General features: G+C 66.4%; 42 protein-coding genes and 1 pseudogene (1 of these 43 only partly in view). 17 read left to right on the top strand and 26 right to left on the bottom strand.

Annotated elements, in window-relative coordinates:
- The first annotated feature begins 85 nt into the window (after window positions 1-85).
- The 5 genes from pyrE to AC3ANX_RS01000 all read left to right on the top strand — a co-directional run bounded on the left by pyrE (window position 86) and on the right by AC3ANX_RS01000 (window position 4,107).
- On the top strand, window positions 86-670 hold the full coding sequence (gene pyrE, locus AC3ANX_RS01020) for an orotate phosphoribosyltransferase (RefSeq protein WP_488335202.1): 585 nt from the start codon (window positions 86-88) through the stop codon (window positions 668-670).
- A 100-nt stretch (window positions 671-770) separates the two neighbouring features.
- Complete coding sequence (locus AC3ANX_RS01015; RefSeq protein ID WP_488335201.1) at window positions 771-1,523, top strand: pyridoxine 5'-phosphate synthase; 753 nt, start codon at window positions 771-773, stop codon at window positions 1,521-1,523.
- A 199-nt stretch (window positions 1,524-1,722) separates the two neighbouring features.
- Window positions 1,723-2,142 carry a holo-ACP synthase gene (gene acpS / locus AC3ANX_RS01010; protein WP_488335200.1) on the top strand — a complete coding sequence of 140 codons (420 nt, stop codon included), beginning with the start codon at window positions 1,723-1,725 and terminating at the stop codon, window positions 2,140-2,142.
- Window positions 2,135-3,019 (top strand): signal peptidase I, encoded by an 885-nt coding sequence (gene lepB / locus AC3ANX_RS01005; protein WP_488335199.1) that lies wholly within the window; start codon window positions 2,135-2,137, stop codon window positions 3,017-3,019. Before acpS ends, lepB begins: the two co-directional genes overlap by 8 nt.
- The gene (locus AC3ANX_RS01000) at window positions 3,016-4,107 is read left to right on the top strand and encodes an AI-2E family transporter (protein ID WP_488335198.1); all 1,092 of its coding nucleotides are present in this window, start codon (window positions 3,016-3,018) and stop codon (window positions 4,105-4,107) included. Before lepB ends, AC3ANX_RS01000 begins: the two co-directional genes overlap by 4 nt.
- On the opposite strand, the gene AC3ANX_RS00995 is transcribed toward AC3ANX_RS01000, so the two are convergent.
- Entirely contained in the window at window positions 4,037-5,194 is a 1,158-nt protein-coding gene (locus tag AC3ANX_RS00995; protein ID WP_488335197.1) for a glycosyltransferase, read from the bottom strand. The two genes, AC3ANX_RS01000 and AC3ANX_RS00995, sit on opposite strands and share 71 nt — an antisense overlap.
- Window positions 5,195-5,434: 240 nt before the next feature.
- Between AC3ANX_RS00995 and AC3ANX_RS00990 the strand changes: the two genes are divergently transcribed.
- The 3 genes from AC3ANX_RS00990 to AC3ANX_RS00980 are packed head-to-tail and all read left to right on the top strand — an operon-like array spanning window position 5,435 to window position 8,062.
- Window positions 5,435-6,346, top strand: coding sequence for a hypothetical protein (locus AC3ANX_RS00990; RefSeq protein WP_488335196.1), 912 nt, complete (start codon window positions 5,435-5,437; stop codon window positions 6,344-6,346).
- Window positions 6,333-6,866, top strand: coding sequence for a DUF2141 domain-containing protein (locus AC3ANX_RS00985; RefSeq protein ID WP_488335195.1), 534 nt, complete (start codon window positions 6,333-6,335; stop codon window positions 6,864-6,866). Before AC3ANX_RS00990 ends, AC3ANX_RS00985 begins: the two co-directional genes overlap by 14 nt.
- 5 nt (window positions 6,867-6,871) lie before the next feature.
- The gene (locus tag AC3ANX_RS00980) at window positions 6,872-8,062 is read left to right on the top strand and encodes a glycosyltransferase (RefSeq protein WP_488335194.1); all 1,191 of its coding nucleotides are present in this window, start codon (window positions 6,872-6,874) and stop codon (window positions 8,060-8,062) included.
- A 4-nt stretch (window positions 8,063-8,066) separates the two neighbouring features.
- Here AC3ANX_RS00980 and AC3ANX_RS00975 read toward each other — a convergent pair whose 3' ends face one another.
- From AC3ANX_RS00975 to AC3ANX_RS00960, 4 genes are all read right to left on the bottom strand, one after another.
- Complete coding sequence (locus AC3ANX_RS00975) at window positions 8,067-9,518, bottom strand: hypothetical protein (protein ID WP_488335193.1); 1,452 nt, start codon at window positions 9,516-9,518, stop codon at window positions 8,067-8,069.
- Between the two features lie 58 nt (window positions 9,519-9,576).
- The gene (locus tag AC3ANX_RS00970) at window positions 9,577-10,974 is read right to left on the bottom strand and encodes an amino acid permease (RefSeq protein ID WP_488335192.1); all 1,398 of its coding nucleotides are present in this window, start codon (window positions 10,972-10,974) and stop codon (window positions 9,577-9,579) included.
- A 159-nt stretch (window positions 10,975-11,133) separates the two neighbouring features.
- Window positions 11,134-13,929: a M14 family metallopeptidase gene (locus AC3ANX_RS00965; RefSeq protein ID WP_488335191.1), complete on the bottom strand. Its 2,796-nt coding sequence runs from the start codon at window positions 13,927-13,929 to the stop codon at window positions 11,134-11,136.
- Between the two features lie 180 nt (window positions 13,930-14,109).
- Window positions 14,110-14,997 carry a LysR family transcriptional regulator gene (locus tag AC3ANX_RS00960; protein WP_488335190.1) on the bottom strand — a complete coding sequence of 296 codons (888 nt, stop codon included), beginning with the start codon at window positions 14,995-14,997 and terminating at the stop codon, window positions 14,110-14,112.
- Window positions 14,998-15,148: 151 nt separating this feature from the next.
- Here AC3ANX_RS00960 and AC3ANX_RS00955 point away from each other — a divergent pair, with 151 nt between their 5' ends.
- The 5 genes from AC3ANX_RS00955 (at window position 15,149) to AC3ANX_RS00935 (ending at window position 26,348) form a co-directional block, all read left to right on the top strand.
- The gene (locus AC3ANX_RS00955; protein ID WP_488335189.1) at window positions 15,149-16,504 is read left to right on the top strand and encodes an amidohydrolase; all 1,356 of its coding nucleotides are present in this window, start codon (window positions 15,149-15,151) and stop codon (window positions 16,502-16,504) included.
- 314 nt (window positions 16,505-16,818) lie between these two features.
- The gene (locus AC3ANX_RS00950; RefSeq protein ID WP_488335188.1) at window positions 16,819-19,914 is read left to right on the top strand and encodes a TonB-dependent receptor domain-containing protein; all 3,096 of its coding nucleotides are present in this window, start codon (window positions 16,819-16,821) and stop codon (window positions 19,912-19,914) included.
- A 59-nt stretch (window positions 19,915-19,973) separates the two neighbouring features.
- Window positions 19,974-22,511: a zinc-dependent metalloprotease gene (locus AC3ANX_RS00945; RefSeq protein WP_488335187.1), complete on the top strand. Its 2,538-nt coding sequence runs from the start codon at window positions 19,974-19,976 to the stop codon at window positions 22,509-22,511.
- A 49-nt stretch (window positions 22,512-22,560) separates the two neighbouring features.
- Window positions 22,561-24,354: an amidohydrolase family protein gene (locus AC3ANX_RS00940; protein WP_488335186.1), complete on the top strand. Its 1,794-nt coding sequence runs from the start codon at window positions 22,561-22,563 to the stop codon at window positions 24,352-24,354.
- Window positions 24,355-24,842: 488 nt separating this feature from the next.
- A complete protein-coding gene (locus AC3ANX_RS00935) occupies window positions 24,843-26,348 on the top strand; it encodes a tyrosine-type recombinase/integrase (RefSeq protein WP_488335185.1) in 1,506 nt (501 codons plus the stop codon).
- 276 nt (window positions 26,349-26,624) lie between these two features.
- Here AC3ANX_RS00935 and AC3ANX_RS00930 read toward each other — a convergent pair whose 3' ends face one another.
- Entirely contained in the window at window positions 26,625-27,401 is a 777-nt protein-coding gene (locus tag AC3ANX_RS00930; protein ID WP_488335184.1) for an HD domain-containing protein, read from the bottom strand.
- 168 nt (window positions 27,402-27,569) lie between these two features.
- Here AC3ANX_RS00930 and AC3ANX_RS00925 point away from each other — a divergent pair, with 168 nt between their 5' ends.
- The 3 genes from AC3ANX_RS00925 (at window position 27,570) to AC3ANX_RS00915 (ending at window position 29,925) form a co-directional block, all read left to right on the top strand.
- Window positions 27,570-28,106 carry a TetR/AcrR family transcriptional regulator gene (locus AC3ANX_RS00925; RefSeq protein ID WP_488335183.1) on the top strand — a complete coding sequence of 179 codons (537 nt, stop codon included), beginning with the start codon at window positions 27,570-27,572 and terminating at the stop codon, window positions 28,104-28,106.
- Complete coding sequence (locus tag AC3ANX_RS00920; RefSeq protein ID WP_488335182.1) at window positions 28,103-28,837, top strand: DJ-1/PfpI family protein; 735 nt, start codon at window positions 28,103-28,105, stop codon at window positions 28,835-28,837. The genes AC3ANX_RS00925 and AC3ANX_RS00920 overlap by 4 nt, the downstream gene beginning before the upstream one ends.
- A 188-nt stretch (window positions 28,838-29,025) precedes the next feature.
- Window positions 29,026-29,925 (top strand): LysR family transcriptional regulator, encoded by a 900-nt coding sequence (locus tag AC3ANX_RS00915; protein ID WP_488335181.1) that lies wholly within the window; start codon window positions 29,026-29,028, stop codon window positions 29,923-29,925.
- Here the strand turns inward: AC3ANX_RS00915 and AC3ANX_RS00910 are convergent.
- From AC3ANX_RS00910 to AC3ANX_RS00850, 13 genes are all read right to left on the bottom strand, one after another.
- Entirely contained in the window at window positions 29,913-30,149 is a 237-nt protein-coding gene (locus AC3ANX_RS00910; RefSeq protein ID WP_488335180.1) for a DUF2274 domain-containing protein, read from the bottom strand. The two genes, AC3ANX_RS00915 and AC3ANX_RS00910, sit on opposite strands and share 13 nt — an antisense overlap.
- Window positions 30,146-31,393: a TraB/TrbI/VirB10 family type IV secretion system protein gene (locus tag AC3ANX_RS00905; protein ID WP_488335179.1), complete on the bottom strand. Its 1,248-nt coding sequence runs from the start codon at window positions 31,391-31,393 to the stop codon at window positions 30,146-30,148. The genes AC3ANX_RS00910 and AC3ANX_RS00905 overlap by 4 nt, the downstream gene beginning before the upstream one ends.
- Window positions 31,390-32,445, bottom strand: a complete 1,056-nt coding sequence (gene trbG / locus AC3ANX_RS00900) for a P-type conjugative transfer protein TrbG (RefSeq protein ID WP_488335178.1) — start codon at window positions 32,443-32,445, stop codon at window positions 31,390-31,392. Before trbG ends, AC3ANX_RS00905 begins: the two co-directional genes overlap by 4 nt.
- Window positions 32,442-33,125, bottom strand: coding sequence for a conjugal transfer protein TrbF (gene trbF, locus AC3ANX_RS00895; RefSeq protein WP_488335177.1), 684 nt, complete (start codon window positions 33,123-33,125; stop codon window positions 32,442-32,444). The genes trbG and trbF overlap by 4 nt, the downstream gene beginning before the upstream one ends.
- 4 nt (window positions 33,126-33,129) lie before the next feature.
- The gene (gene trbL, locus AC3ANX_RS00890; protein WP_488335176.1) at window positions 33,130-34,440 is read right to left on the bottom strand and encodes a P-type conjugative transfer protein TrbL; all 1,311 of its coding nucleotides are present in this window, start codon (window positions 34,438-34,440) and stop codon (window positions 33,130-33,132) included.
- Window position 34,441: 1 nt separating this feature from the next.
- The gene (trbK-alt, locus tag AC3ANX_RS00885) at window positions 34,442-34,747 is read right to left on the bottom strand and encodes a putative entry exclusion protein TrbK-alt (protein ID WP_488335175.1); all 306 of its coding nucleotides are present in this window, start codon (window positions 34,745-34,747) and stop codon (window positions 34,442-34,444) included.
- Between the two features lie 4 nt (window positions 34,748-34,751).
- Entirely contained in the window at window positions 34,752-35,501 is a 750-nt protein-coding gene (trbJ, locus tag AC3ANX_RS00880) for a P-type conjugative transfer protein TrbJ (protein ID WP_488335174.1), read from the bottom strand.
- Window positions 35,498-37,933: a conjugal transfer protein TrbE gene (trbE, locus tag AC3ANX_RS00875; RefSeq protein WP_488335173.1), complete on the bottom strand. Its 2,436-nt coding sequence runs from the start codon at window positions 37,931-37,933 to the stop codon at window positions 35,498-35,500. Before trbE ends, trbJ begins: the two co-directional genes overlap by 4 nt.
- Before the next feature lie 5 nt (window positions 37,934-37,938).
- Complete coding sequence (locus tag AC3ANX_RS00870; RefSeq protein ID WP_488335172.1) at window positions 37,939-38,208, bottom strand: VirB3 family type IV secretion system protein; 270 nt, start codon at window positions 38,206-38,208, stop codon at window positions 37,939-37,941.
- Complete coding sequence (locus AC3ANX_RS00865; protein ID WP_488335171.1) at window positions 38,208-38,483, bottom strand: TrbC/VirB2 family type IV secretion system protein; 276 nt, start codon at window positions 38,481-38,483, stop codon at window positions 38,208-38,210. The genes AC3ANX_RS00870 and AC3ANX_RS00865 overlap by 1 nt, the downstream gene beginning before the upstream one ends.
- Before the next feature lie 80 nt (window positions 38,484-38,563).
- Window positions 38,564-39,481 (bottom strand): P-type conjugative transfer ATPase TrbB, encoded by a 918-nt coding sequence (gene trbB, locus AC3ANX_RS00860; protein WP_488336850.1) that lies wholly within the window; start codon window positions 39,479-39,481, stop codon window positions 38,564-38,566.
- A gap of 248 nt (window positions 39,482-39,729) precedes the next feature.
- Entirely contained in the window at window positions 39,730-40,152 is a 423-nt protein-coding gene (locus AC3ANX_RS00855; RefSeq protein ID WP_488335170.1) for a CopG family transcriptional regulator, read from the bottom strand.
- On the bottom strand, window positions 40,149-42,125 hold the full coding sequence (locus tag AC3ANX_RS00850) for a conjugal transfer protein TraG (RefSeq protein WP_488335169.1): 1,977 nt from the start codon (window positions 42,123-42,125) through the stop codon (window positions 40,149-40,151). Before AC3ANX_RS00850 ends, AC3ANX_RS00855 begins: the two co-directional genes overlap by 4 nt.
- Before the next feature lie 553 nt (window positions 42,126-42,678).
- Here AC3ANX_RS00850 and AC3ANX_RS00845 point away from each other — a divergent pair.
- The gene (locus tag AC3ANX_RS00845; RefSeq protein WP_488335168.1) at window positions 42,679-45,984 is read left to right on the top strand and encodes a DEAD/DEAH box helicase; all 3,306 of its coding nucleotides are present in this window, start codon (window positions 42,679-42,681) and stop codon (window positions 45,982-45,984) included.
- 280 nt (window positions 45,985-46,264) lie between these two features.
- Here the strand turns inward: AC3ANX_RS00845 and AC3ANX_RS00840 are convergent, their stop codons facing one another.
- The 7 genes and pseudogenes from AC3ANX_RS00840 to AC3ANX_RS00810 all read right to left on the bottom strand — a co-directional run.
- Window positions 46,265-47,791 carry a DUF6883 domain-containing protein gene (locus AC3ANX_RS00840; protein WP_488335167.1) on the bottom strand — a complete coding sequence of 509 codons (1,527 nt, stop codon included), beginning with the start codon at window positions 47,789-47,791 and terminating at the stop codon, window positions 46,265-46,267.
- 4 nt (window positions 47,792-47,795) lie between these two features.
- Window positions 47,796-53,045, bottom strand: coding sequence for a sacsin N-terminal ATP-binding-like domain-containing protein (locus AC3ANX_RS00835; protein ID WP_488335166.1), 5,250 nt, complete (start codon window positions 53,043-53,045; stop codon window positions 47,796-47,798).
- A gap of 312 nt (window positions 53,046-53,357) precedes the next feature.
- Window positions 53,358-54,393: pseudogene (locus tag AC3ANX_RS00830) on the bottom strand (IS3 family transposase).
- 142 nt (window positions 54,394-54,535) lie between these two features.
- On the bottom strand, window positions 54,536-56,287 hold the full coding sequence (locus AC3ANX_RS00825) for a relaxase/mobilization nuclease domain-containing protein (protein ID WP_488335165.1): 1,752 nt from the start codon (window positions 56,285-56,287) through the stop codon (window positions 54,536-54,538).
- Window positions 56,288-56,542: 255 nt separating this feature from the next.
- Window positions 56,543-57,271: a lytic transglycosylase domain-containing protein gene (locus tag AC3ANX_RS00820; RefSeq protein ID WP_488335164.1), complete on the bottom strand. Its 729-nt coding sequence runs from the start codon at window positions 57,269-57,271 to the stop codon at window positions 56,543-56,545.
- Window positions 57,272-57,273: 2 nt separating this feature from the next.
- Window positions 57,274-57,630 (bottom strand): DUF736 domain-containing protein, encoded by a 357-nt coding sequence (locus tag AC3ANX_RS00815; RefSeq protein WP_488335163.1) that lies wholly within the window; start codon window positions 57,628-57,630, stop codon window positions 57,274-57,276.
- Between the two features lie 39 nt (window positions 57,631-57,669).
- Window positions 57,670-57,671, bottom strand: partial view of a S26 family signal peptidase gene (locus tag AC3ANX_RS00810; protein ID WP_488335162.1) — a 2-nt sliver only. It continues 532 nt past the right edge of the window; just 2 of its 534 coding nucleotides fall inside the window; its start codon lies off the right edge, out of view; its stop codon straddles the right edge of the window (only 2 of its three bases are visible, at window positions 57,670-57,671).

The following is a 57,671-nucleotide window of genomic DNA, read 5'->3' as shown; positions in this document are numbered from 1 at the left end:
TTATTTGGCGCTGGTGGACGCCGCAGGCGTTGCGCGCGTGCGGTCGCGTGCCTAATCAGGCGCACCTTCAACCGAGCCCGCAGCCATGACCGAAGACGACGTCCTTGCCGAATTCCGCGCCGCCGACGCGCTGCTGGAAGGGCATTTCATTCTCTCCTCAGGCCTGCGCAGCCCGCGCTACCTGCAATGCGCGCGCGTGCTGATGGACCCGCGGCGCGGTGCGCGGCTGGCCGAGGCGCTTGCCGCCAGCCTGCCGGCCGATCTGCGCGCGAGCATCCAGGCGGTGGTATCGCCGGCGATGGGCGGGGTGATCGCGGGCCACGAGATGGGCCGCGCGCTCGGCGTCGAGGCGATGTTCCTCGAACGGCCCGAGGGCGTGTTCGAGCTGCGTCGGGGGTTTCGCCTCGCGCCCGGCACGCGCGTGCTGATGATGGAGGACGTGGTGACGACCGGACTCTCCTCGCGCGAGGCGATCGCCGCGATCGGCCGCGCGGGCGGCGAGACGGTGGCGGCGGCCTCCCTGGTCGACCGCTCCAACGGGACGGCCGATCTCGGCGTGCCGTTCTTCCCGCTGGTGCGCATCGACGTACCGACCTACGCGCCCGACGCGCTGCCGCCCGCCCTGGCGGCAATCCCGGCGATCAAGCCCGGCAGCCGGGCGGCGGCGTGATAGCCGAAATCCCCCCGTTCGTCCCGAGCGAAGTCGAGGGACTGGCTTGTAGCGCAGGTGTCTCGACTTCGCTCGACACGAACGGTTTGGGAGCGCGGGTATGACGGACCATCTCCGCCTGGCCGATGACGGCCGCCTCCGGCTAGGGGTCAACATCGATCACGTCGCGACCGTGCGCAACGCACGCGGCGCGGGCTATCCCGATCCGGTGCGCGCCGGGTTGCTCGCGGCAGAGGCAGGCGCGGACGGCATCACCGCGCATCTGCGCGAGGATCGGCGGCACATCACCGACGACGATATCGCCCGTCTTGCAGGCGAACTGACCATCCCGCTCAATTTCGAGATGGCGGCGACCGACGAGATGCGAGCCATCGCGCTGAAGCACCGCCCTCACGCCGCCTGCATCGTCCCCGAAAAGCGCGAGGAACGCACCACTGAAGGCGGGCTCGACGCGGCGGGTCAGTTCGCGCACCTCCAGCCGCTGGTCGCGGACCTGCGCGATGCGGGCATCCGCGTGTCGCTGTTCATCGAGCCGGCGGCGGCGCAGATCGAGGCGGCGCTGCGGCTCGGCGCGCCGGTGGTCGAGCTGCACACCGGGCGCTATTGCGAACTGTCGGGCGATGCTCAGGCGGACGAGTTGCGCCGGCTGACCGACGCCGCCGCGCTGGCGGCGAAGAACGGCATCGAGGTCCATGCCGGCCACGGGCTGACCTATGACAATGTCGCTCCGATCGCAGCGATCCCGCAGGTCCGCGAACTCAACATCGGCCATTTCCTGATCGGCGAAGCGATCTTCATCGGCCTCGCCGAGAGTGTGCGGCGGATGCGCGACGCGATGGACGCGGCACGGTGAGCGGCCACCGTCGCCCCGGCGCAGGCCGGGGCCGCTGCGTGTTGCGAGGTCGGCTCGCCACGTTACCCAGCGGCCCCGGCCTGCGCCGGGGCGACGCCTTTCACACCCGTCACCCCAGTGCACGCTGGGGTCTCCCCGTTACGGAGCGCGCACGTGCGGCACGAGACCCCAGCGTGCGCTGGGGTGACGGACGGGTGCGATGATCATCGGCCTCGGTTCCGACCTGTGCAATATTGAGCGGATCCAGAACTCGCTCGATCGCTTCGGCGACCGCTTCCTCCAGCGCGTGTTCACCGATCTCGAACAGCGCAAGGCCGCGCGCCGTCCGCTCACCGGCGCCGGCACGCTCGCCAAGCGCTTTGCCGCCAAGGAGGCTTTTTCCAAGGCGGTCGGAACGGGTTTCCGCGCCGGAGTGTTCATGAAGGACATCGGCGTGATCAACGCACCCTCGGGCGCGCCGACATTGGCGCTGACCGGCGGCGCGAAGGCCAGGCTTGACGCCATCACCCCCACGGGCCACGTCGCGCTGGTGCATCTGACGCTGACCGACGACCATCCTTGGGCGCAGGCGTTCGTCATTATCGAAGCCGTACCCGTACAGGACCCAGTGAATGCGTGAGGAAGTAGCGTTGGACCCCGCGAGCGAACCGGTCGAAACCCGCGCGGCCCCCGCGCCCAAGCGCCGGACCGACTGGTGGGCGGAACTGCGCGGCATCGTCTGGCTGGTGCTCGCGGTACTCGGCTTCCACACCTTCATCGCCAAGCCGTTCTACATCCCGTCCGAATCGATGCTGCCGGGGCTCGAGATCGGCGATCAGCTGGTGGTGAGCAAATTCCCCTATGGCTGGTCGTTCATCTCGCCGACCTTCCATCTGCTGCCCTTCATGCACGGCCGGCTGTTCGGCCGCATGCCCGAACGCGGCGACGTGGTGATCGTCACCCCGCCGGGCACGGAAACCGATTACATCAAGCGCCTGATCGGCCTGCCCGGCGACACGTTGCAGGTGAAGGACGGCGTGGTATTCCTGAACGGCGTCGCGGTGAAGCGTGGTCCGATCCACGACACGCGCATCCCCGTCGACACCAACACCAAGTGCAGCCCCGACGTTTATCCCGGCGCGCTGGAGACCGGCGCCGACGGCAAGATGTACTGCCGCCTGCCGCTCGTCACCGAGACGCTGCCCAACGGCCGCCACTATGACACGGTGGAACTGGGCTATAGCCGCGGGGACGATTACGGCCCGGTCAAGATCCCGGCGAACCACGTCTTCCTGATGGGCGACAACCGCGATCGCAGCTCGGACAGCCGCTTCCCGCTCGCCGCGCCCGATCTCGGCCTCGGCGGACCGGTGCCGTGGGAATATCTCGGCGGGCGCGCGGAGTTCATCACCTTCTCCAAGAGCGGTGACGGCACCTGGAACCCACTGACCTGGTGGCAGTCGTTCCGCAGCGGTCGCGCGGGCACCTCGCTCCACCCGGCGCGTGACGCGAAATGAGCGCCGCGCAGGACAGCCACACCTCGCTCGAAGTTTCCTCGGAGCCCGGCCCCAACGAGATGCGCGATCCGTTCGTGCGCAAGGAGATGAAGCGCGCGGGCGTCTGGTTCGGCATGGGCGGCGCGATCGCGCTCGTCGTGCTGCTGATCCAGCCTTTGCTCATCATCTTCGGCGGGCTGGTGTTCGCGGCGATGCTCGATGGTGGCGTGCGCTTGCTCGGCAAGGTGCTGCCGATCCCGCGCGTATGGCGGCTCGCGATCGTCGTGCTGCTGACGGTCGCGTTCGTGATCGGCACCGCCTATCTCACGGGCATGCAGGTCGCCGCGCAGTTTGAGCAACTGCGCGCCACGCTGATGTCGCAGGCGACGCGGCTGATGGCGTGGCTGTCGAGCATCGGGCTGATGCCGGGCAAGGCCGACATCAACGGCATGGTCCAGCAGGCGCTCGGCTCGTTCGGCAAGATCACCTCCTATCTCGGCACCGCGCTCGGCGCGCTCACCAGCCTGGTGATGATCATGGTGATCGGGCTGTTCATCGCGATGGAGCCGCGTCTTTACGAGGCCGGGCTGCAATGGATGCTGCCGACCGATTCGCGCCGGGAATTCGCGATCACGATCGAACGCATGTCGAAAACGCTGCGCAGCCTGCTCGCCGGGCGCCTGCTCGGCATGGCGCTGGAAGGCGTGATGACCGGCGTCGCGCTCGCCTTCGCCGGCGTACCGATGGCGCTGGTGCTCGGCATCATCACCGGCACGCTCGCCTTCATCCCCAACATCGGCGCGATCGTGTCCGGGCTGATGATGATTGCGGTCGGCTTCAGCGCGGGCGTGCATACCGGCGTGCTGGCGATCATCATCTATTGCGTGATCCAGACGTTCGACGGTTACGTCGTCATCCCGATGGTGGCGCGCAAGACGGTCGATCTGCCGCCGGCGCTCACGCTGTCCGCACAGATCCTGACCGGCACGTTGTTCGGGGTGATGGGTCTCGCGCTTGCCGATCCGATGACGGCGATGATCAAGGTCGCGCTGGAACGTAACTCGGAGCGAGCCGCGCGGGATGCCAACGAAGCGGCTGGTGACGCCTGAGCCGGCGCGCCAGCACGGTTTCGTCGAACAGATCGAGATAGGCCGCGGCCGAATCCGCGCCGGGCTGCGGCACCGGTTCCGGGCGTGGCTGCTGCGGCGCGAGCCAGTGATCGAGCGCGGCGACAAGGCCGTGCGAATCGCCCGGAGCGACCACGGTGCCGAGCGCGGGCGAAGCGACGATCTCGCGCACCGCCACGCTTGAGTCGGTGGAGACGACCGGGGTGCCGACCGCCAGCGCCTCACGCAACACGCCGGGCACGCCTTCGAAGTCGGAGGTCAGCACGAGAGCGGCGGCGCGTGCGATCGCGAATGTGGGATCGGCGACATGGCCGGGCATCGTCACCCGGTCCGCCAGACCGAGCGCGGAAACCTGCGCCTCGAGAGCGCCCCGCTCGGCGCCTTCGCCCAGGATCATCAGGCTGGCGTCGCGATCGGCGAGCGTTGCGAACGAATCGATCAGCCGGTCCCAGCGCTTCTGCGGCGCGAGCCGGCCGACGCCGAGCAGGAAGCGCCCGGCCGGGATCGGCGGCGGCGTCGCGCAGGCGGCGTGACGCACCGGCGGATTGGCGATCACGCTGAGACGCGACGGATCGACGCCGATCGTGCGAATCGCCTCGTCGCGCATCGCCGGCGTCATCGCGACGAGATGGTCGACGAAGTGACGATGCCAATGCAGCCACACGCGGTATGCGGGGGCGAGCGGCCAGCCCTGGTCGCGCCGGTCGAGCGCATTCGAAATCTTGGCGACGATCGGCGGGCAGTCGGCGCCGAGGCGCAGGCGGGTCCAGGCGGCGATCGCGGTATAATGGTTGCCAGGGCAGAAGATCACGTCAGGCCCGACCTGTTCGGCGACTTCGGCGACTCCGACCATCCCAACATAGGTCGAATCGCCGAGCATTACGATTTCGACACCCGGCGGAATCTCCGCAGCAAGCGGACCGCCGGCATCGCCGATCACCAGCGTCACGCGTCGGCCGAGTTCGACCCAGCCGCGCATCAGCCGCAACAACGCATGTTCGACCCCGCCGCCGTTCAGCGTCTGCGCATACGTCAGGATGTGAGCTGAGGGCGCGCGCGGGCTGAGCATAGGCCGTTCCGTAACCATCGATTGTCGCAAAAGTTTCGCAGGCGACATGGATAATGTTGCGATGCGATAGGATGGGAACTAGACCGCATTGTGGCCGTTTGTGTCTGCCGGTTCATCTGATCCGGTTTGCCGAAACCGCGATATCCGGCTAAGCGCCGCCGGTGCTCGACACGATCGGGCGGTTACGGACTATCCCAGGTGGACAAATTTCCTTCCGGGGCCGCGGCACCGATTCGCGCCGTGGACGCACCGGTTCCCCTTGCCCCCGATCTCGCCGGCCTAGAGCCGATGGAAACGCTGAAGCGCCGCTGGCCCGCCTATCTGGGCGCCGCGCTGACGGTCGCGATGGTCGGGTTGCTCGCGCGGCAATTGCTCTCGACCGGGCTCGCCGGGCTGGCGCATACCTTCCCGACCAGCCCGTGGTTCTACGTGTTCTTCCTGCTGCTGTATTTCTCCCCGGTCACAGGCGATTACGTCATCTTCCGCAAATTGTGGAAGATCCCGCCAGAAGGCTTCGTCGCGCTCGCCAAGAAGCGGATCGCCAACGACATGCTCAATTATTCGGGCGAGGCGTATTTCTACACCTGGGCGCGGCAGCGCACGTCGCTGGTCGCCGCCCCGTTCGGCGCGGTGAAGGACGTCAGCATCCTTTCGGCGATCGCCGGCAACGCCGTCACCTTCGGCATCACGGTACTGGCGCTGTCGCTGTACCTCGGGCTGTTGACGGCGCACCAGCAGCAGATCGCGATCTGGTCGACCGTGATCGTGTTCTTCATGTCGGTGCCGTTCCTGATCTTCTCCAAGCGGGTCTTCTCGCTCGACCGGCAGACTTTGTGGTGGATTTTCAGCGTGCATATCGTGCGCCTGATCGCGGGTTCGGTGCTGGTCGCGCTGACCTGGCATTTCGGCATGCCGAGCCAGACCGTCGGCATGTGGCTGCTGCTCGCATCGCTCCGCATGATTGTTTCACGCCTGCCGCTCGTGCCAAACAAAGACCTTTTTTTCGCCTTATCCACTCCACTGATCGGTCAGAGTGACGAGGTGCGGAACCTCATCGCGCTGACGGCCGGACTCACGCTCGTCGTCCATGTGGTGCTGGTGGCGATATTCGGCCTGTACGGGCTGCTGAGGAAGAAGAATGCGGTTTCGTAAGTATCTGGCGGCTGCGGCTGCCGTCTTCGCGGTGCTCGGCGGACCCGCCGCCGCACAGGCCGGCGTGCTCGGCAGCGACAGCGCCGCGTGCCTGAGCGGTGGCGGCCCGGCGATCCGTGTCAACGTCGATGGCCTGAAGGACCGCGCGGGCGAGCTGAAGCTGGAGTTGTACCCGGCCAACGACGCGGACTTCCTGAAGGACGACCGCGATCTCATCAAGGAAGGCAAGTTCTTCCGCCGCGTGCGCGTGCCGACGCCTGCCACCGGCGCGATCGCCTTGTGCATCAAGGCGCCGACGCCCGGCAGATACGCCTTGCTGTTCACGCACAATCGCGACGGCAAGAACAAGTTCAACTTCTGGTCCGACGGCGCGGGCTTCCCCAGCAACGCCAAGCTCGGCCGCTCGCGCCCGAAGCTCGACATGGCGACGATCACCGTGCCCGAAGGCGTCGTGACGACCGACATCCACGCGCAATATCTGCGCGGCCTCGGCGGGTTCGGCCCGTTGCAGGGGAGCTAAGCGGCATGCGGATCGTCGACGTCAACGAGTTCTACTCACCGACGGGCGGCGGAGTCCGCACCTATATCGACCGCAAGATGGGTGCGATGTCCGATCTCGGCCACGAGCTGATCGTGATCGCACCGGGCCGCGAAAACGCGATCGAGGAGCGTCCCGGCGGCGGGCGCATCATCTACCTCAAGGCCGGACGCCTGCCGTTCGATCACAATTACGGGCTGTTCTGGGATCCCGCGCCGATCACACATGCGCTCGATCGGCTCCAGCCCGATCTGGTCGAAACCTCGTCGCCGTGGCGGCCGCCCTGGGTGATCGGCCAGTGGCAGAGCGATGCGGTGAAGACCTTCTTCATGCACAACGACAATGTCTCGGCTTATGCGTTGCGCTGGTTCGAGAATGTCGCGCCGACCGAGCGGATCGAGCGATCGTTCCTGTGGTACAGCCGCTACATGAGCAAGTTTCTTGACGCTTTCGACGCGGTGGTGACGAACGGCCCCGCGCTCGAGAAGCGGCTGAAGGCGCGCGGCGTACGCATCGACGCGTCGATGCCGCTGGGGATCGAGCGCGGCCATTTCTCCCCCGATCTGCGCGACGAGCGGCTGCGCGCCGCCTTGCTCGCGCAGTGCGGATTGCCGCCGCACGGGCAGTTGCTGCTCGGGCTTGGCCGGCATCACCCGGAGAAGCGCTGGCGGCTGGTGATCGACGCGGTCGAGCGCGCGGGCGCGGACCTGCCGGTCGGGCTGATCCTGCTCGGCGCCGGCGTCGAGACGCAGAAGATCGAGAAGCGCGTCGCCGGTAGTCCGCACATCCGCATGTTCCGCCCGGTCTATGATCGCGAGCGGCTCGCGCGGATCATGGCGAGCTGCGACGCGCTGATCCACGGATCGGAAGCCGAGCCGTTCGGGCTGGTCGCCTCCGAAGCGATGGCGGCGGGCCTGCCATTGATCGTGCCCGATACCGGCGGCTGCGCGGAGGTCGCCGATCCGTTGTCCTCCGAACTCTACACCGCACGCGATGCTGGCTCGGCGGCGCTGGCGATCGCGCGGCTGTTCGCGCGCGACCAGTCGCTGCTGCGCCGCGCCGCGCGGGTGGCGGCGGGCAAGGTGCGCAGCGACCGCGAGCATACGGTCGACCTGATGACGTACTACGAGGGTCTGGTCCGGGCGAAGCGCGACGGCAAGCGGCAAGCGGCCGCCTGACGCATCAGCGTTTGTAGATCGCGATCCTCTCGCGCCCCATCGGCACCTGCGCGGTGAGGCGGTAATCCCGCGCCATCACCGCGAGCACGATCGCACGAATCTCGGGCCGCTCGCCCCGGAACGGCGGGCGCATCACCACCACCGCCGGATGCGCCGCGAGGATGCGGCGCAGTTCGGTCGCCTGATCGACCCCGGTCGCGCCGCTTTCGCGCGCGCGGTTGATGTGCGCGGGCACGACATAGCGCGACAGCCGGCACCGCCCAGTCGCCGGGTACAGCATGGTCGAGCCGGCATAGACGTAGAGGCACCCCGGCCCGCGCCCGACCGCCTCGGTCATCTGCGCGAACTGCGCGGCGGTGCCTCGGTTGACGATGTTGATGACGACCGCGATCTGCCCGACCAGTGCGATGAGCAGCAGGATCGCCGGCCCGATCCGGCGGCGGATGTCGGCGCGGCCGAAGAAGCCCGCCGCGCAGGCGGTGCCCGGCACCAGCACGGGCAGGCCATAATGGTCGAACCAGGTGCCGAACACCGCCACGCCGAGCAGCGCCGCGACGAACCATGCGAACAGGAACTGCCGCGCGACCGGATCGCCCCCGGTCGTCCGCCCACGCGCGCCGACTGCCATCGCCACCAGCGGCGACAGCAGCAACACCAGCACGCCGATGTTGCCGAGCATCTCGGGTATCGGATTGGCGTTGCGGTGTGCGATCGAACCGAAATTGGCGAACACGAACGCATCCGTCTGGCCGAGCCACGCATACACGCCGAACGCGAGTCCCGTCGGCACCAGCGCGAGCGCGACGAGCAGGATCGCATGGCCTGCCTGCACCACCAACGGCGTGCGCGCGCGCCACTCGCGCAGCAGCAGCCACAACCCGAAGAACACGCCTTCGAACACCGCGCTGTATTTGATCTGGAGCGCGACGCCGACCAGCGCCATCGCCGCCGCGCCGGTCAGCCGGGGCCGCGACTGCGCGCCCGCAAGGATCAGCGCGCCCGCCGCCGCCATCGGCAGATTGTAGAAGATCGGCGCCTGCCCGCCGACCCCGTTGAGCAGATCGGGCCACAGGACATAGGCGATCGCTCCGGCGAGCGCGCCAACGCCCCATCCCGCGCGCTCCGCCATCCAGAATACCAGCCGCGCGGTCAGCACCAATGCGACGAGCGCCATCACCTGATAGGCCACCACGCCCCACATCAGCGGCAGCGCGGCGGGCGGCAGATAGAGCAGGAACAGCCCGATCGGCTTGCGATCCCAGATGTCGACGAACGGCAGCGCGCCCTGCCACATGCCGCGCGCCATCGTGAAGTAGAACTCCTCGTCGACATGCACGACCGGATCGCCGAGCGTCACAGCGCGCGCCGCCACCGCGACCGCGATCAGGATCAGCCAGCGGGCGGTGCCGAACGGGCGGGCGGAGCGCGCCACCGGCGCGGAGGAAGGACGCAACATCTGCGCCGGGCCTTAGCCGCGCCCGCCCCGCCTGTCACGAGCGCAGGCCGGCGGCGCCCTATCGGCCGACCTTCACCGCGTCGCTGTGCCGTCGGCCATACGCGACGTAGAGCGCCAGCCCCGCCGCATTCCACAGGATGAAGCGCCCCAGGGTGAGCGGCGGCAGGCTCGTCATCAGGTAAAGGCAGCCGACGATGGCCAACCCGCCGACCAGATAGGGCGCGGGCGCACGGAACAGCCGCACCGCGTGCGGTGCGCACCGACGCAGCACGATCAGGCACGCACCGACCGCGATGAAGGCGAGCAACGTGCCGGCATTGGCGAGTTCAGCGATCTCGTCGAGGCGGAAGATGCCGGCGATGATCGCGATCGACACGCCGGTCAGCAGCGTGATGCGCGTCGGCGCGCCGGTGCGCTTCGACACCTTGGCGAGGCTGCGCGGCAGCAATCCGTCGCGCGCCATCACGAAGAACACGCGGCTCTGCCCGTACATCATCACCAGGATCACCGAGGGCAAGGCGATGATCGCGGCGAGCGCGATCAGATGCGCGGCGGTAGGCGCGCCGAGCGAACGCAGCACCAGCGCCAGCGGCTCGGGCGAGTTGGCGAGCGCGGTGAACGGCATCGCGCCGATCGCCGACACCGCCACCGCGATATAGATCACCGTGCATACGACCATCGATCCGACGATGCCGATGGTGAGATCCCGCCCCGGGTTCTTGGCCTCCTCGGCCGAGGTCGCCACCGTATCGAAGCCGTAGAAGGCGAAGAACACGATCGCCGCCGCCGCCATCACGCCATGCTTGCCGTTGCTGCCGAAGCCGTAGGGCATGAACGGGTGCAGGTTGGCGCTGTCGAAGTGCGGCGTGGCGAACGTCACGAAGATCGCCAGCGCGACCAGTTTGATGACCACCAGCACGATGTTGAGCGTCGCGCTCTCGCGCGTGCCCGCCACCAGCATGCCCATCACCGCCAGCGCCACGGCGACTGCGGGCAGGTTGACGATACCGCCGCCGTGCGGACCGACCAGCAGCGCGTGCGGCAGGTGGATGCCCGCCGACTCGATCCAGCCGACCAGATAGCCCGACCAGCCCACCGCCACGGTCGAACAGGCGAGCGAATATTCGAGAATGAGGCTCCAGCCGACCACCCAGGCGACCCCCTCGCCCAGCGCGACATAGCTGAACGTATAGGCGCTGCCCGCCGCCGGGATCATCGTCGCGAGTTCGGCATAAGCGAGCGCCGCGCAACCGCAGACCAGCCCGCAGATCACGAAGGCGAGGATCACCGCCGGCCCGGCCCGCTCCGCGCCGACACCGACCAGAGTATAGATGCCGGTGCCGACGATCGCGCCGACGCCGAGCGCGATGAGGTGCGGCCAGCTCAGCGTCTTGGCGAGGCTCCGTCCCGCCGTGTGCTGCGCCACGCCCTCCAGCGATTTGGTCGGTCCGAACATCATGACTCCCGAATTCGCAGATCGGCTCCGCGCGCGGCACCGGTGCGGCGCGCGCACCGCCGGAGTGTAATCCCGAAGCGAAAGATCGAGATAGTGGTAATCGGTACTGCCGGTAATGACTGCACGCACGACCCCGACCGTATCAACGGACGAACCGGCCTATCGCGCTCGATTTGTGCGGCTGTCCCTTCGATCCTCGACGATGGCGCTGCCCAACAGGATGCTGTTGAAGAACAGCTTGAATGTACCATAGGATTGCGCGCGTTGGGTGACTTCCGGCGCAAGCACGAACAGTTTGCCCGCGCCCAGATCGACCTGTGCGAGCGCTGTCGTGCCGGCAAGCTTCTCCTGCCCGACCGCCCAACCGCTGCGCAGCGGCTTGTCGGTGTCGAACCAGCCCACCTTGTGCAAAGCGGCACCCGCGCCGGGTGCGATGGTGAAGCTCTGTTCCTTGTCGAAGAACACATCGGCATGGTCCGTCATGCCGAAGGCGAGCGGCTCGCGCGGGTCGATGCGGACGTTCAGGATCGAGCCGGGGATATAGAAATCCCGCGTGTCGAGCGCCTTCTCGACGCCGTTTTTGGTCTGCGACAACGCGGCGGTCAGCGGCGCGCCGAGCCATTCGGCGATCCGCGTCGCGCCGCCGACCGCCACGACGTTGCCGCCTTGCGCCACGAACGCCTTGAGCGCCGGCGCGGTCTGCGCGTCGCTGACCACGCCGAGCGTATCGCGCAGTTCGGCAGGTGTCGCGTTGGCAGTCGGCGGCGGCGCGGACCGATCGACCTTCCACGGACTGCCCGCCGGCGCCGGCACCGATCCGTCGGTGAAGACGATGACGTCGAAATCGCGTTTGAGATCGCCCGCGTTGAGGCGATTGGGATAGACCAGAGTGTAGGGAAACTCGAACTGTTCGAGGATCCAGCGCGTCCATCCCGACGAGATCAGGCCGCCGTAGCGATCGACCAGCCCGACGCGGAGCGGCTTGAGCGCGATGTCGCCACCCGCCGGCTTGCGGGCCATGGCATAGGCATGGATGCCGAGATCGCGCACGCCGTCGCGCAGGATCGCCGCGGCGGCGGGCGAAGCGGGGATCCACACCGCGCCGGGTGCTGCCGGCGCCTTGCCGACGGCGACCGGAGCGGTAAGCCATGCCGGTGTGACACCCGCCTTGAGCAGACGATTGGTGAGAATGAAGCCGTTGTTGGTCTGGTGGCTGACCAGCCAGCCTGCCGTTCCGTGGCCGACGATATGCCCCGGTGTCGGCACGATCAGATCGGGCACTTTCGCGAACGGGCCATCGAAGCCGTCGAGCTCGCGGTCGAACTGGACACCCATCTGATAGGCGAGCGTATAGCCGGTGATGTCGTACGGCGCCTTGGGCGGACCGCCGGGATATTCGAGATCGCGCGGATGGTCCTGCGGCTCGAACATGTCGAGGATGTGCGGCCGGTACGCCTGCGCGGTGCGAACGACGAAACTGCCCGCCGGATAGGTCTTCCGTTTGACGGTGAAGGGCGCGGTCGCGCGCTCGACATCGACGCCGTTCTTGATGAGCGCGTTCATGAACGCGACCACGGTCGGCATGTCCGGCTGATCGGCGGAGAGGATATAGCCGCGCGGATCGCGGCGCTCGGGCGCGTGCAGCACCGTGTCGTACAGCTTGGGATCGACCGCTTTCGGCCCCATCGGCGGGCGGCCATATTCGTCGGCGCGCGCTTCCTTGACCGGCTCGGCCGCTTCGAGTGCGGCGATGCCGCCGGGCGTCGTGGTCCAGCTATCGCGACTCCCGCGCGCGATGCTGTTCGCGCCCATCCGGTAGATGTTGAGCAACAGCCGCTCACGATTGCGCGAGGCGTAGTCCATCACCGCGCGGTCCATCGTCCATTGATAGTCGAGCGATTGCTGGAGATGCCACATCTGCGGCGCCGGCGGCATCTTCTCGTCGTTGCGCGGCAGTTGCGTCGTCGGCACAAGCGGAAGCTGTTCGGGGGTCGGGCCGCCGATGATCTCGGTCAGCAGGCCGACCGCGTTGTGGAAGTAAGCGACCGACCGTTCCATGCCGTTGTGCCAGGTGGAATAGGGCGCGGCCGAGCGCATGCCCGAACCCGCCTTGCCTTCCTCGATCAGCCGCGAGTGCATCGCCGAGCCGACCTCGTCGAGTTCGGTCATCACGATCGGATCATAGTGGAAGCTGAACGGATCGCGGAACGGCGGCACGAACACCACCATGCCCTTGGGGCCGGTCTGGTGCTGGTTGTAGATGATCTGCGGATACCACTCGCGGAACAACTGCCGGTTGACGTTGGTCGTCTCGGGCATCTGCGACATGAAGCTATCGCGATTGTTATCGTGGCCGATATATTTCTGGTAGAGCCTGGGCAGCGTCCGCAACGTGCGCTTCTTCGGGTCCGCCTCGCGCATGTACCAGTTGGCGATCAGCTCCATGCCGTCCGGGTTGTCCTGCGCGAACAGGATGATGTCATCGTCCAGAATGCGCTTGGTCTCCGCGTCATTCTCGCTCAGCATCCGGTGCAGCACCTGGATCTGTCCCTGTGCGGTGATCGATTCGCTGGCGTGCATCCCGGCGTCGATCCACACGATCGCCTTGCCCTCCGCAGAGAGCGCGCGGGCTTCGGCTTCGGTCAGCGTATCCGCGCGGGCGAGCCGCCGCGCGATCTCCTTGTAACGGTCGAGCTTCGCGAGATTGGCGGGTGACGAGACGATCGCCAGCCACTGTGTGCGGCCCTCGGCGGTCCGGCCCATATCAACGAGCCTGATCCGGTCGGACTGGCTCGCAACGCGCTTCAGATACGCCTCGTACGCAGTGTAATTCGCCAGGAAGTAATCGGTCCCGATCGGCTGCGCGAAGAACTCCGCCGGTGTGGTGATCTGCGCGGCGACCGGTGTCGCGACGCAGAGGCCCAGTGCGAGTGCCGTGGTGAGTGTGAAGCGCATGTTGAGCTTTCCCCCGATGCATCGCCCGACCGGCCCCCGTGCCGGCAAAGGATGGTACGTCAACGTCCATGCGGCAGTAGCCGCTCACAACGGTCGCGCGGGTATAGTCTTCGGCATGGCGGCCACCGGGCAAGTGCGATTATGCTTCGGCCGCGTTGTGCGATGCACAACGCTCACCCGCTACGTCGGTCTGAACGCGCCTACGACGGAATCGCAGAACAGGCGGGTGGCGCGCGATAGGCGCCGTCCGCTGCGCACCACCACGACGAGGCGGCTGCTGTCGAGAACCGGGGCGTCGATGGCGACGAGAACCGCCTGGCGCTGTTCCACCAGCGCGATGCCGCCGCTGCGGGTCAGCAATGCACCGCCCAGTCCGAGCCGCACGAATTCGCGAAGCACCTGGAGCGAGTTGCTGGACATCGCCGGCGTCAGCGTCGCGCCGTGCGAACGAAACGCCAGATCGACCAGTTGGCGCACGCCATGCGGGCTTTCATGCACCGCAAGGTCGAGTTGCAGCAGTTCCTCGATCGCGACGCGCTCCCGCCCGGCGAGCGGGTGACCAGGCGGCAGCGCCAGCATCACCGGCTCGGGCGCGCCGTACAGCACGCGCAACTCCGGGTCCTGCACCGACGTCAGCGTCAGGCCGATGTCGCACGTACCGTCGCGCACTGCCTCCTCGACCTCCGACGCCGTGACAGCCATCACCCGGAACGTGATGCGCGGGAACTCGGCGCGAACGTGCCGCATCGCCTCGAGCGGCGGCCCGATGACGCTTTCGATCGCGGCGATGCGGATGATCGCGCGGTCCCCGCCGCGCAGATCGTCGATATCGGCACGGAGCGTCTCGAAATCGAGCAGCACGCGCCGCGTGAAGTCGGCGACGAGCCGCCCCGCGAACGTCAGCGTGATGCCCTGCGAGGAGCGTTCGAGCAAAGCGGTGCCGAAGTGCCGCTCGAAGATCGGCAATTGCCGGCTGATCGAGGAGGGTGACACGTCGAGCGAGTCGCTCGCACGGCGGATACTGCCCAGCCGGGCGACCTCGTAGAAATAGCGGAAAAGCGTGAGCATACCGCCCGTGTAACCCTCGGCCGTAAAATCGAAAATGTTTATTGTGGAGAATGGCGACATCGCCTAACGGTCGCGGCATCGGCAGCGACCGATCAACGATCCGCTCCACACCCCTGGTGTCGCGAAGCGCTTAATCATCAGGAAAACGGCTTTGAAACTCATCGCAACGCGCGCGCTGCCGCTGCTGCTGGCACTCTCCACCGCTCTGCCGGCGGCGGCGCAGGCACAGGCCGCCGCGTCGGCCGATCGCACGCGGATCGATGCGGTTCTCGACAAGGCCTATCCGTCGCTCGACGCGGTGTACCGCGACATTCACCAGCACCCGGAACTCGCCTTTCAGGAAAGCCGGACCGCCGCGTTGCTCGCCCAGCGGATGCGTGCGCTCGGCTTTACCGTGACCGAGCATGTCGGAAAGACCGGGCTGGTCGCGGTGCTGAAGAACGGTGCGGGGCCGACCGTGCTGGTGCGGACCGAACTCGATGCGCTGCCGCTGCTCGAGAAGACGGGTCTGCCCTATGCCAGCACCGCGCAGCAGACCGTCGATGGCAAGATCATGCCGGTCGATCATGCCTGTGGCCATGACGTGCACATGGCATGGTGGCTCGGCACCGCGCAGGCGTTGCTTGCCATGAAGGATCGCTGGCACGGCACGTTGGTGTTCGTGGCGCAGCCGGCGGAGGAGATCATCAGCGGCGGCAAGGCCATGCTGGCCGATGGACTGCTGACCCGCTTCCCCAGGCCCGACTTCGCCTTCGCGGCGCATGTCGGCCCGGAACGCGCCGGCACCGTCACCATCAAGCAGGGGGTGATGAGTTCGGCCTCCGACACGGTCGCCATCACGTTCCACGGCGTCGGCGTGCACGGGTCGATGCCGGACAAGGGCATCGATCCGGTCATGGAAGGCGCGCGTTTCGTCGAGGATGTGCAGACGGTGATCAGCCGCCAGAAAGATCCGCAGAAGTTCGGCGTGGTGACGGTCGGGTCGTTCAATGCCGGGACGGTAGCGAACATCATCCCCGACCACGCCGATCTCCAGTTGACGTTGCGGTCGTTCGATCCGGAGGTGCGAACCCTGCTCAACGAGGGAGTCGCCACGACGGCTAACGCGGTTGCCGCGATGTCGCGGGCACCGGCGCCGGATGTGCGGCATCTGTTCGGCGCGGCGCCGGTCCGCAACGATCCCGCCCTGAGCGCGCGGGCGGCGGCGTTCTTGAGCGCAGGGCTCGGCGCCGACAGCGTCAGGCTCGTACCCGCATATCTGCCGGGCGGCAGTTCCAGTGAGGATTACTCGGAAATCGTCGATGCCGGGATCGGCCAATCGGTCTATTTCGCGATCGGCGGCTATGAGGCGTCGATCATCGCGCGCTTCAAGGCCGAGGGGAAGCCGCTGCCGGTGAACCATTCGCCGTTTTTTGCACCCGCCGCGGAGCCGTCGATCCGCACCGGCGTGCGGACGTTGACGCTCGCGGTGCTGATGGTGGCAGGGGAACAGGCCGGCGCACGCTAAACCGCTGACGCTTCCCCCGGGAAGGTCTGTACCCAATCAGGTGTTGCGCAGGGAGCAACGGGGGCAATCGCACTTTTCGCTTGCAAAGCGGAGCGCGATACGAAAGTTTTGTGCATCTCAATACCCCTGCGGCGTAGTCGGAAATGGCGCCGATAAAGAAAAAGTGATGACGCGGGGGTTTGAGCAACGCGCTACGATTGCGACGTGAAAGCCGTGGGGGAACGCGGTGAATATCTGATCCGGGAGGGGATCTGACCGGGCCTGGCGGCGCCACGAAGCGTGCGCCGGCCTATCGAAGATTCAAAGGGGGACACATGAACTGGACACCGCTGCGGGCGCTTCTGGCGTCGACGAGCATCCTTGCCTCGGGCTGCCTCGCGCCTGCCGCCTTTGCGCAAACGGCAACGCCGCCGGCCGACGCGACGCAGAACGGCGCGACCGGCGAACCCGACGCGAAGCCTCCGGAAAACGGCGACATCGTCGTGGTCGGGTCGCAGATCCGGGGCGCCAAGGTCAACGCGGCCTTGCCGGTGACGATCGTCGGCCAGGAACTGATCGCGGCCAGCGGGGCGGTGTCCGGCGACGACCTGTTCCGCTCCATCCCGCAGATGGGCGACGTCACCTTCAACAGCCAGTATCTGCCCGGCAGCAGCAACTCCGCGCGCGGCGACGTCAGTTCGGTCAACCTGCGCAATCTCGGCATCGGCAACACGCTGGTGCTGCTCAACGGCCGCCGCGTCGTGACGCATCCGACCAGCCAGGCGAACGATCAGCTCGTGCCGGTGCTGAGCTACAACTCCAACGCGATCCCGGTGAACGGCCTCGAGCGGCTCGAAGTGCTGCGCGACGGTGCGGCGGCGATCTACGGTGCCGACGCCGTGGCGGGTGTGGTGAACACCGTGCTCAAGACCGACTACAATGGCGGCGAGATGTCGGTGCAATATGGCGGTGCAGAAAGCACCAGCCTGCGCGAACTCAACGCCAACGGCGTGTTCGGCAAAAATTTCGCGGGCGGGCGCGCGAACATCACGCTGTTCGCCAGCTACGATCACGGCACGGGGCTGAACTCCACCGATCAGGCGTTCACCGCCTCCTCGGACCGCACGTCTCTGTTCGCCGATACGCGCTTCGCAGGCGCGACCTCGCTCGACAGCCGCAGCACGACCACGCCCTGGGCCTCGCTGCAAAGCCCGTCGAGCTTCGGAACGATCCGGCAGGGCACGACCGCGCTGACCAGCGCATCCGGCCTGTTCCATATCCAGCCGACCACCAACGCCGGGTGCCAGATCGGTATTGGTAACGGTCTGTGCATCGACGACGGCGCGCTCTCGACATCGGGTGCCGATCGCAACCTCCGGCTCGACACTGCGGCGGGCGGCGTGTCGGTGATCCCGTCGCTCAACCGCGTGAACCTGTTCTCCAGCGGGCATTTCGACTTCGACAGCGGCGTCACCGCATTCTTCGAGGGCGGCTATTACTACGCGAAGACTCACGCCACGCAGAGCCCGATCGCGACACTCAGCTCGATCCCGATCACCATCCCGGCAAGCAATTACTGGAACCCGTTCGGCGCCGCGGTGTTCGCCAACGGCACGATCAATCCCAATCGCATCGCCGGCACCAACGTGCCTGCGTCGGGTCTGGCGCTCACGTTGTCGAGCTACGCGTTCGCCGATCTGGGCAACATCAATGTCGATGTGACCAACACGCAGTTCCGCGCGCTCGGCGGATTGCGGGGCACGTACAAGGGATGGAGCTGGGAATCGGCGATCAGCTATTCCGAGGCGACCGTGCGCGACGTCAGCGACAACATCTCGCGCACCAAGCTCGCCGCCTCGCTCGCCTTGTCGACGCCCGATGCCTATAACGTCTTCAACGGCGGTACGCTCGCCAACCCCTCGCTCGGCGACGCCACCGTCAACAGCCAGGCGACGATCGATTCGATCCGCGAAAAGCTGACGCGGTTCGACAAGACGACGCTCGGCACGTTCGATTTCCGGGTATCGCGGCGCGACCTCTTCACGCTGCCCGCCGGTCCGGTCGGGATCGCCGCAGGCCTCGAGGCGCGGCGTGAGACGCAGCTCGACGATCGCGACCCGCGTATCGACGGCACGATCACCTATACCGATCCGCGCACCGGCGCGACGGCGGGCGATTTCGTCAACAGCAGCCTCAACCCCGATACGCAGGGCCACCGCGAGGTGTTCTCGCTCTACGGCGAGTTCGCGATCCCCGCGATCTCCCCCGACATGCACGTGCCGCTGATCCACAATCTCGAGTTCCAGGCGGCCGGACGTTTCGAGGATTACAGCGATTTCGGCTCGATCGCGGTGCCCAAGGTGGCGGGCGCGTGGGATCTGGTGCAGGGCATCCGCCTGCGCGGATCATGGGCGAAGTCGTTCCGGGCGCCCAACCTCGAACAGACCAACGCATCGCTCGTCACCCGCACCAACACCCGCACCGATTATGCGTTCTGCGAGGCCGATCTGCGGGCCGGCCGCATTTCGAGCTTCAGCGCCTGTACGCGTTCGAACACGGTCACCGCGCAGCGTTCGGGCAATCCGGACCTCGACCCCGAACGGGATACCACCATGTCGTTCGGCGCGGTGCTGGAGCCGCCGCTGCCAGGCCGCTTCGGCCACCTGACCCTGACCGGCGATTATTGGCAGGTGAAGCAGAAGGGACTGATCGGCATCTTCGGCGAAGGCAACGCGCTGATCCTCGATTATCTGCTGCGGCAGAGCGGCCAGACCAACCCCAACGTCGTGCGCGCCGCACCGACCGCCGACGACATCGCCGCCTTCGCCGGAACCGGCCTCACGCCGGCCGGACAGGTGCTCTACGTCACCGACAAATATGTGAATTTGTTGCCGCAGACCGTGCGCGGGCTCGACCTCAACGTCATCTATCGTTCGCCGCGCACCAGCGTCGGCCGCTTCGACGTGTCGTTCAACCTGTCGCATCTGCTGAAATATTATCAGGATCCGTCACCGGGCATCGCGCAACTGCTCGCCGCGCGCGCGGCGGGGCAGATCAACGCCGGCACCGCGATCACCGGCGGCGGCGATCTGTTGCGGCAGAACGCGCGTCCGACCTGGAAGTGGTCGGCTGCGGTCACCTGGTCGCTCGCCAACGTCACCGTCGGCGCCTTCACGCAATATACCGGCAGCGTGGAGGATACCGGGCTGATCGACTCGGTCGGCAACGACTGGATCGTCGACAGCCAGATCACCGCCAACCTGTATGCCGATTATCGCTTCACCAACGGCGCGCTCAACGGCACCAGCGTCCGGCTCGGCGTTCGCAACCTCACCAACGCGCAGCCGCCGCTGTCCTCGTCGGGATATCTCGGCACGTTATACTCGCCGGTGGCGCGCTACTGGTACGCCAACGTACGCTACAAGTTCTGATCCGACCGGGGCGGTCTCGCGATCGCCCCGCCGATACCTGACATTCGGAAAGTTTCGTCATGCGCCTGAAGCGGTCGTCACGGGGGAAAGGGTCGCTGTCGGCAGGCGCCGGATGCTGGCTTGCGGCGGTCGCGCTGGCGACCGTGGCGGCTGGAGCCGCCTCTGCTCAGGCGCCGGCCGGTACGGCGGCCAACACGCCCGCCTTGTTCGGGGTCGTGCCCGATACGGGCGGCCAGAAGGTTCAGATCCGGCTGCCGGCGGCCGGGCCGGATGGCGTGCTGGGCCGCTTCCTCTACACGCCCTCGATCGCGGCAGGGCTCGGCGTGACGGGCGTCGGCGTCGATCGCGCCTTGCTCGGCCCGACCCAGATCATCGTCTTCCGCCGGATCGGCAAGCGCGTCCTCGCCGAGTTCGAGAACAGCCGTTTCGTCGCGCTCGGTGCTGACCGGGGCGAGGCGCAGGCGGTCCGCACGTCCTTCGCGCCATCGACGCTGTGGGCGGGGGACATCGTCGCGGAAGCCGATGGGCAGGTGACGATCGACATCGCCGGCCTGCTCACGCGCGACACGCTCGACGTGGCGGGCCGCCTGAAGCGCGGCAAGGCTGGCACGTACAAGCTTGCGCCGGCGCTCGGCTATGTCGATGCCGCCGACACGCAGGCCTTCCCCGACAATGTCGAGTTCCAGACGGTCGAGACCTTCACCTCGGACGATCCGGGCCCGGCGCTGCGCCGCGCCGTTCCCGATCCGCGCACGGTGACGATCGCGGTGCATCACAGCTTCGTGCGCCTGCCCGATGCGGGTTTCCACACGCGCGATCACGATCCGCGCACCGGCACCTCGGTGCAGGTGATCCGCAACAATTACGCGGCAGCGGTCGATCAGCCGATCGTCACGCGGCTGGTACGCCGCTTCCGTCTCGAGAAGGTCGATCCCGGTGCCGCCAGATCGCGGGTGCGCAAGCCGATCGTGTTCTACGTCGACCGCGCGGCGCCCGAGGAGATCCGCGCCGCGCTGATCGAGGGCGCGCGCTGGTGGGCGCAGGCGTTCGATGCCGCCGGCTATATCGACGCGTTCCGGGTCGAGACGCTCCCGGAAGGCATCAACCCGGCGGACGTGCGCTACAACATCATCGCCTGGGTCCACACTGATACGCGAAGCTGGTCGACCGGCGCGACCATCGTGGATCCGCGCACCGGCGAGATCGTGCGCGGCGTCGTCCAGCTCGGCTCGCTGCGCGCATGGCAGGACCGGCTGATCTTCGACGCTCTGGTCGGAGCAGGCCGCGAGCATAGCGGCGGCGCGGACGATCCGCTCGTGCTGGTGCGCGCGCGGCTGCGGCAGTTGGCCGTGCACGAGGTCGGCCATGCGCTGGGGCTGGCGCACAATTTCGCCGGCAGCACCTTCGCCGGGCGAGCTTCGGTGATGGATTATCCGGCACCGCTGATCCACGTTCGTGGCGACACGCTCGACTTTTCCGATGCTTATGCGACCGGCGTCGGCGCGTGGGACCGGTTCGCGATCAAGTGGCTCTACGGCGCGACGCCGCCCGGCGCGGATGAGAACACGGTACTCGACGGCTGGGCGCGCGATGCTCAGGCCAAGGGGTATCGCTTCGTCAGCGACGGCGATACGCGCGGCCCCGGCGATGCGCAGCCCTACGGCAACATGTGGGACAATGGCAGCGATGCGGTCGCGGAGTTGCGCAACGTGCTCGCCGTGCGGCGTATCGCGCTGGCGCGCTTCGGGCTCGCCAATCTGCCCAAGGGCTCTCCCGCCGCCGATCTGCGCCGGATGCTCGTGCCGCTCTATCTGTTCCACCGCTATCAGGTGACAGCGGTTTCGAAGCTGATCGGCGGCGTGGACTATGGCTATGCGGTGAAGGGCGACGGGCACGAACGCGCGCCAGTGGTCGCTGCCGCGCAGCAGCGGGCGGCGCTCGGCGCGCTGATCGGGACGCTCGATCCCGCCGTGCTCGATCTGCCCGACGATCTGCTGTCGACGCTGTCATCGGTACAGCCGGGCACCGCCGATCCGCAGTTCGACATCGAACTGCTGCCCTCGAACACCGCCGCCAGCTTCGATCTCCCGACCGCCGCCGAAACCGCCGCCGACGCGACCTTCGAGGCATTGCTCGATCCCGAGCGGATCAACCGCCTGATCGAACAGGCCCGCACCGACCCCGCGCAACTGTCGCTGCCCGAACTGCTCGACCGGCTGTCGGACGCGCTCGGCCCCAAGGCAGGCGGTACGCCGCGACAAGCCGAACTGCGCCGCCGCATCCGGGCGCGCTACGCGGTCCGGCTGGCGAGCCTGATCGGGAACAAGCAACTCTCCTCGACCGCGCTGGCGATCGTACACGGCGCAGCCGGCCGATTTGCAGAGCGGCTGAAGACGTGCGGGGGCGACACCGCCGAAACCGATAGCTGCACCTACCTCGCCACCGTGCTGACCGCCACGCCGGAGCGGCTGGCCGCGCTCGCCGAGCCGATCGCGACACCGCCGGAAATCCCGCCGGGCGCTCCGATCGGCAGCGACGAGGACGATTGGCTTTCCTTCGGGCCAACGTCGATCGCGCATCCGGATAGCGTGCCGTGACCGCGCCCCGCCTGCCGCTGCCGACACCCCTTCCTTGTGGAGCTTACGCATGAACAAACGCCTCCTATGCCTGCTGGTCGCGGGTGCCGCGCTGGCTCCGATGATCTCGGCACAAGCGTCCCCGGCCGCACCCGGCCGGATCGCGATCGTCGGCGCGACGGTGTTCGACGCGACCGGCGCCGCGCCGAAGGTCGAAACGGTGCTGATCGAGAACGGACGGATCGCAGACGTCGGCGCGAACATCCGCGTGCCCGCCGGCTACACCCGCATCGACGCGAAGGGCGAGGCGCTGTTGCCCGGCTTCTTCGATCTCCACACGCACTGGACGGCGGGCGGCAGTCCGGCGGTCACCCCTGCAATCGCGAACGCGTATGTCGCGGCGGGTGTGACGAACAGCGCCGACTTCAACTCCGCGCCGGAAGCCTTCGCGTCGCGGCGCGCGTGGCTCGCATCGCTGGCGGTCGCGCCGCACGTCGATATGTGCGGGCGCCTCTCCACACCGGGCGGGCACGGCGCGGACTGGGCCGACACCGCCACCACCAAGATGATCGTCACGCCGCAATCGGCGCGCGCCGGGGTGAAGCAGATCGTCCCGTACAAGCCGGATTGCCTGGGCGAAGTGATGGTCGACGGCTGGCGCTATGGCCTGTCGCCGGACAACACCAGCATGAACGAAGATGCGCTGACCGCTTTGGTCGACGAGGCGCACAAACATAACATCCCGGTGCTCACCCACATCCTGCGCACGGAGAAAGCGGCCGAGGCCGGTCGCGCCAAGGTCGACGTCATCGATCACGCCTTGCAGGATCTCCCGCTGACCGACGCGCAGATCGCGGACATCAAGGCCGGCGGCGACACGTTCGCGCCCACCCTGGCGGTGTATAATCCCGACAAGCCCAATCGCCGCGCCACGCCCGACATGACGGAGGCGCGCCGTGCGCGCGCCGCCGCGAACTGGGCCAATGCCAATATCAACACCAGGAAGCTCTACGAGGCTGGCGTCCCGATCGTCGCGGGCACCGATGCTGGGATGCCCGGCACCCCGCACGGCATATCGACGCTGATCGAGATGCAGTTGCTCGTGAAGGCCGGCCTGCCGCCCTCGGCCGCGCTGATCGCCGCCACCGCGAACAGCGCACGGGTGATGCGCCAGATCGAGGATCGCGGCACGATCGAGAAGGGCAAGCGCGCCGATCTGGTGCTGATAAAGGGCGAGCCCTGGAAAGACATCGCCGATGTCGAGAAGACCGACCGGGTCTTCATCGACGGTCGTCTCGTGTTCGGTCCGGGCGCGCCGCCGCTGAACCCAATCGTGCCGATGCCCTCGGTCGCGGTCGAGCCGCTCATCGATGATTTCGAGCGCGCCGACGGCCGCTCCGCGCTCGACACGCTCGTGGTCACCGCACCCGACGGCGGCATCGAACGCAGCGTGGAGGTGATCGACACGGTCAGCCGCGAGGACGGTGGTCACGCGCTCAGCATGATTGGCACGATGGCGGTCAAGCCCGATCCCCAGATCGCGGTGGTGATGCCGCTTACCAAGGGTTCGATCCAGCCTGCCGACGTCCGCAAGTACAAGGGCGTCACGCTCGAACTGCGCGGCGACGGCGCCTATGAGGTGGCGCTCAACACGCTCGGCGGAACCTATGTCGCCAGCACCAGCGGCGGCGCCAGATGGCAGAAGGTGACGCTGCCGTTCAGCGCCTTCAGGAAAGCCAAAGGCCCGGCACAGTTCGCGACGAACGGCTGGACCGGCGACAACGTGCTCGAACTTGAGGTGCGGGCAAAGCGCGCGGCAGGCCAGAAGGCCTGGCTGCTGATCGACAACGTCGGCTTCTACTAGGAAGACAGCGGAGCGGCCGTGCCCGTCACGACCGCTCCTGCCGCCCGTGCGGCGGCAATCGACCGGTCCCCCGCACCCGACGGCGATTCGCTCGGCACATGGTGTGGCGACCGAAGCGCCAACTCAGGGTGCCTCCGCTATCCGAATACCACGACGCGGCGGGCCATCGGAGCTGGCCCGCAGTGGCTTGCCACGGCTCCACTCCGCGGCGTTTCCGGCAAGGGCCCCGAAGGGCAAGATCAACGATCGTTTTATGAGAAAATGGTGCTGCCGGTGAGGATTGAACTCACGACCTCAGCCTTACCAACTAAAGTATAGACTCTCCCCGATGCTTTCCTATCGTAGCCAATACTACGACAAGCCCCTATAATCGTTAGTCTTCTTGCAATACACCGCCGCCGCACGTATCCTGCTCTACGACATGATTTCCGTCGGATTGCTTCCGTGGTGCTTCCGCGGAAGCGGCCGTAGAGCGCAGGAACTCGCGGATGCCGAAGCTGACCAAGCGCATTGTTGAAGGAACCGTGCCTATGGACGCGGATCTCTTCATTTGGGACGACGACGTGCAAGGCTTCGGGCTCCGCGTGTTCAAGTCCGGACGGCGAAGCTACCTCATCCAGTACCGCGTCGGGAAGCGCACTCGCCGGGTCACGATCGGCAGTCACGGAGTGTGGACGGTCGAGACGGCTCGGCGCGAGGCGAAGGCGCTCTTGGGACAAGTTGCGGCCGGGGTCGATCCCGCCGACGAGAAGCGGCGGGACGCGGCCAGGCTCTCGATCGGCGACGCTTGTGACATGTATCTCGAAGAGGGGCTGGCGACCGCAAAGGACAGCTCGATCCGCCAGGCACGATCGAACATAGAGAATCATATCAAGCCGCTGGTCGGCAGGCATCTGCTCTCCACCTTCACGAGAGGAGACGTGCAGCAGCTCATGCGCGATGTCGCCGCGGGCAAGAGCGCGAAGACCACCAAGAACGGTCCTCGCTCGAAATCGCGCGTCCGGGGCGGCAAGGGCACCGCAAACCGTGTGATCAACACGTTGAGCGCCGCATTCAGCTACATGGTCGACGAACGATTGCGCGCGGATAACCCAGCCATCGGCGTCAAGAAGTATCCTGGAAAGAAGCTGGAGCGCTTCCTCTCGCCGGCCGAGCTGCATCGCCTGGGTGGAGTGCTCGCCGCTGCGGCCTCGCTTGGTGTCGAAAGCGAATTTGCGATCGCCGCCATTCGGATGCTGATCCTGACCGGGTGCCGCAAGAACGAGGTCCTGACGCTGCGGTGGGCCTGGATCGACCGTTTCCACAGATGCCTGCGGCTGCCGGACAGCAAGACCGGCGCAAAGGTGGTTCATCTCGGCGCCCCGGCGCTGCGCCTCCTGGCTTCGCTGTCCCCGCGGCCGGGCAATCCTCACGTATTTGCTGGGCGGACGGCCGGCACCCACGTCACCGACCTCCAGTCGGTCTGGAGCCGGATCCGCAAATCGGCTGAATTGGAGGACGTTCGCATCCACGACCTCCGCCACAGTTTCGCGTCGATCGGCGCCAACAACGGCGATAGCCTGCTCGTCATTGGTGCGTTGCTCGGACATCGTTCGGCGAAGACGACGGAACGCTACGCTCACCTGGCTGACCATCCCATCAAATCCGCCGCTGATCGCATCGCGGAACGCATCGCGCTCCACTTGGACATGACCAAGGGCGACGACGGGCCCGAGGAGCAGATGCAGCACGGAGGTTTCTGGGGTGCGGAGATTGCCGAAACTGAGACAGAGACCGCTGACCCGATCTTGGGATCGATCATCCGCACCAAATGGATCGATACGCAGGCAGCCGCCGCCTTTTTAGGCATGACGGTGGGGACGCTCCAGACCTATCGTTGGCAGGGCACCGGACCAGCATTTCAAAAGGTCGGACGACGCGTCGTGTACTCTCAATCGGCTCTGGCCGCTTGGAAGGTCATTCATGAGACCAAGGGGGCGCGGTGTGCCGCGTGACTGCGCCCATCGGGGGCGAAGGACCCAGGTTCGCATTCTGTCGTGTACGACGCATCTTTCCAAGACATGATCGCCTAGCACCGCCGCAGTACGCCGCGGGCGGCAGCTAGCGTTTGAAGCACCACGCTCCGCGGGCCTTCAATGCCGATCCCTCACGGTGCATCACCGTTCTGCGGACCGCGCGAGTGCATCGCGCGGCTGATACCGACGCAGCGACTGCGGGAGCAAGCGGCACACCGTCAGGCGTTGTTCTACCAAGACCCGACGGCGTTAGCTTCACCGTGCCGCCAGCGCGGCCTCGATCGGATGCTCTCCATTGCTCTCAAACACGCCCATTTGCACGAGGAGCGCGGTCCTGCTGTTTTCGAGGTGAGGCTTGGAAAGAAACGGCCCGAACGCCTCGAAGAGGCCGGTGCGTGGCGCACGCTCCACCGTTGCAGCGAGCGTCGAGGGCTCGATCCGGCGGACGTAGGCGCCGAAGATGTCACACGTTGCGCCAACTGCAAGCAAGGTGTTCTCGGCTGGATATTGGTCCAGCGGAACGACCAGGCTCATGTGCGATGAAATCGCCTCACCGACGCGAACAGCCGCCTCGCCATGCCCTTTCTCGGACAGGTGCTCGCAGGTTAGCTTGCCCCCGCTGTGCGCGAAGCAGCACGTTGCCACCGATCCCGCGGCATCCTCGTTGACGCCCGCGTCGTGGCAGATCGCCGCCGCGTAGAACAGCTCGCGGTCGAACTTGATGTCGTCGAAGGCGGCTACCTGAACCCCAAAATAGTAGGTCCGTAGGCAGTGGTCCCACAGCACATCGTTGTAGAGGCTGCGCGCGAATTCGTCCGCATCACGAACGAGCTTGGTGTCCGGCGGGGTCAGGCTGTCCAGCTCGATCTTCGCCGGACGAAGCAAGCCAAGCCGGTACCGGGCTTCGTCAAACACCATCTCCGCCCTCATCGCAGCCACATTGCGCGCGAGCGCGATCTTCTCGTGTTCGCTCAAGCTACCGCCCGTGCTCTTAGCCCAGGCAAGCGTTCCCATGCGTTCTGCCGTCATCATCGACCTCCGACCTGTTCCCTGCCAAATTGACTTTCCTGCGATGCCGCAGGATAAAGCGGGGGTCAATGATTCCTTGCGAATCCGAAGGGAAATGGATTGGAAGGTTCTCGCCCTCGTGGTCGCCCACTGAGCTTCGATCGCGGAGCCGCGCTCGATCGAGTGCTCCCGGTGTTTTGGCTCAAAGGCTTCGCCAGTGCGTCGCTCGACGAGCTCGCGGCTGCGGCCGGCCTTAACCGCCCCAACCTCGCAGCAGCGTTCGGCGACAAGCGCGGGCTCTATCTGGCAACCCTGGAGCGATTTGAGGACCAGTTCACGAGCGAAGCCGGGAAGGTCTTGAGCGAGCCCGCTACCCTGCAAGTCAGCCTAGATCGCTTCTTTGACTTCGCCGTGTCGGTCTATGCAGGCAATGGGTTGGGTTGCTTCCTGTTCGGCACCGCGCCGGCGGCGAGCGGCGATGATCTCGATATTCAGGCGGCGCTGGCGAGCGGACTGGAAGCGATCCGATCGGGCTTGCGGCAGCGATTATCGGAGGCGGCGGGACTAGAGCTGGTCTCCGATGCTGACGTGGAGGGGTTAGCGATCTCCCTGACCGGGGTGCTGCTGACCCTCTCGCTATATGCGCGCGCAGGCGCCTCCTCCGCCGATCTTCACACGATGCACCGACAGGCGTCGGCCACGATATTGACGGGAAGCTTGTTGAAATGATCGCGATTCAGGCTGATGACGACCACCACCTTCAAATCGGGACGTTTCTTTTCGATGGCGTCGACCAGATCGACGTGACCGGCCCATTTGAAGTGCTCTCGCGCCTGCCGAACGTGACGCATCGCTTCTATGCCGTCGAGGACCGTCCCATCCGAGACATCATGGGTATGCACCTTGTGCCCGACGCGACGCTCTCTCAGGCACCTCAGCTCGACATTCTGCATGTGCCAGGCGGGCCCGGAAACGAGCCGCTGATGGATGACGAGACGGTGCTGAACTGGCTTCGTTCGCAGGCGGGTGGCGCAACGACTGTCCTTTCGGTCTGCACCGGCGCACTGCTACTGGGCGCGGCCGGATTGATCGTCGGCAAGCGCGCCACCACCCATTGGACCGCGCATCACCTGCTCCGATGGTTCGGAGCTACTGCCGTCGAGGAGCGTGTCGTGCGCGACGGCACCTACCTGTTCGCCGCGGGCGTCACCGCCGGGATCGACGGCGCGCTCCAGCTTGCGGCCGATCTGCGAGGACAGGCCGCAGCCGAGCAAATCCAGCTCGAAATGGAATATGCACCCAAGCCGCCCTTCGATAGCGGCACGCCTCAAACGGCTCCCGCCAAAGTATTGGACGCAGCAAAGCGACGCAATGAAGACCTAGCAACGAGACGAGCGGCCACCGCGGAGCGGATTAGTGCTCAACTAGGTCTGTACAAGGGCGGGAAGGTACACGCCTAGATTGCAACAAACGGGAGGATAGAATTGTGCGTGCGTACCAGCGGTTCCGCAATTGGCTTTTCAATACCATGCAGGCTCTGCAGGATATTGACCTCACCCCGGCGGAGCGCCTCGAGCACCGTGTCAGTGCTATTGAGCGCCGTCTGGAGGCCTTAGAACGACGTTAGCAGTCGGCGGGGTCAGCCTGAATGCCAGTCGACGTTATCGCTCTCCGGTATGCCGTACTTGCCGCGGAGACGCTGAGCTTCGCTCGAGCCGCTGCTCAGGCCGGCGTCAAGCAGGCGACGTTGAGCAAGCGGATTGCTGGCCTCGAAGCCCGGATCGGGTTCAAGTTGTTCGAGCGATCGACGCGGGGAGCGCTCCCGACCGACTTGGGCCTCGGATGGCTCGACGACGCCAAAGGGGTGCTGAGCAATCTCAACGTCCTCTACGCAAGTGGGCTAGCGATCGGCGAGGGGCAGTCGGGGAGGGTTGGCGTAGGTTTCTCGACCTCTCTGGCCGCCGGCAACATGCGAGCGCTGATCAACGAGTTCGTCCAACGCTTCCCCGAGGTGCGCGTTATCGGCCTTGAGGGTGATCGAGCCCGTCTCTCGCAGGCACTCTTTGCTCGATCGATCGACTTCGCCGTGTTCTCCGGTGACTTACCTGACCTTGGCCTGAAGCGGCGTCCCCTCTGGGCTGAGCGTGTGATGGTAGTCCTGCCTGAAGGTCACTTGCTGGCGGAGAAGAAGCGGATTTATTGGACAGACATGCGCCAGGAGCGCTTCATTGTTTCACGGCAAGACCCGGGCACCGATCTCGCCGAACTCGCGAGAGCGCGTCTCGGCGAACCTGGATGGCATCCTGATGTCGAAATCCATGACGTCTCGCGCGACAACGTAGCCAACATGGTGCCGATCGGCGGCTTCATCAGCCTGACGACGGACGCTGCTCTCGGCCGAACGTTGCCCGGTATCGTCCTAAAGGAAGTCTTCGACATGGCAGGCGCCGTCGCGAACATCGACTATGCGGGCTACTGGCGCGGCGATAATCAGAACCCGGTTCTTGTCCGCCTCCTGAAGTTGCTGGGCAACCGCTACCCGGCCTGATCGGGCTTTGCGTGACGCAGTTTGGCGAAGCCGCGATCCGTCGCCATGAACCGCGCCAGCATCGGAGCCACCAGACGGGCCGCATCGATCGGCGCTTGATCGCCGGTCTCGCGGGCTAGGACCTCCCCATATCGGACGAGGTCGCGATGAACCGCGGCCGGCAGCTCGACCGTGACCTTCACCGGTCGCTCCTCGTCGAGGCGGCCCAGCTTCAAACTCGTCATCGTGGAACTCCCCATGGCGCCAGCACGAGATCGCGGCTGACGAGCACACGTATCGGAAAGCCAGGCCGCACTGTGAGCGTGGGCGGAACATTGAGCTGCCGGCGCACGATCTCCTGCCCGGCCTGGTTCAGCGTGTTCTGCCCGCCGTCGCGAAGGGCTCGAACGAGTTCGCTCGAGCTGTCCTCGGCGGCAAGCTGCGCGCCGAAACTGAGCAGCGTGGAAAGGCCGGCCGCCTTGGCGAGCGCGCCCCAGTGCTCGTCCACGCGATCCTCAAGGCCCGCGAACCCGGCGGCGTCGCCGACAGGCTGACGCTCCAGCACGATCGAACGGCCATCGGGGAGAATGAGCCGGGTCCAGGCAAGCAGGACGCGCCGTTGGCCGAAGCCGACCTGATCGTCATAATCGCCAATCAGCCGCGATCCCTGCGGGATGAGCAGGATGCGGCCGGTCGGGCTGTCATAGACGTTTTCGGTGACCTGCGCCGTCACCTGGCCGGGGAGGTCCGAGCGGAGTCCGGTTATGAGCGCGCCGGAAATCACGCTACCGGCCTGGACAACATAAGGTGATGCCGGTGGCGCAAGGCGTTCGGTGCTGGTTGTCCGGCGATCGGTGTCGCCGTTGAGGAACGCCCTCTTCGCGCTTTTTGCCGGCGCGGCCGGCGAAGCCCGGCTCGGGGTGCTGGCCTGTCCGAGCGCGGCGAGGTCAAGCAACGGGTTCGATGGTGCGGACCCCGCCGCAGGACCAGCGCCGCCTGTGCTCTGGCGTCCAAGAAACACGCCGCTGGTGCGCGCGGAATCGCGCTCCTGCTGCGCGCGTAAGCGAGCCTGCTGCGCGGCGGTCTCGGCGGGAGTCGGCGGCGGTCGCGTGCCGCCCGTGCCCATCGGTGGTGGGGGCACGTCCTGGCCGCGGGCCTGAGCACTAACGATCGGGCGGCCGAGATCGCCGGGCAAAGGAGGGCCAAGCTGGGGCACTTTGCCGTAGTCCTCCGGCGCGCTGGAGATCGCCGCCGCTGTCGTGCGGCTATCGGTGTTGTAGAGCTCCTCGGCGGCCCGTTTAGACGGCGCTTGCAAGGCGTAGATCAGCGCGCCCCCGATCGCGAGGCCCGCGACTGTGCCCATCAGCGCGAGAGCGCGGCGGGACAGCCGCATCACGCGCGGCGGGTCCCTCCGCAAGCGCAGGTCTGGCGCAGGCCCGTGCCGCTCCGGCTCGCCCTCATCTTCCCGGCTCCGGTCAAGGTCGCTCATCGCCGGGCCCTTCCGTCGGTGCGCTCGATACGAACGCTCTGCTCGGAACGGCCGCCGCCCATCTTCAATTCGGCGGCGGCGAACAGCCGATCCACGACGATGTGCCGGCCCGAGACCCGGTAGTTGGCCAGCTCGCCGCCGCCTTCGGGACCGACGACGAACAAGGGCGGCATCTCGCCTTGACCGATGCCGGCCGGGAACTCGATAAACACCTGCCGGCCGTCGTCGAACGCCCGCAGCGGGCGCCAGGGGGGATTGTCGCCGATGATGCGGTAGCGAAATTGCAGAGCGCCGACATCGACGCCTGAAGCAATCGGCGCCGTGGCTTGCGCGGCCGCGTCCTGGCGGCGAAGGGCGATGAGTTGGTCGGCCGGGTAGGTCCACGAGACCGACGCCATCCAAGTCCGCTGCGTTGCGCGCAGCTCCAGATGGTAGGTCCGCCGATCGGTATTGATGACGAGGTTGGTGGCGAGATCGGGCCGCGTGGGCTTCACGAGGATATGGACGCGGCCGGTCGGACCGGCGCCGCTGGTTGTGTCACCGATCACCCACCGCACCGTGTCGCCGGCCGCGACGGGACCGGGACCGACGAGCTGCTCGCCCTCCTGAAGCACGATGTCGGTGACCTGGCCTGGCGCGGCATAGACTTGATAGAGCGCGCCATCGCTCCATGGATAGAGCTGCATCGCATTGATGAAGCCATCTCTCACCGGCTCCATTCGGGCGGCGGCATTGGCCGCACCGACGCGGACCTGTGGGTCGGCGGGCTCCGGGGCACGCTTGGGCGCCTCGACCGGCTTGAGCTGGCCGGGAAGTGGCAGAGGCTGAGGGATGGCGACCACCTCAACGCGCGACGGCGGCGGCGGCGGCGCTGCGACCGCCGCGACGGGAGCGTCATAGCTAATGGCTGGAGGCTTGGCGCCCCGGGTCGCGCAGCCCGCCAAGGCTGTCGCGCAAAGCAGGATCGCCGAAAGCGCGGCTTTACGGAAAGGCGTGGAGACGTGGTTACGGCTATGCGCGGTTGCGGAGGTCCGCAGAGACGACAGGGTCATTGGGACAGCTCCTTCGACCAGTTGATGGCGTTGACGAACAGACCGAGCGGGTTTTTTCGGAGCTGATCGGGCGTGCGGGGCGGTTGGATCACGACGGTGACGATCGCCGACCATCGCTCAGTCGCGGCAAGGGAGCCGTCCTGATAGCGGCGCTCGGTCCAGGCGACGCGGAAGCTGTCCGACGAGGCGCGGATGACGCTGGAGACGTCGACGGCGACCTGCACCTTGCCGACGTTGGTGAACGGGTCGTTCGTGCGCGCGTAGTCGTTGAGCGCGAGCGCGCCCTTGTCCGTCGTGAAATCGTAGGCGCGCAGCCAGTTTTGCCGGACGATGATCGGGTCGGCCGGGATCGAGCGCACTTGCTCGATGAAGCGGGCCAGGTGGAAGGCGACCTGCGGATCGGTCGGCCGATACCCCGCGGTGGCGGGCTCGACGGCGCGAGCCTCCCCGAGTTTGTCGACCTCGACGACCCAGGGAACGATGTGGCCACGCGCCGACTGCCAGACAATGCCTGCCGTCAGGCCGCCGGACAGCGCCAGCGTTCCGAAGAAGGCGAGCCTCCAGTTTCGGGCCTGCACGCGCGCCGAGCCGATCCGGTCGTCCCAGGCTTGGGCGGCTCGCTGATAAGGCGTCTCGGGCTCTGGCGTCTTCCCGTAACGGATGGAGGGGCGTCTGAACATCGGCTCAATCCTTCTGGCTCACGTCGACCGCAGCGCCGGACCCGCCGCCGTCGCCGCCGCGCAGCGTGTGGGCGGCGACCGTCGCGCCGTGGGTCATGGTCTGGCGGCGGCGCATGGCTTGCGCCCAGGCAGGCGGCCCGGCAGGTCCGGTGTCGTTCGATGGCGTAGCCCCGCCGCTGATCGTGCCGCCGGTAGAAGTTACGGCGGAGCGCGCGCCCTGCCGGAAGTTGTCGCGCAAAGCTTCGGCGGCGCGCCGCAGCGGCGACGTCGCCGCAGCGCCCGCAGTCTGCCCGACCGCTCCGAGCCCGCCAGCGACAGCGCCTGCGCCGGATCGACCGGCGGAGCCCAGCGAATACGCGCCGCTCGCAGCGCCGACTGCGCGCGCGCCGCCCGTTGCGGCGCCGGCGACGGCGCTCGCACCCGCGCCCATGGCGAGCCGTCCGGCCGCGACGCCACCGCCGAGGACGCCACCCGCAGCAAGCGCGGTGCCGGCCGCAGCGCCAGCGCCGAGCTGCGGGCCGCCCGAGACGATGCCGGTCGCGATGCCGGGCCCGAAGATGCCGAGGCCGAGCAGGCAAAGCGAGGCGAGGACGATCACCATGGCGTCCTCGATCGAAGGCTGGACGCCGCCGAACCCGGCGCGGAACTCGTTGAAGAGCGTCGAGCCGATCCCGACGATCACGGCGAGCACGAGCACCTTCACGCCGGAGGAGATGACATGGCCGAGCACGCGCTCAGCCATGAAGGCGGTCTTGCCGAAGAGCCCGAAGGGAATGAGGACGAAGCCGCAGATGGTGGCGAGCTTGAACTCGATCAGCGTGATGAAGAGCTGGATCGCGAGAATGAAGAACGCGAGGATGATGAAGAGCCAAGCGATCAGCAGCGCGAAGATCTGGACGAAATTCTCGAAAAACGAGACCCAGCCCATCAGGTCGGAGATGGATTCGAGGATCGGCCGGCCGGCGTCGACACCCACCTGAGCGACCCGGCCAGGCTGCAACAGCTCGGTGGCGGTAAACCCCGTGCCCGAGGCCTTCAGGCCAAGCCCTGCGAAGCTCTCGAAGACGATCCGCGAAAGCCCGTTCCAGTTGCCGATGATGTAGGCGAAGATGCCGATGAACAGCGTCTTCTTGATCAGTCGGGCAAGGATGTCGTCGTCGGCGCCCCAGCTCCAGAACAGGGCTGCCAGCGTCACGTCGATGACGATCAGTGTGGTTGCGATAAAGGCGACTTCGCCGCCGAGCAGCCCGAAGCCGCTATCGATGTAGCTGGTGAAGACTTCAAGGAAGCGATCGACGACGCCGGTGCCGCCCATGTCAGTTCTCCTTGAGGACTGCGCCGTCGGCGATGCGGGCGGCAGGCCGCGAGCCGGGAGCGAGGAAGCGACGGCGATTCTCAGCCCATGCGCGCAGGCAGTCGGGATCCGATCCGCCGGCGGCGCCGAGCAGCTGACAGCGGCGAAGCTCGATCCGTAGCGGATCGTCGGTGAGGACGGTCGCTGGCGCGATCCGCGGCTCCTCGGGTCGCGCCTGTTGACTTCGGCTCATCTCGATCGCCGTCATCGTGATGGCGATCGCGACGAAGATGACAGCGCCGATGCGGGCGAAGAGCTTCGTGTCCATGCGATCAGTCGTGGAACATCCGGGCATTGCCGGGCTGGTATCCGACGCCGGGTGTCAGGAAGCGGCGCAGCTGCTCGCGTGCTTGCGCCTGGCCGGCTGCGCGCTGCGCCATGTCGAGGGCTTGGGCGCGCCCCTGCGCCGCGACCAGCGCGGTGAGGTCGGCAAGTTGCTGGGACTGAAGGGCGACGAGCTGGTTGCCCGCCTGCGCGGCCTGCAGGGCCCCGTCGGCCGACTGGCTGGCGGTCACGAGCCGGTCGAGCGCCTGACGAGAGCCGTCAATGTTGCCGACCACACCGGCTTGGACCTTCAGCGCGTCCTCGAACGACGCAACGCTGTTTTCCCAGCGGCTCTTGGCGTCGTCGACCAGAGCGCGGTCGTTCCCGGTCAGGTTTGTGCCGCGATAGTTCTGCTCGAACATCGAGTCGATATTCTGGACGTTGTAGGCGAGCCGCTGGGCCTGGCCGAGCAGCTGCTGAGTGCGCTGGAACTGGCTCTGTAGCTCGGCGAGCTGGCTGAGCGGCAGCGACGTGAGGTTGCGGGCTTGGTTGAGGAGCGATGTCGCCTCGTTCTGCAGGCTCTGGATCTGATTGTTGATCTGCTCCAGGGCCCGCGCCGCCTGCAGCACGTTCGAGGCATAGTTGGTTGGGTCGTAAACGATCCCGCCGAACTGGGCGTGCGCCGGCACCGACGCGAGGCCGATCGTGAGGGCGGCTGTCGCAGCCAGCAGGCTGCGGCGGAAGGTATGTTTGGTCATCGCGACAAGTCCTCCTGCGCGGAAGGAAGGAGATCGGCCGCCCAGCCGGCTCCGCGCGCGCGCAGCCAAGCGGCCGCGAAACCGTCGCGGCCATGCTCTTCGATAAGTTCAGCGATGCGTAGCTGGTCCGCCTTGGCGGAAGCGGCGACAAAGGCGATCGCGACTTCGCCGAGCCCTAGCTCGAACAGGCGATTGCCGCGTCGCGATTGGCAGTAATAGTCGCGCTTGGGTGTCGCGCGGCTCAGAATTTCGATCTGTCGGTCGTTGAGACCGAACCGCTCATAGATCGCCGCGATCTGCGGTTCGAAGGCCCGCTCGTTCGGCAGGAAGATGCGCGTTGGGCAGCTTTCGATGATCGCCGGTGCGATCGCGCTGGTTTCGATGTCGGCAAGGCTCTGGGTCGCGAAGATGACGCTGGCGTTTTTCTTGCGCAGGGTCTTCAGCCACTCGCGGAGCTGGGCGGCGAATGCCGGGCTGTCGAGCACGAGCCAGCCCTCGTCGATGATGATGAGGGTAGGCGAACCATCGAGCCGCCCCTCGATGCGGTGGAAGAGGTAGGACAGGACCGCCGCGGCGGAGCCTGCGCCGACGAGCCCTTCGGTTTCGAAGGCTTGGAAATCGGCCTCGCCGAGCCGTTCGTGCTCCGCATCGAGCAGGCGTCCCCAGGGGCCGCCAACGCAGAAGGGCTGCAAAGCCTGCTTGAGAGGCTGGGACTGCAGCAATACGGCGAGACCCGTCAGAGTTCTCTCGGCCGGCGGCGCGGACGCCAGCGAGGTGAGCGCCGACCAAAGGTGCTCCTTGACGCCGGGATCGACGGCGACCCCCTCGCCGGTCAGGATCGCGGCCAGCCATTCGGCGGCCCAGGCTCGCTCCACGGGCTCGTCGGTGCGCGACAGGGGTTGGAGCTGGACACCTTTGCCGGTTTCCTCCGTCAGGCTGCCGCCGAGGTCTTGCCAGTCGCCGCCGCACGCGAGCGCAGCGGCGCGGATCGAGCCTCCGAAATCGAAGGCGAATACCTGGGCATTTTCGTAGCGGCGGAATTGCAGCGCCATCAGCGCGAGCAGCACGGACTTGCCGGCGCCGGTCGGGCCGACGACGAGCGTGTGGCCAACGTCGCCGACGTGAAGCGAGAACCGGAACGGGGTCGAGCCCTCGGTCTTGCCGTAGAGCAAGGGGGGCGCACCGAAATGCTCGTCCCGTTCCGGACCCGCCCACACCGCTGAAAGCGGGATCATGTGGGCGAGATTGAGCGTAGAAACCGGAGGCTGCCGGACATTGGCGTAGACGTGGCCCGGCAAGCTGCCCAACCAGGCTTCGACCGCGTTCATCCCCTCGGCAATGACCGTGAAGTCGCGGCCCTGGATGATCTTCTCGACCAGCCGCAGCTTCTCCGCAGCGATGTTGGGGTCGGAATCCCACACTGTGACCGTCGCGGTGACGTAGGCCTGCGCGACATGGTCGGCGCCCAGCTCCTGCAACGCGAGGTCCGCGTCCGCGGCCTTGTTGGCGGCATCGTTGTCGACGAGCACCGAGGCTTCGTTGGTCATCACCTCCTTGAGGATGGCGGCGACCGACTTGCGCTTCGCGAACCACTGCCGGCGAATCTTGCCGAGCAGTTTGGTCGCGTCGGTCTTGTCGAGCATCATCGCCCGCGTCGCCCAGCGGTAGGGAAATGCGAGCCGGTTGAGCTCGTCGAGCAGACCGGGGAACGTCGCGCTCGGGAAGCCGATGATGGTGAGCGTGCGTAGAAACGACGTTCCAAGACGTGGCTCGAGGCCGCCCGCCAGCGGTTCGTCCGCCAGCAGCCCGTCGAGGTGCATCGGCGTTTCCGGCACCCGAACACGCTGGTGCTTGGTCGACACCGTCGAGTGGAGATAGGTCAGCGTCTCGGCGTCATCGAGCCACGCTACTTCGGGAACGAAGCCTTCGAGGAGCTGGACCAGTCGATCGCTGCGGTCGGCGAAGCCCTTCACCTGCTCCCACGGATTGACACCGGTGCGGGCACGGCCTTCATAAAGCCAGCTCTCTGCGCGCGCGGCGTCTTCGGGTGGCGGCAACCAAAGAAGCGTCAGGAAGTAGCGGCTCTCGAAATGCGAGCCCTCCTCGCGGAACTGCTCTCGGCGTTCGCGCTCGACTAGCGCCGACACGGGGTCAGGGAAGCGGTTGTCCGGATAGGCGTTCGCGGCGACACGCTGCGCTTCGACGAAGATCGACCACCCCGAGCCGAGGCGCCGGAGCGCGCCATTCAAGCGGTGCGTCGTCGCCACAAGCTCGGCCGGCGTCGCCGAGTCCAGATCGGGGCCGCGAAAACGGGCCGAACGCTGGAGCGAGCCATCCTTGTTCAGCACCACGCCTTCGGAGACGAGCGCAGCCCAGGGTAGGAAGTCCGGAAGCGAGGCGGCCTGGCCGCGATATTCGCGTAGCGACATCATGCGCGTCAGACCCGCATCCAGCTCGGGTAGCGCAGGTGTCGCCGCGCCACGTCGACGAACTGGGCGTCACGCTTGGCGGCCCACACCGCCATGAAGTGGCCGATTGCCCAGATGGCGAGGCCGGCGAGCCAGAGGCGCAAGCCCAAGCCGATGGCGCCGGCGAGCGTGCCATTGGCGATCGCAACGGCGCGCGGCACGCCCCCGAGCAGGATCGGTTCGGTCAGCGCGCGGTGGACTGGCGCCATATAGCCGGGGATTGGCTCGCCGGCCGCCATCAGACCAGCGCCCCGCCGCCGAAGCTGAAGAAGCTCAGGAAGAAGCTCGACGCGGCGAAGGCGATGGAAAGGCCGAACACGATCTGGATCAGCCGGCGGAAGCCACCGGAGGTATCGCCGAACGCCAGCGTCAGCCCGGTGACGATGATGATGATGACCGCGACGATCTTCGCGACAGGGCCCTCGATAGATTCGAGGATGCTTTGCAGCGGGGCTTCCCACGGCATTGATGAGCCGGCAGCCTGGGCCGGGCCGGCGGTGAGCGCAGCCAGCATCCCGGCCGCGCCCGCGAAGCGAAGCCGGTGAAGAAGGGACGCCGGGGATAAGCGCCGGCGCGCGATGACATTATTCTGCATCATGCGTCTCCGTGGGGGCTGAGGGAAAAGTCGCCCTGCGCGTCGAGCCCTTCGACGCGGGCGAGTTCGGCCAGACGGCGCTGGGCGCCCCGTCCGCTGAGCACGGCGATCAGGTCGATCGTCTCGGCGATGAGCGCGCGCGGGACGGTCACCACCGCCTCTTGGATGAGCTGCTCCATGCGTCGGAGGGCGCCGAGGCCGGATCCGGCGTGGATGGTGCCGATCCCGCCGGGATGACCGGTGCCCCACGCCTTGAGGAGGTCGAGCGCCTCGGCACCGCGCACCTCACCGATCGGGATGCGATCGGGCCGCAGCCGCAGCGACGATCTGACGAGATCCGCGAGGCTCGCGACGCCATCTTTCGTCCGGAGCGAAACGAGGTTCGGCGCGGCGCACTGCAGCTCGCGCGTGTCCTCGATCAGCACGACGCGGTCGGACGTCTTGGCGACTTCGGCGAGCAGCGCGTTCGTGAGCGTCGTCTTGCCGGTCGAGGTGCCGCCGGCGACAAGGATGTTGCGCCGTTCCGCCACTGCGACGCGCAGAGCGTCCGCCTGTGTCGCAGTCATGATGCCGGTCCAGACGTAGTCGTCGAGCGTGAAGATCGCGACGGCGGGCTTGCGGATTGCAAATGCTGGCGCCGCGACGACCGGCGGGATCAGACCTTCGAAGCGCTCACCGGTTTCCGGCAGCTCGGCGGAAACACGGGGGCGATCCGCATGGACCTCGGCACCGATATGATGCGCCACCAGACGGATTATGCGTTCGCCGTCTGCGGCGGTCAGGGTGTGTCCGGTATCGGCGAGGCCCGAGCCGAGCCGATCAATCCAGAGGCAACCGTCGGGATTGAGCATCACCTCGACGATGCCCGGATCGTCGAGCCAGGCCGCGATCGACGGTCCCAGCGCCGTGCGAAGCATCCGCGCGCCGCGCGCGCTGGCTTCGGACCGGAGAGGATGAGTGGACACGCCCGCAACCCTCGACAGGGCGGCCGACACACCGTGCGCCGGCGCCCGCGGACGCCTAAGAAGACCTTGGAATCTTCAATCGCAACAGCCGTTTGCGGCGAGCGTAGTGTGGCGCAGAAAGACAAAGAGACGGCGGGTTTGACAGCTGCGCCATTCCGTCCCTGCGCGGGCGATGCCCGATGGCGAAGGCGGCGCGCTGGTCAATCGTCGCGGGAAACGACGTCCGTCGACAGTTCGGCGCCGAGTTTAGGGCCCAGCTCCATGCGCCGGCTCAGCGCCTCGACGAACGCTTGGTAGCGCTCGCGACCCATCGCTTGCGCGGCCGCTAGCGCGGTGTCGGGAAGTGGGGCGTTGTTGGTCAACCAGAAGCGGACGAACAGCGCGATGGCCTCGTTGCCGAGTTCGGTGTGCCAGGCGATCCGATCAGCCTGTCGGTTAAGGCGGTCGAGTCTGCGGGTGAACGCCGCCTCCAGGCGCTCCGAGCCGTCCGGCGACAAGAAGGACGCGAGGGCCGTTTCGACGAGCTGGGCCTGGCTGACGCGCTTGCGGGCGGCATAATCCGCAAGCTGCGTCGACAGGTCGGGCGGCAGGCGGAAGGTGTGCTTGATGCGCTTGGCGGTCACAGTTCGATGCCGTCATTGGGGTCCAGCGCGGCGCGCTGCGCGGCTCCGCGCATCTGGTCCTGCATCCGTCGGGCCCTCACAGCGTCGGCATCCGCCCCAGCTTCATCGCGAAAGACGAACTCCTGTCGCGGCCGCTTCGGCAGCGGCGCGACGTCTTCATGTCGCTGGAGTTCGGGCTCGCGCCGAATGCCTCCGTCGGCGGGATCAGAGTTATGCGCCGTGGGCGGCGGAGCTGTCGGCCGCGCGATGGCCGCAAGCTTGCTCCAGTCGTCCGTTGGCGGCCGCACTGGTCGGTTCGATTCCGGCAGCTTGCCGATGCGCTGCGACAGCCGGGGATCTTCGAAATATCGAGCCTTCTTTGCGCGGATCGGCTGCACGCCTGACACCATGACGATCTCGTCGCTGGGCGGGAGTTGCATGATCTCGCCGGGAGTAAGCAGCTGGCGCGCTGTTTCCGAGCGCGACACCATCAAATGGCCGAGCCACGGTGATAGCCGGTGGCCGGCATAGTTCTTCATCGCGCGCATCTCTGTCGCGGTGCCCAAAGCATCCGACACACGTTTCGCGGTCCGCTCGTCGTTGGTCGCGAAGCTGACCCGGACATGGCAATTGTCGAGGATCGCGTTATTGGGCCCGTAGGCCTTCTCGATCTGGTTAAGCGACTGCGCGATCAGAAAGGCTTTCAACCCGTAGCCCGCCATGAAGGCGAGCGCGCTCTCGAAGAAGTCGAGGCGGCCAAGCGCCGGGAACTCGTCGAGCATCAAGAGCAGGCGGTGCCGACCGGCTGCGGGCTTCAGCTCTTCCGTCAGGCGCCTCCCGATCTGGTTGAGCACAAGGCGGATCAGGGGCTTGGTGCGGCTGATGTCCGACGGTGGCACCACCAGATAGAGGGTCACCGGCTCTTTGGCCGAGACGAGATCCGAGATCCGCCAGTCGCATCGCCGCGTCACCTGGGCGACCACCGGGTCGCGGTAGAGGCCGAGGAACGACATGGCAGTGGATAGCACGCCAGACCGCTCGTTCTCTGACTTGTTCAACAGCTCTCGGCCTGCCGAAGCGACCACCGGGTGGACGCCAGCGTCGCCGAGGTGTGGCGTCGACATCATCGCCGCCAGCGTCGCTTCGATCGTGCGGCGCGGATCGGAGAGAAAGGCGGCGACGCCGGACAACGTCTTGTCGGCCTCGGCATAAAGAACATGAAGGATCGCGCCGACGAGGAGCGCGTGGCTGGTCTTCTCCCAGTGATTACGGCGCTCCAGCGACCCCTCGGGGTCGACCAGCACGTCGGCGACGTTCTGGACATCACGAACCTCCCACTCGCCGCGGCGCACCTCGAGGAGCGGATTGTAGGCGGCGGACTCCGCATTGGTCGGGTCGAACAACAGCACGCGGCCGAACCGACCGCGGAAACCGGCGGTCAGACCCCAGTTCTCGCCCTTGATATCGTGGACGATCGCCGACGCCGGCCAGGTCAGCAGTGAGGGCACGACCAAGCCGACGCCCTTACCGCTGCGCGTCGGAGCGAAGCACAGCACATGCTCCGGACCGTCGTGGCGGAGATAACGCGGTCCAAGCTTGCCGAGCACCACACCGTCGTCGCCGAGCAGTCCCGCCGCGTGCGCTTCACGTTCCGTCGCCCACCGCGCCGAGCCATAGGTTTGCGCGTTCTTCACTTCGCGCGCGCGCCATACCGACATGGCGATCGCGACGATGATCGCGATGAAGCCGCTCGAAGCTGCGATGTAGCTGCCGGTCAGGAAGATGTGAGGCGCATAGGCGTCGTAGGAGAACCACCACCAGAAGAACGCCGGCGGCGGATAAAGGGGATAGTCGCCCAGCGTGAACCATGGCGGACCGAGCTGAGCCTGATAGCCCAGCGCCTGCGCGGTCCATTGCGTGGCGCCCCAGACGCCGGCGAGAACGATGAGCCCGACGGCGAGGAGCTGCCCCCAGAGGATCTTGGTCGCGGACATTCCGTCATCTCCTTCGCTTGAGGAGGTCGGGTCGGATGTGCCGTTTGTTCAACAGGTTTGAGGCCTGGTCGCACCGAGGCGCAGGAAAACAGACGCTGGCGTAGCTATCCGATCCGCGCGGGTGTGGCTGGCATTGGGGACAGAGCGGTCGTTTCCGGTTTGCCACCAAGCCGGCTGCTTTCGACAAGAGCGGACGTATCAGCCTTGCGAGAGTGCCATGTTCGATCGGCTGATGCTGGGCCGATTGTGGACTGGCAGCTTTCAGGTGATCACGCGCAAGAATCGGACGCTTCGCGCAATGCGATCCGGCCAGCGGGAAAACCCATGCTGGCTCGCGCCATGCCGTCGATCATGGCGCTGCTGAGGCGACTAGTTTCATTAAGGCGAAAGCGCTCCAGGTGCTACTCGCCTTTGATCAACTGGCCTTTTTACGTCTGATTGATCCCTAACGGTTTCGTCCTTCACTGACCTTGTGGGTGAATGCTTGCGCGGGCCTAGAAAAAAATCGGCGCTGTAACTATCCTTTTGAAAAAATCGGCGGGCGGGGAACCTCATGTCTCAGGACGACCTATTTGCTGAGGAGAGCACGCTGGAGCTTCCAGCGGTCCGCTACGGGCCGGTGCGCGTTGCTGTTGGTGTCGTTGAAGCAATTTTGCGCCCGGCTTCCACCGTTGAAGCAAAGCGTGTCGGCGAAGTCCTCGTCTCAGCGCGCTTGAAGGAGCCTCTCTACCAGACCACCAATGGTCAGCGGCTGGTAGTCACGACGCGTAAGAACATCGCGCGTCCGAGCGACGCCGACGGTGTTCTGCTGCAGAGCGAGAGCGGCAAGCTCTCGTGGTTACACCACCGTCTCATTGAAGAACTTGAAGGCGAAGCGGCGAAGCATGGCTGGCCAGCGGTTGTCCGCAAGCGTGCTGAGCAATGGAACGGACGGTTTTCCTTTCGCGCGGAGCAACCGAACGAGGATGGTAGCGTCGACGAGGATAAGCGCGGGCTTCGGCCGCCGCAGCTCGGCGCACTGCACGCGATTGGCGCCCACTGGAGCATCAACACGCAGCCGGCGACCATCGTCATGCCAACCGGGACCGGTAAGACCGAAACGATGTTGGCGGCGCAAGCGGCTTACCTGCGCAAACCATTGCTGGTAGTCGTGCCGTCCGACGCGTTGCGGTCTCAGACCGGTAGAAAGTTTCTCACCTTTGGCCTTCTTCGCTTCTTGAAAGTGCTGCCGGACGACGTGCCGAACCCTATCGTCGGTCTCGTACGCAAAGTGCCAAAAACGACAGATGACCTGGAGATTTTTGACCGCTGCAACGTGATCGTTGGGACGATGGACTCGCTAGCGGATAGCTCGGCCGAAGGTGTCTGGCCGGAAATTGCCGAGCGGATCGGTGCGCTCGTCATCGATGAGGCCCACCATATCAGCGCCAAACGCTGGACGAGCTTTCGCGAGGCATTTTCTGGCAAACCGATTTTGCAGTTCACGGCGACGCCGTTCCGCCGAGACGGGCAATTGGTGGATGGGCACGTCATCTACTCGTACCCGCTGCATCGGGCACAGCAGGATAAGTATTTCAAGCCCATCACCTTCGAGCCGGTCTATGAGACACTGGCCGCCAACGCCGATCAGGCGATCGCCGAAACGGCGGTGGCCCGCTTGCGGGAAGATTTGAGCCAAGGTCTCAATCATCTAATGATGGTCCGGTGCTCGCGGATCGAGCGGGCTCGGGCCGTGTTCGATATCTACAAGGCCCTAGCGCCCGATCTGAAACCGCTGCTTGTTCACTCGGACATGGGCGATACCCAGCCGGCGATCGATGCTTTGAAGGCCGGTGACAGTCGGATCGTCGTCTGCGTCAACATGCTTGGCGAAGGGTTCGACCTGCCGGAGCTCAAAGTCGCGGCGGTCCATGACCTCCACAAGAGCTTGGCGATTTTGCTGCAGTTCACCGGCCGATTTACGCGCAGCGCTGCCCCGAATATCGGCAATGCGACTGTCATTGCGAACATCGCCGAGCCCAACGTGTCAGAAGCGCTCGAGCGGCTTTACAGCGAGGACGCTGACTGGAACGAGCTGCTGAGCGAGTTAAGTTCGGCCGCAGCCCAGGAACATGCCCGGCTGGTCAAATTCCTCAACGAAGCAAAGCGCTTGGACAGCGGGCCGGACGATGAGGACGTGCCGATTTCACATAAGCTGCTCAAGCCCGGCATGAGCACATTGTTCTATCAGGCAGACAAATTCACCCCAAAGGCATTCCATGACGGGCTGCCGTCGTCGATGGTGCCATATCGGGTCTGGCTGCACTCGCCTTCAAGCACATTGTTCTTCGTCACCCGCTCCGAACCCACGGTCAAATGGAGCCGGTCGAAGTCCGTGAAAGATCGGACATGGACGCTGTTCGTGCTACATTACGATGCGGCGCGAAAACTTCTCTACCTCTCCTCCTCGGACAAAAGCTCGGCGTTTCCAGACCTAGCTACGGCGGTCGGGGCGGGAAAAATCATCAATGGGGACGTGGTGTTCCGGGCGATGGGTCGGAACACTCGACTCATCTTCCAAAATCTGGGCGTGAAGAAGCACGGTCGTCGCAACCTGTCCTATGCGAGTTATACCGGCGCGGAAGTGGTCACCGCCCTCAGCCAAGCGGAGAAGAGCGGCTCGCTCAAGGCGCTGTTGAGCGGCATCGGCTGGGAGGGTGGAAAGCAAGTCACCATCGGTTGCTCGGCGAAAGGGCGAGTGTGGTCGCGCGAACAGGGTCCGATCCCGCGCTTCAATGAATGGTGCGAAGCGGTGGGTGACAAGCTGCTCGACAGTTCAATCGACACAACCAAGCTGATCGACAACGTGCTGCTGCCGACCGAGATCACAGCGCTGCCGGCCGTTGAATTACTGAGCATCGAATGGCCCTACGAAATTTTGAGCCAGGCGGAGGAGCGGGTCGGGTTCGCCGACGGCACACGCGAACAGACGCAAACGATGTTCGAGCTTCGCATCACGGGATCTGACGTGTCGGCGAACACAATCGATTTTGAAATGATTGAAGCGACGTTTGGGAGTTGGGCATCGTTCCAATTCACGCTGGGCGGGGCCGAGGAATTCAAGGTCGAGCAAATTTCGGGCAACCCGCTTACGGTCACAATCGGCAAGCTCTCCGCGCGGCTAGCGGCATATTTCTCGGAATACCCTCCGCTTTTCCGGTTCGTCGACCTCTCGGAGCTCGACGCGAACCTGCACATCGTGCCGCAAACGCCCTATGATCTTACGATTGAAGATGACCGGTTCGAGGTGTGGACGTGGAAGGATGTCGATCACAAGAAAGAGTCGATATGGAAGGGCAGCGCGGTTCGCAAGGACTCCATTCAATGGCACGTCGCGCAGCAATATCTGGGAGAGGATTTCGACATCGTCATCGACGACGATGACAGCGGCGAAGCGGCCGATCTCGTTTGCCTGAAGGTCACTGAGGACGCCATCCGCATGGCGCTCGTGCATTGTAAGTTCTCGGGCGGTTCCACGCCTGGCGAGCGTGTGAAAGATGTGATCGAGGTCTCGTCGCAGGCGCTGCGGTCGGCTCGCTGGGTCGGAAAATTCCCGCAACTCGTGCAACACCTCAAGGCGCGGAACGAGCCGGCAAAACGCGGTGGCCGCCCGACCCGCTTTCTTAGAGGGGACGCAACCGCTCTCAACCGGATCGTCAAACTCCATCGGTTCCGCCCGATCAAGACGGAAATCCTGATCGCGCAGCCTGGTTTGTCAAAATCCAAGCGAACCAAACCGCAATCGTCGGTCTTAGCGGCTGGTCTGACCTACGTGAAAGAAACCGTGGGCATCGACGTGACAATCCTCTGCAGCGAGTGATGCTCTGCGCTGAGCTCGCTTTGCGGACCTGGTTCACCGGATTGTGATGCCCGTGATTAGAGCGCTAAGCTGCTCATGGGACGCAACCCGCTTGCGACGCTAGAGCGGTTCGCCGACTACATATCTGGGCCTAGCTATAGCCATGATGATAGATACGGATTGCGACGATTTGACCCTCTCGAAGAGTTGGTGAACTGAGTGACGACCCGGCAGGCGTCACCCGCGCGGCGGCTACGATCGGGACGGTTGTCACGCTGAGCGACTGATAGCGCGCCTCTGGTCAATTCTTGAACGTCTCGATCTCGGCCTCGATGCCGTTGAGCCGAAGTATCAGCGCGACCGCCTGCGCCCAGGCCACCGCGCGGTCGAACGACTGGGTCGGAATCGGGCTGAACGCGACTGCGCCGCCATAGCCGTCGCGCTCCCCGGAACCGTGCTTCAGCAGCCAGCGCGCCAGCCCGCGCCGCGCGTCTGGCACCCGGACCAGCGCGCTGCCGACCTCGCCCTCGGCGATCGGTGCATAGCCGACGATATACATCGGCGTCGGCACCATCTCCTCGCCGGCGCGCACGCCAGCATCGTTCGCCCAGCGCCATAGCTGCGCCCAGTCATCATCGCCGTGCGGACCCGGCGGCAGGATCGGCACGTCGCCCGGCTCGACTGCCTGCGCGTCGCGCCTCCCTGGAAACGCGGTCGATAGCGACGGCAGCTTGCCCGGATTCATGTTCCAGCCGGTGCCGAGCACGGCGGTTTCCCCCGCGCGGTTGCGCACCCGCATCATCACGTCGAAGCGGACGCCGATTCCGTCCTTCCATTCGTTGAGCTTGACCGCTTCGGGCTGCGCCTTGGTCAGGCCGACATAGAACTGGCCGGCAAGATAGCGCCAGTCCTCGGGATCGATCCCCAGCTCGTCGATGATGAAGGCTGCCTTCGGACCACCGTCCTTGTGCTCGCGATTGAACAGATAGTGCGTGAACTTGCCCTCGGGCATCAGCGCCTCGAGCACGTCCTCTTTCTGGCCGACCGCGTTCAAGGCAAAGGTCTTGCGCTCGGCATTGAGAAAGAAAACTCGGCCCATCTCGTCGAGCACGCGCCGCTCGATATTGGGCGCCGCCTTGCGCGCCATCGCCGCTGCCGCTTGCGCACCGCGCTCGGACAACGCGGCGCTGGGCAGGCCGTCCGGCCCTTCGCGCTGCAGCCAGCCATAGTCCTTCCAGACGAGACCGCGCGGCTTGAAGGACGCAGCACCTCCCCAATCGGGATCCTCGTCGCCGTCGATCGTCCGCTCATGATAGACCGTCCCGTCGACGATCGCCGCGGCATAGATCAGGCCGTCGAAGAACCCGCCGCGATGCACCGGGTTGCCGGGATCGAGCGCGAAGCCGCCCACATAGCCCGGCACTTCCTTTAAATCGCGATCGACCTGATCGCGCACCTCGTCCGACAGCGCCGACAGCGCGACGCATTCATAGGTGTGGCGGCGAAAGATGCGCTCGCCGGCTTCGCGCTCGACGCTGCTCCAGCCGCCGCCCAACGAATCGAGCCATTCCCAGATCACGTATTTGTAGACGTCGAGGTCGCTCGATACCGTCCGACCGCTGCCCGACTTGGTGCCGTGCACCGCAGTCGTGCGATCGGCGAAGCCGAGCAAAGAGGGCAGGCCGGCGCGCACCTGCGTGCGTACCGATCCGACCGGGTCCGCGTGCGACACCGCACCGAATACCGCCGCGACGAAATCCTCGAGCGGTGAATCCGGCAGGCCGTCGGCGCTGCCGTCGAACAGAAAGGCATAGGCGCTCGTCGTCATCGTTTCATCCTCGGTCGATCAGGAGCCGTACGCCCTGCCGGCTGCTCGGCCGGAACAGCCGCATGTTCCCTTCCGAGAACGGATTGGCGAGCTCGTGCACGGTGATCGCGTGCGGGTCGAGGACATGCGAGATGTAGAGGATCTTCCAGATGCCCTGCCGCTCGTCGGCGAATTGCACTGCCGCTTCCACCTGCGAGCGCTCCAGATCGATATATTTGGGGTCACCGCTATGGCCTTTGACCTCGTAATAGAGCCCGCCGCGCGAGCGCGGCACGTGAAAGTCGTAGCCGCGATCGACGATCGTCTTGAGGCACAGATAGCGCCGCCCGATTGACGAGATCCAATGTTCGTCGGCGAAATTGCGCACCGTGCGCTGCAGATGAACATAAGCGGCATATTCGCCGGCGAACCCGATCAGGTCGCGCTGCGCGTCCGTTAGGAAGAAAGGGTCCTTGCCGCCTTCGCTGCGCCCCCGCTTGCGCGGGGCGCGGTCGTCCCCTTCCGGGAACGGACGGAGCTCGGCTGGGCCCGAGCGGGTCTGGAACGCTTTGCTCGCCAGGCCGGCCGCGAGCGCGTCCGCGACCTTCTGGAACGACGCGCTTTCCCCGCCCTCGACCGGAACACCCCCGAACGTCATCGTCCGATCGCGCCGCGCGTCGTCGTCGCGGCGGCGCTGCTCAGCGCGCGCCTGCTGGTCGAGATCGTCGGCGACCAGCCCCAGCGCGTCTAGCGCGGTCGTGGCAGGCATCCCCGCCGGCCAAAGGCCGCCGTGCGCGAGTGCTGCCGGCAGGTCGTCCGGCGCCACGCTCGCAAAATCGAACGCGCCGGTCGCGAGCGCGTCGCGCACGATCGTTTCTGCCTTCGCCGTCCAGACCCCCGGCAGGCTGCGACCTGGCACCTTCGCCACCCACGCTGCCGCCACGCGCCGGATCTGCTCGGCCTCGGCCGTCAGGATTGCACGATTGCGCTGGCGCAGCGTATCGACGCTCGCGTCAGCAGTGCCGCTACTCGCCGGCAAGGCGCTGACCGCCAGCGCCTCGATCCGCGCATCGATCACCGCATCGTCGAGCGCGTCGTGCGTTTCGACCCAGCCGGGATCGAACGTGATCCAGTCGAGCGCGAGCGCGGCGCGATAGGCCGCGAGATCGATTGCGGCACGATCGCTCGCTGCAAACGCGTCGCGCACCCGGTCGGCAAGCGATGCCCGCCGCTCGTCGACCCGTTCCTCGAATGCCCGGGTTAGCGCGCGCTCGAAGCGCAGCGGCGGGAAGCGGGGGCCGAGCGCGGCGCACGCGGCATTGAACGTGGCGAGCTCAACCCCGAGCCCGCGTCGCAACTCGTCGAGACCTTCCGCCTCGCGGCACGCCGTGACCAAGGCGCGCGCCGTATCGGCATCGGCGCCACTCGCCATCAACGCCATGACGATGTCGTCATCCTCGACCAGCGACGCCTCGCGATCGAGCAGCGCCTGCGCCGCCTCAATCCCTATGAACGCACCGACGATCGGTGCAAGCCAGTCCATGATCCGGCGGCTGCCGGCCCGAAGCGCGCGCTGGATCTCACGGACCCGTGCAACCGGCTGGCAGAATGCCGCGGCGACTGCCTCATCATCGGGCGGCGTCAGTGTGCCGGCGATCATCGGCTGGTTCGCGCCGATCGCGAGGAATGCCATCCGGAAATCGGTCAGCAGCCAGGCGCGGCCGAGCGCCAGCGCAATGCCGCTCGCCAGCCGGCCAAGCATCGGCCAGTCGAGATCGCCCCCGGCACTCTCGACCAGGATCGTCGGCCGCTCGGGGTGCGGCACCGGCAGCACGCCGGCGAGCATGTCGGGAAGCGGTCCCGTCCGCCCGTCGATCTCGACCGCGACATCGCGCGCGCGCACGAGCCGCAGCCGGCGGAAATCGTCGTAGAGCGCTTGGCGGCTGCGCGGCGTGCTGCGGTTGATCGCGCTATTATGGAACTCGAGCGCGAGCACCGCGATCTCGGCTAGCCAGTCGCGGCCCTCCGCGACCAGCCGCCGCCGCTCCGCGGCAAGGTCGAGCTCCTCGCCATCGACGATGATCCTCGGAGTCACCGCATCAGCCAGCCGGACCGTCTCCGCGTCCCGCGCCGCCAGCGCATCGGTCGCCGCCTTCGCCGTGCCTAGCGGCACCGACAGCAAGCGATGCCCCAGCGCCATCAGCAGGTTGTCGAGCGTCGGATCGGCGCCGCCGCTCACAAAGAGCGTCTGAGGGTCGGCCTTGTCGGGGACGTAAGCGGCGAGCCGCCCTATGACCTGGACCGCCAGCGTCAGCCCGGCACCGAGCGCCGGTCGCGGGTTGAGCTCGTGCCAGTCGGTCCATGCCTGACGATACTCGCTGCGGAACGCGACATGCTCATGCTCGGCAATGCCGCGCGCGAGCGTTTGTCCCAGCTCGTCAAGCCGCGCCGGCGCGCTTGCCCGATCGTTCCACAGCCTCAATCCGAGCCGTCCGGCGAGTGCCTCGCCTACCGCGACGCTGCCATCGATCGCGTCGCGGATTGGCCGTTCCAGGCGCGGCAGGAAATAGGGCAGGCTGTCGCCGCGTGGCGCGAACCAGCACGCCGCCGGCGTCTTCCAGCTGAGCTCGTCTGCGAACATGACCGGCAGCCACGCCGCATCTGTGAGGAACGCCTGAAGCGGGCTCGGCCACGGCACCGTGTCGCTCATCCCGCTCGTGCGGCTGAGGATGGTCGTGAAATAACGTTGGTCGAGATCGGCGAGCATGGCGACCACTAGGCTGGCATAGGCCTGTTTTGCGCGGTCGCTCATTGCTGGGTGCTCGGCCTGGAGCGGCAGCGCGAACAACGTCTCGCCGGTCGAATAATTGCCGCTCTGATAGCCGAACCCACGCGTCACCTTCTTGAGCGCGACCCGCCAGCTCGGCCCCAATCGCGCCTCGATCGTGAACGCCTCACCGTAACCGCGCCTGAGCCCGATCCAGTCGCTAACCCAATGCGTCTCGGCCTTGTAGAGGAGTGGCGTTAGCCCGTCCTTCACGCCGAGCAGGCCGAGGAACTGGACCCAGTCCGCCGCACTCCCGCGCTCACGCAGCGGCCAGGCCTCCCAGGAGGCGAGGAGGCTGTCGCACAGCGTCTTCGCCGCCCGCGAGACCGGACCGACCGCATCGCACAGCCCTTGCAACAAATCGCCTTGCGTACCGCGCCAGCCCGCACCGAACCGCGTTCCGCCCGCCGGCCGCAACCGGCCGTCCGCGGTTGGTACCGGCAGCTGCGCCGCGCGCAGCGCGCGCTCGACCTCGGTCGATTTGTGCGACATCCAGGCGCCGAACGCCCAGTTGATCGCGGCGAGCGCCGTCTGACGTGCCGGGCGCTTGCCTAGCAATCGGCCCATCCCGGCGATCACCCGGGGCAGGCTATAATCGGTCGCGAGCCCCGCACTCACGAACGCGGCGGTCACCGCCTGCGGCCAGGACAGCGCCGCGTCGGCGAACTGCATTCGGTTGGCCACCGCCTTAGGCGGGAACAGGCTCGTGCCCGCCAATCGCTTGCGCCGCCGCGTCGCATGCTCGGGGTCGGCACTGATGAATAGCTCGCGCTCACCGAGCGTGTCGGGCGCGTTCGCCGCGCCCAGGCTGCCGTCCTCCAGCCGGAAAATGACCGCGCCTTTCAGATGCGGGAGCGCCGCGCGTGTCGCCGCCACGTCGTGGTAGAAATCTTCCCAGTTTTGCTTGGTCGCCTTCCGCCGTCGGCCGGCGAGGTCGCTGGCAAGCAGCGGCACCCATCCGGCGATCGTCGCGCCGTCGGGCTCCAGCTGGAAGTCGGTGTCCTTGAGCAGCGCTTGCAACGCTTCGATCCGTCGCGTGCCGAGACTTCTGCGCAGCATCGCGATCCCGCACGCCCGCACCAGCCACTGGCCATCGATGATCCGGTGATCGGCGTCGGTCCAGTCATAGATGTCGGCCAGCCGCGCCCAGCGACGCTGATCGTCACCACGGCGTACTGCCGGCAGCAGCAGATCGTCGAGTGGCAGCGCCGTCCGCTCGCACGCGTTGAATAGCCGCTCGGGATCCGCTGCCCAGGCGAGCGCATCGACAGCCGCGGCCGAATAGGCGAGCGACGTCGTATCCGAGGCCGCGATCGTGCGCGCGACGGCGAGGCACAGGTCGGCGACGCTATCGAGCAGGAAGGCGTTGAGCGGATTGTCGAGATCGAGGTCGCGCCGATTGGCATTGGGATAGAAGGGCGCGTCGAGGCAACCGTTGAACGGCGCTACCGTATCCATCGGCAGAAAGGCGTAGAACGTACCGGCCCGCGCTTCCTGCGACAGCGGCAGCGCGACCGAAACAGTCGGCGCCCCCTTCCATTCGCGCCAGCGCTCGACCGGATGGTTCGCCGCTACGGCCTTGTCGACGCTTGCGCGGAACCCGGCATCGTCGACCGCCATCCGGCCAACCAGATAGCGGTGGCGATCGACCGCTACTTCCTCAAGCGTGAGGGATCGCCCAAAGCGCGAGTGCTCGCTCCCCTTGCTAGTTCGACGCAGTTCCTTGCGCTCGCACTGTCCGTCCCGATCGATCGTTTCAAGCATCAACGATTCGAGCCGGTCGAGGAACAGCGTCATCGGCGCCTTCTCGTCGACGAGAAACTGCATCTCCTCAACCGCGCGTCCGGTCGCGATGGCGTCGCGCAGCGGCAGCCGGATCACCGTCGAAAAGCCCTCGGCAGCCAGGGCATCCATCGCTGGTTTCGCCGGTGGCACCGGCACCGGCAGCGGCAGCTGCAGTCGGTGAACCCGTCCCACTACCGCTGGCGCCATCGCCGCCTCGCCTGCCGCGTCGAGCCAGGCGCGTTCGTCGGTCGGCGCGGCGAACCGGAAGCAGAAGCCGTCAAACCATGTCGCGCCTGCATCGAGCTTAGAGAAAATTTGCACGTCGTCGGACAACAGCTCGACGCTCCGGAACCCCAATCCCTTGTGCCCGATGAAATTGCCGGGCGTCTTGTTGCTCATCGCCGGGTTAGAGATCGCGTCGACATTGTCTGCAGTGAAGCCATCACCGTTGTTCGCGATGAGAATCGTGCCGTTCGGCCCGTCGCTCAGATCGAGCCGCAACAGAATGCGCGGAGTCAGGGCGGTTCGAGCGCCATCGTAGGCATTCTGGATCAGCTCACGGAGAACCCGCCGCGCATAGAGATTGGCCGCTTCTTTGGTAAGCTCGCGCATCGCCTCGTCGCGCTTTGAGCCGGCCTTCGCGTTGTTGAGGGTGACCCCCATTTCGCGATCGAAGATCGCTTGGACGAACGCGGCCGCGGCCGCTGCGTTGGCAATGCCGCGAACCGTCAAGACAGGAGCTTCAAATGCGATATTCGTTTGCGGCATAGACTCTTTTGATCATCGACGACGATCCACTCTAATCCAACCGGCAATAGAGCGCGAGCAACGCGATCGACCGCTTCAAGTGAAGGGCAGCGACTGACGGCCCAGCAGGACGCAAGAAGCGCCGACGCTCCGCCGCGCCGACCTAGACGCCTACAATCATTCGTTAGTGAAGAGAAATGAGCTGCTGCCGGTTCCGCGGACACGAGGTTAAGCTACCTGCGCTTGCCGCTCGAGCTCAATGGGGCTGAGATAGCCCAAGGTCGAGTGCCTGCGCGTCGGATTGTAGAAGCGCTCGATATAGTCGAACACGTCTGCCTTCGCGTGATTGCGCGTTCAGTAGGTTTTACGCCCGATCCGCTCGGTCTTCAGTGAGGAGAAGAAGCTCTCCATCGCCGCGTTGTCTCAGACGTTGCCCGACCGGCTCATCGAGCAGGTCACGCCGTTGTCGGCCATCAGCCGCTGGAACTGCTCGCTGGTGTATTGGCTGCCCTGGTCCGAGTGATGCAGCAAGGCATCGGGCTTTCCACGCCGCCAGATCGCCATCATCAGCGCGTCGGTCACGAGCTGGGCGGTCATGCTGCCCTTCATCGACCAGCCGACCACCCGCCTGGAGAACAGGTCGATGACGACGGCGACGTACAGCCATCCCTCGGCGGTCCAGATGTAGGTTAAGTCTGCCACCCACCTCTGGTTGGGCGCCTCGGCCGTGAACTGGCGGTCGAGAACGTTGTCCGCGATGACGGACCGCATGCCGTTGACGCGACGCGCACCGTGCGTCCGATAGCTGGAGATGAAGCTAGCGCGGACCCTGGCGCCAAACTCCTCGTCGCTCCGGGCGCGGGCACTCGGCACACGGACCAGCCAGGCGTGAAAGCCGCTGCGCGAAATACCGAGCGCTTCGCAGATCCACGATACGGGCCAGATCTCTCGGTGCTTCGCAACGAACTCGAACCTCATATCGAGTCCTTGGAGAAGTAGGCCGCCGCTTTTTTAGGATGTCGCGCTCCGCCTTCATCCTGGCCAGCTCGCGGCGCAGCCGCTTAATTTCCTGCTGCTCGGGTTTCATCACGCCGTGACCAGGAAACGCCGATCCCGGGTCCGCCGCCTGCTCACGCACCCACTTGCGCAACACGTTCTCGTGCAGGTTCAGACCGCGGGCAGCCTGCGACACCGATACCCCACGTTCCCGAACCAGCTTCACCGCCTCGAGCTTGAACTCGCGGCTGAACTTCCGTCGTTGCATCCACACCTTCCGGTTCCAAAAACACCCTATCTCGGTGTCCACGGAACCGGCAGCAGCTCAGAATGGCGGGTTCTGAAAGGAGCCGCCATTCCCACGCACGCCTTGGAACGGCGTGAGTTGATCGGGAGCTGACCTAGGCGCGCTATATGCCGAGGCCTCGGGTCCGACCTATCGTCCAGTCGACCGTACCACCGGGTGTTAACGTGCCCGCGACGTGCCGTCCAAGGCTGTGTTCGATTGCCGGGCGCCATGGCACGAGCTGGAAACACAGACCGTCGTCGATCATTGCGAAGCGGCCGGATGACAGGTTGATGCGCTCACGGTAGGTGCCTGAGACCAGCTCGCCAGACGCCGATGGCCGATGCGCGAGACCTGTCCGCGCCGAGATTGTTGCGGCTGCATCCGTCAGCTCGCGCTTGGCCAGCGTGTCGAGCAGATCGCGCTGGAAGATGACCGCCTGCCCCTGGCGCCGCGCCAGTCCGCCGTCGACGAGATGGTCGGCGCGGGCGGCCATGGCGTCCCGAACCTCTTGACCAAAGCCATTGCCCGTCGCGACAGGCGTGCGGCTGAGATTTTGGCGGTCGAGCCATGTCGCGCCTGGCGCCGTCACTTGAGCCTCGATCGACAGGTCGGACCGGACGGCGAACGACTGACGCCGGGCGCCTTTCGCATCATCCCATGACCGAAGCTCCAGGATCGCGCCCGGGCTGGCATCGCCCGTCATGTCGAGGTCGGAGAAGGTGAGATGGTGGGTCCGGCCGTCGACACCATCGATCACTGCATAGGCCGAGCCCGTCAGTTCGTCGTGGAGGCCCCGTGCCACGAGCCTGCCGATCACCGGATCGGTCGCGGCTTCGCCGTGGATCGCGAACCCCGAAGGGTCCGGCGACCGACCCGCGTCGCTGAGCGTGCGGTGCATCGTCTTGATGATGTCGTTGCGCACCGCGAGGTCACGCAACGTAGTCTCTACCCCGGGCTTCAGCGTCCAAGAGGCTGGCTCAGCCGGATCGGCGAGGCCCATCCGCTCCAGCCTCGCGGCGCGACTTAGCAGGAGAGCACGCCGGTCCTCGCTGATCGGAATGCCGGGCTGCAGGTTGGCGATGCCGCCGCCTTCATCGGCGAGCGACTGGAGGTGCCGGTCGAGGCTCGTCCAGCGGTCGGCCGTCACCTCCCGCACGAGCGCGCGGTGGATCTCATGCTCGGTGCGCGGGCCCAGCTCCAACGTCACCCGCTCCTCCGCGCACTGGCGCATGCCCTCCTTGATGTAGCCCCGGTCGATAACGAGGTCCGCGCCATCGTCGGCGCGGCCACGCACCAAAACATGGATGTGCGGGTTGTCCGTATTCCAATGATCGACGGCAACCCAATCGAGATTGGTCCTCAGGTCGCGGGCCATGTCGCCCATCAGTTCCCGCGTGAAGCCTCGAAGGTCTTGCATCTCTCCCGCGTCCTCGGGCGAGATGATGAAGCGGAAGTGGTGGCGGTCTCCGTCGCAGCGCTCGGCGAAGGCGTCCCGGTCGGTGGCATCTGACGACTGGTCGAACATCGCAGCGTCACGTCCGTCGCGACTGACTCCGTCGCGCTCAAGGTAAGAGATGTGTCGGGCGAGCGGCGCGGCTCGAAACCGGCTGCCGCCGTGCCGGATCACGCGGGCCATGATCACCACCCGCCGCTGGCCGGGCAAACGGCGGCCGGCGAGCGCCGCCGCCCGGCCGCGGCCATGCCGTCCGGTGCCGCCACCGCGCCGACCCGCAGCGCCCGTGCGCGTGTAGCCCGCCCGCATCGCCGCTTGCTTGACCTGGGCGGCCAGCTTCTTGCCCTGCCGTCCGGCTCCCGCCCCCCTGTCCCGGGCCGGTGACGGCCGGACGGGGAACTCGTAATCGTCAGCGTCCATCGCACCTGGTCCCGCAAGAAACGAGTGGCGACGGCGCGGCGCGCGTTGATTTCTCACGGTTTTCGGAGCCAAGCGACGGCTTGGTGCTGCCGATGCCGGCGCAAATTATCATTACGATCCAATCACATGCGCCCCGTCCGACGGCGGCGCTTTTATCTTGCCATCGTCTGGTTGTTTGGTCTTCCAAGACCCGAAATCTGCGCCTCTCTACCCCACAGACCGCTACCGTTCGCCTTCCTACGAGATGCCCTGCGATCATGGACGCCGGCCGGAAAGAGGGACGAACAGGCTGGCGAGCGTGCGGTTGGAATGCGCATCGGCCGACGTCGCGATGGGCGCTGAAACGCTCGGCGACTGCTGCGGGACAGCCGGCCCCGCCGCACGTTCGGCAGCCGCCCAGTTGCGAGCGAACAGGCTCGCGCGCGTCCACGCCAGCGGGTCCGGTAGCGCGGCCGGCTGCACCGCTGTGCTGCCGTCGACGTGCGGGGCGAGGCGCGCGAGATAGCCGCGCGTCTCCGCTGGAAGCGTGCGGCCGGCGAGGTAATCCTCGTAGCGGCCCGGCCCCGCATTGTAGGCGGCGAGGAAGCCGGGCGAGCCATAGCGATTATACATCTCACGCAGGTACGCGGCGCCTGCCATGATGTTGTCGCGCGGATCATAGGCGTTCGGGCCTAGGCCGTACCGCGACCGCAGGTCGGCATAAGTCGCGGGCATGATCTGCATCAATCCCATCGCTCCCTTGATCGACCTCGCTGTCGCATCGCCTGCGCTCTCGACGCCCATCACCGCGCGGATCCATGCCTCGGGAATGCCGAAACGCTGCGCCGCCTCGGCAACATAGGAGTCGATGGACGTCACGCTCTGGGGCGGCGCGATCGTCGTTTGCGCGCGCGCCGGCGATACGGGCCCGAGCGAGCCCGCTGCCACCACCGTCGTCAGTGCGACGGCGGCGGCGCGAAACACCGGGCGTGTTGCACGACGCACCGTCAGCTCCGTTCGTCGGCCCTGCCGGTCGCGTTTTCGCGCCGGCTCGGCCGGCTCCAGATCAGGTGGTTCGACGGGTCACCCGCGCCCGACCTGAACAGGTTGGCGCGGAGCGGCTGCACGAAAGCCGGGTCGTCGAGCTGCACGGTGACATAGGCGCCCGCGCGTTCGCCGGTCCGATTCCAGCCGGCTCCGATCTCGGGTCCGTCACCGTCTTCGCCCAAGCGAACACGGTAGTCCGGCGCACCCTCGGTGTCGCTCGGATCGGCCGGGACAAGCCGGATGGCGAAGTCCAGCGTGATGGTCTTGATGCGCCCGGCGTAACCATCGCGGGTGCGGGTCAGTTCTCCGATCTGCATGTTGCTCTCCTGTCTGCTGAGAAAAATCTTGCTGCGGCGTC

The sequence above is a fragment of the Sphingomonas sp. BRN-1R genome (genome assembly GCF_057748035.1).
The sequence above is the reverse complement of the archived record's forward strand: the minus strand, read 5'-3'. Positions and strand labels throughout refer to the sequence as shown.

What these genes read in the sequence shown, in the direction of transcription:
- pyrE (WP_488335202.1), top strand. Translation starts at nt 86, where the DNA reads ATGACCGAAGACGACGTCCTTGCCGAATTCCGCGCCGCCGACGCGCTG.
- AC3ANX_RS01015 (WP_488335201.1), top strand. Translation starts at nt 771, where the DNA reads ATGACGGACCATCTCCGCCTGGCCGATGACGGCCGCCTCCGGCTAGGG.
- acpS (WP_488335200.1), top strand. Translation starts at nt 1,723, where the DNA reads ATGATCATCGGCCTCGGTTCCGACCTGTGCAATATTGAGCGGATCCAG.
- lepB (WP_488335199.1), top strand. Translation starts at nt 2,135, where the DNA reads ATGCGTGAGGAAGTAGCGTTGGACCCCGCGAGCGAACCGGTCGAAACC.
- AC3ANX_RS01000 (WP_488335198.1), top strand. Translation starts at nt 3,016, where the DNA reads ATGAGCGCCGCGCAGGACAGCCACACCTCGCTCGAAGTTTCCTCGGAG.
- AC3ANX_RS00995 (WP_488335197.1), bottom strand. Translation starts at nt 5,194, where the DNA reads ATGCTCAGCCCGCGCGCGCCCTCAGCTCACATCCTGACGTATGCGCAG.
- AC3ANX_RS00985 (WP_488335195.1), top strand. Translation starts at nt 6,333, where the DNA reads ATGCGGTTTCGTAAGTATCTGGCGGCTGCGGCTGCCGTCTTCGCGGTG.
- AC3ANX_RS00980 (WP_488335194.1), top strand. Translation starts at nt 6,872, where the DNA reads ATGCGGATCGTCGACGTCAACGAGTTCTACTCACCGACGGGCGGCGGA.
- AC3ANX_RS00975 (WP_488335193.1), bottom strand. Translation starts at nt 9,518, where the DNA reads ATGTTGCGTCCTTCCTCCGCGCCGGTGGCGCGCTCCGCCCGCCCGTTC.
- AC3ANX_RS00970 (WP_488335192.1), bottom strand. Translation starts at nt 10,974, where the DNA reads ATGTTCGGACCGACCAAATCGCTGGAGGGCGTGGCGCAGCACACGGCG.
- AC3ANX_RS00965 (WP_488335191.1), bottom strand. Translation starts at nt 13,929, where the DNA reads ATGCGCTTCACACTCACCACGGCACTCGCACTGGGCCTCTGCGTCGCG.
- AC3ANX_RS00960 (WP_488335190.1), bottom strand. Translation starts at nt 14,997, where the DNA reads ATGCTCACGCTTTTCCGCTATTTCTACGAGGTCGCCCGGCTGGGCAGT.
- AC3ANX_RS00950 (WP_488335188.1), top strand. Translation starts at nt 16,819, where the DNA reads ATGAACTGGACACCGCTGCGGGCGCTTCTGGCGTCGACGAGCATCCTT.
- AC3ANX_RS00945 (WP_488335187.1), top strand. Translation starts at nt 19,974, where the DNA reads ATGCGCCTGAAGCGGTCGTCACGGGGGAAAGGGTCGCTGTCGGCAGGC.
- AC3ANX_RS00940 (WP_488335186.1), top strand. Translation starts at nt 22,561, where the DNA reads ATGAACAAACGCCTCCTATGCCTGCTGGTCGCGGGTGCCGCGCTGGCT.
- AC3ANX_RS00935 (WP_488335185.1), top strand. Translation starts at nt 24,843, where the DNA reads ATGCCGAAGCTGACCAAGCGCATTGTTGAAGGAACCGTGCCTATGGAC.
- AC3ANX_RS00930 (WP_488335184.1), bottom strand. Translation starts at nt 27,401, where the DNA reads ATGATGACGGCAGAACGCATGGGAACGCTTGCCTGGGCTAAGAGCACG.
- AC3ANX_RS00920 (WP_488335182.1), top strand. Translation starts at nt 28,103, where the DNA reads ATGATCGCGATTCAGGCTGATGACGACCACCACCTTCAAATCGGGACG.
- AC3ANX_RS00915 (WP_488335181.1), top strand. Translation starts at nt 29,026, where the DNA reads ATGCCAGTCGACGTTATCGCTCTCCGGTATGCCGTACTTGCCGCGGAG.
- AC3ANX_RS00910 (WP_488335180.1), bottom strand. Translation starts at nt 30,149, where the DNA reads ATGACGAGTTTGAAGCTGGGCCGCCTCGACGAGGAGCGACCGGTGAAG.
- AC3ANX_RS00905 (WP_488335179.1), bottom strand. Translation starts at nt 31,393, where the DNA reads ATGAGCGACCTTGACCGGAGCCGGGAAGATGAGGGCGAGCCGGAGCGG.
- trbG (WP_488335178.1), bottom strand. Translation starts at nt 32,445, where the DNA reads ATGACCCTGTCGTCTCTGCGGACCTCCGCAACCGCGCATAGCCGTAAC.
- trbF (WP_488335177.1), bottom strand. Translation starts at nt 33,125, where the DNA reads ATGTTCAGACGCCCCTCCATCCGTTACGGGAAGACGCCAGAGCCCGAG.
- trbL (WP_488335176.1), bottom strand. Translation starts at nt 34,440, where the DNA reads ATGGGCGGCACCGGCGTCGTCGATCGCTTCCTTGAAGTCTTCACCAGC.
- trbK-alt (WP_488335175.1), bottom strand. Translation starts at nt 34,747, where the DNA reads ATGGACACGAAGCTCTTCGCCCGCATCGGCGCTGTCATCTTCGTCGCG.
- trbJ (WP_488335174.1), bottom strand. Translation starts at nt 35,501, where the DNA reads ATGACCAAACATACCTTCCGCCGCAGCCTGCTGGCTGCGACAGCCGCC.
- trbE (WP_488335173.1), bottom strand. Translation starts at nt 37,933, where the DNA reads ATGATGTCGCTACGCGAATATCGCGGCCAGGCCGCCTCGCTTCCGGAC.
- AC3ANX_RS00870 (WP_488335172.1), bottom strand. Translation starts at nt 38,208, where the DNA reads ATGGCGGCCGGCGAGCCAATCCCCGGCTATATGGCGCCAGTCCACCGC.
- AC3ANX_RS00865 (WP_488335171.1), bottom strand. Translation starts at nt 38,483, where the DNA reads ATGCTGGCTGCGCTCACCGCCGGCCCGGCCCAGGCTGCCGGCTCATCA.
- trbB (WP_488336850.1), bottom strand. Translation starts at nt 39,481, where the DNA reads ATGCTTCGCACGGCGCTGGGACCGTCGATCGCGGCCTGGCTCGACGAT.
- AC3ANX_RS00850 (WP_488335169.1), bottom strand. Translation starts at nt 42,125, where the DNA reads ATGTCCGCGACCAAGATCCTCTGGGGGCAGCTCCTCGCCGTCGGGCTC.
- AC3ANX_RS00845 (WP_488335168.1), top strand. Translation starts at nt 42,679, where the DNA reads ATGTCTCAGGACGACCTATTTGCTGAGGAGAGCACGCTGGAGCTTCCA.
- AC3ANX_RS00840 (WP_488335167.1), bottom strand. Translation starts at nt 47,791, where the DNA reads ATGACGACGAGCGCCTATGCCTTTCTGTTCGACGGCAGCGCCGACGGC.
- AC3ANX_RS00835 (WP_488335166.1), bottom strand. Translation starts at nt 53,045, where the DNA reads ATGGGGGTCACCCTCAACAACGCGAAGGCCGGCTCAAAGCGCGACGAG.
- AC3ANX_RS00825 (WP_488335165.1), bottom strand. Translation starts at nt 56,287, where the DNA reads ATGGACGCTGACGATTACGAGTTCCCCGTCCGGCCGTCACCGGCCCGG.
- AC3ANX_RS00815 (WP_488335163.1), bottom strand. Translation starts at nt 57,630, where the DNA reads ATGCAGATCGGAGAACTGACCCGCACCCGCGATGGTTACGCCGGGCGC.